At 43.0% G+C, this 57,671-nt stretch carries 48 protein-coding genes and 1 riboswitch (2 of these 49 cut by a window edge); of the genes, 26 read left to right on the forward strand and 22 right to left on the reverse strand.

What is annotated here, in order from left to right; all coding sequences use genetic code 11:
* From AC59IL_RS29420 to AC59IL_RS29435, 4 genes are all read left to right on the forward strand, one after another.
* Nucleotides 1-421, forward strand: partial view of a helix-turn-helix domain-containing protein gene (locus AC59IL_RS29420; protein WP_496555816.1) — the 3' portion only. The gene continues 140 nt to the left of window position 1, outside the view; the window shows 421 of its 561 coding nt (coding positions 141-561); its start codon lies off the left edge, out of view; the stop codon is at nucleotides 419-421.
* Between the two features lie 31 nt (nucleotides 422-452).
* Nucleotides 453-2,333 (forward strand): hypothetical protein, encoded by a 1,881-nt coding sequence (locus tag AC59IL_RS29425; RefSeq protein ID WP_496555817.1) that lies wholly within the window; start codon nucleotides 453-455, stop codon nucleotides 2,331-2,333.
* 261 nt (nucleotides 2,334-2,594) lie between these two features.
* Nucleotides 2,595-3,095 carry a hypothetical protein gene (locus AC59IL_RS29430; protein ID WP_496555818.1) on the forward strand — a complete coding sequence of 167 codons (501 nt, stop codon included), beginning with the start codon at nucleotides 2,595-2,597 and terminating at the stop codon, nucleotides 3,093-3,095.
* A 61-nt stretch (nucleotides 3,096-3,156) separates the two neighbouring features.
* Entirely contained in the window at nucleotides 3,157-3,312 is a 156-nt protein-coding gene (locus tag AC59IL_RS29435; protein ID WP_496555819.1) for a lmo0937 family membrane protein, read from the forward strand.
* Nucleotides 3,313-3,545: 233 nt separating this feature from the next.
* On the opposite strand, the gene AC59IL_RS29440 is transcribed toward AC59IL_RS29435, so the two are convergent.
* From AC59IL_RS29440 to AC59IL_RS29450, 3 genes are all read right to left on the reverse strand, one after another.
* Nucleotides 3,546-4,103 (reverse strand): DUF1003 domain-containing protein, encoded by a 558-nt coding sequence (locus AC59IL_RS29440; RefSeq protein ID WP_496555820.1) that lies wholly within the window; start codon nucleotides 4,101-4,103, stop codon nucleotides 3,546-3,548.
* Nucleotides 4,104-4,153: 50 nt separating this feature from the next.
* Nucleotides 4,154-4,468: a hypothetical protein gene (locus AC59IL_RS29445; protein WP_496555821.1), complete on the reverse strand. Its 315-nt coding sequence runs from the start codon at nucleotides 4,466-4,468 to the stop codon at nucleotides 4,154-4,156.
* Nucleotides 4,469-4,762: 294 nt separating this feature from the next.
* A complete protein-coding gene (locus AC59IL_RS29450) occupies nucleotides 4,763-4,993 on the reverse strand; it encodes a hypothetical protein (protein WP_496555822.1) in 231 nt (76 codons plus the stop codon).
* A 250-nt stretch (nucleotides 4,994-5,243) separates the two neighbouring features.
* Here AC59IL_RS29450 and AC59IL_RS29455 point away from each other — a divergent pair, with 250 nt between their 5' ends.
* Nucleotides 5,244-6,359 carry a tetratricopeptide repeat protein gene (locus AC59IL_RS29455; protein ID WP_496555823.1) on the forward strand — a complete coding sequence of 372 codons (1,116 nt, stop codon included), beginning with the start codon at nucleotides 5,244-5,246 and terminating at the stop codon, nucleotides 6,357-6,359.
* A 2-nt stretch (nucleotides 6,360-6,361) separates the two neighbouring features.
* A complete protein-coding gene (locus AC59IL_RS29460) occupies nucleotides 6,362-6,817 on the forward strand; it encodes a type II toxin-antitoxin system RatA family toxin (protein ID WP_496555824.1) in 456 nt (151 codons plus the stop codon).
* Here the strand turns inward: AC59IL_RS29460 and AC59IL_RS29465 are convergent.
* From AC59IL_RS29465 to AC59IL_RS29515, 11 genes are all read right to left on the reverse strand, one after another.
* Nucleotides 6,814-7,419: a cob(I)yrinic acid a,c-diamide adenosyltransferase gene (locus AC59IL_RS29465; RefSeq protein ID WP_496555825.1), complete on the reverse strand. Its 606-nt coding sequence runs from the start codon at nucleotides 7,417-7,419 to the stop codon at nucleotides 6,814-6,816. The two genes, AC59IL_RS29460 and AC59IL_RS29465, sit on opposite strands and share 4 nt — an antisense overlap.
* A gap of 18 nt (nucleotides 7,420-7,437) precedes the next feature.
* A complete protein-coding gene (locus tag AC59IL_RS29470; RefSeq protein ID WP_496555826.1) occupies nucleotides 7,438-8,451 on the reverse strand; it encodes an ABC transporter ATP-binding protein in 1,014 nt (337 codons plus the stop codon).
* A complete protein-coding gene (locus AC59IL_RS29475; protein WP_496555827.1) occupies nucleotides 8,451-9,527 on the reverse strand; it encodes an iron chelate uptake ABC transporter family permease subunit in 1,077 nt (358 codons plus the stop codon). Before AC59IL_RS29475 ends, AC59IL_RS29470 begins: the two co-directional genes overlap by 1 nt.
* On the reverse strand, nucleotides 9,527-10,744 hold the full coding sequence (locus AC59IL_RS29480) for an ABC transporter substrate-binding protein (RefSeq protein WP_496555828.1): 1,218 nt from the start codon (nucleotides 10,742-10,744) through the stop codon (nucleotides 9,527-9,529). Before AC59IL_RS29480 ends, AC59IL_RS29475 begins: the two co-directional genes overlap by 1 nt.
* A 33-nt stretch (nucleotides 10,745-10,777) precedes the next feature.
* Nucleotides 10,778-10,970: riboswitch (cobalamin riboswitch) on the reverse strand.
* 97 nt (nucleotides 10,971-11,067) lie between these two features.
* A complete protein-coding gene (locus AC59IL_RS29485; RefSeq protein ID WP_496555829.1) occupies nucleotides 11,068-11,655 on the reverse strand; it encodes an AAA family ATPase in 588 nt (195 codons plus the stop codon).
* A 7-nt stretch (nucleotides 11,656-11,662) separates the two neighbouring features.
* Nucleotides 11,663-12,604, reverse strand: a complete 942-nt coding sequence (cbiB, locus tag AC59IL_RS29490) for an adenosylcobinamide-phosphate synthase CbiB (RefSeq protein WP_496555830.1) — start codon at nucleotides 12,602-12,604, stop codon at nucleotides 11,663-11,665.
* Nucleotides 12,583-13,602 (reverse strand): pyridoxal phosphate-dependent aminotransferase, encoded by a 1,020-nt coding sequence (locus AC59IL_RS29495; protein WP_496555831.1) that lies wholly within the window; start codon nucleotides 13,600-13,602, stop codon nucleotides 12,583-12,585. The genes cbiB and AC59IL_RS29495 overlap by 22 nt, the downstream gene beginning before the upstream one ends.
* Nucleotides 13,603-13,607: 5 nt before the next feature.
* Nucleotides 13,608-14,357, reverse strand: a complete 750-nt coding sequence (locus AC59IL_RS29500; RefSeq protein WP_496555832.1) for a cobyric acid synthase — start codon at nucleotides 14,355-14,357, stop codon at nucleotides 13,608-13,610.
* Nucleotides 14,324-15,094 carry a cobyric acid synthase gene (locus AC59IL_RS29505; RefSeq protein WP_496555833.1) on the reverse strand — a complete coding sequence of 257 codons (771 nt, stop codon included), beginning with the start codon at nucleotides 15,092-15,094 and terminating at the stop codon, nucleotides 14,324-14,326. Before AC59IL_RS29505 ends, AC59IL_RS29500 begins: the two co-directional genes overlap by 34 nt.
* Nucleotides 15,095-15,163: 69 nt before the next feature.
* Nucleotides 15,164-15,940 carry an ABC transporter permease gene (locus tag AC59IL_RS29510; protein ID WP_496555834.1) on the reverse strand — a complete coding sequence of 259 codons (777 nt, stop codon included), beginning with the start codon at nucleotides 15,938-15,940 and terminating at the stop codon, nucleotides 15,164-15,166.
* On the reverse strand, nucleotides 15,937-16,851 hold the full coding sequence (locus AC59IL_RS29515) for an ABC transporter ATP-binding protein (RefSeq protein WP_496555835.1): 915 nt from the start codon (nucleotides 16,849-16,851) through the stop codon (nucleotides 15,937-15,939). Before AC59IL_RS29515 ends, AC59IL_RS29510 begins: the two co-directional genes overlap by 4 nt.
* A gap of 176 nt (nucleotides 16,852-17,027) precedes the next feature.
* Between AC59IL_RS29515 and AC59IL_RS29520 the strand changes: the two genes are divergently transcribed.
* The 5 genes from AC59IL_RS29520 to AC59IL_RS29540 all read left to right on the forward strand — a co-directional run bounded on the left by AC59IL_RS29520 (nucleotide 17,028) and on the right by AC59IL_RS29540 (nucleotide 24,299).
* Nucleotides 17,028-18,026 carry a sensor histidine kinase gene (locus AC59IL_RS29520; protein WP_496555836.1) on the forward strand — a complete coding sequence of 333 codons (999 nt, stop codon included), beginning with the start codon at nucleotides 17,028-17,030 and terminating at the stop codon, nucleotides 18,024-18,026.
* Nucleotide 18,027: 1 nt separating this feature from the next.
* Complete coding sequence (locus AC59IL_RS29525) at nucleotides 18,028-18,753, forward strand: LytR/AlgR family response regulator transcription factor (RefSeq protein WP_496555837.1); 726 nt, start codon at nucleotides 18,028-18,030, stop codon at nucleotides 18,751-18,753.
* Between the two features lie 228 nt (nucleotides 18,754-18,981).
* Nucleotides 18,982-21,360, forward strand: a complete 2,379-nt coding sequence (locus AC59IL_RS29530; RefSeq protein ID WP_496555838.1) for a TonB-dependent receptor domain-containing protein — start codon at nucleotides 18,982-18,984, stop codon at nucleotides 21,358-21,360.
* Between the two features lie 92 nt (nucleotides 21,361-21,452).
* On the forward strand, nucleotides 21,453-22,730 hold the full coding sequence (locus AC59IL_RS29535; RefSeq protein ID WP_496555839.1) for a carboxypeptidase-like regulatory domain-containing protein: 1,278 nt from the start codon (nucleotides 21,453-21,455) through the stop codon (nucleotides 22,728-22,730).
* 192 nt (nucleotides 22,731-22,922) lie between these two features.
* Nucleotides 22,923-24,299 carry a jacalin-like lectin gene (locus AC59IL_RS29540; protein ID WP_496555840.1) on the forward strand — a complete coding sequence of 459 codons (1,377 nt, stop codon included), beginning with the start codon at nucleotides 22,923-22,925 and terminating at the stop codon, nucleotides 24,297-24,299.
* 61 nt (nucleotides 24,300-24,360) lie between these two features.
* Here the strand turns inward: AC59IL_RS29540 and AC59IL_RS29545 are convergent, their stop codons facing one another.
* Both AC59IL_RS29545 and corA read right to left on the reverse strand, forming a co-directional pair.
* A complete protein-coding gene (locus AC59IL_RS29545; protein ID WP_496555841.1) occupies nucleotides 24,361-24,825 on the reverse strand; it encodes a hypothetical protein in 465 nt (154 codons plus the stop codon).
* A 40-nt stretch (nucleotides 24,826-24,865) separates the two neighbouring features.
* Nucleotides 24,866-25,840 (reverse strand): magnesium/cobalt transporter CorA, encoded by a 975-nt coding sequence (corA, locus tag AC59IL_RS29550; protein ID WP_496555842.1) that lies wholly within the window; start codon nucleotides 25,838-25,840, stop codon nucleotides 24,866-24,868.
* A gap of 460 nt (nucleotides 25,841-26,300) precedes the next feature.
* On the opposite strand from corA, the gene AC59IL_RS29555 reads away from it, so the two are divergent.
* On the forward strand, nucleotides 26,301-28,604 hold the full coding sequence (locus AC59IL_RS29555; RefSeq protein WP_496555843.1) for a DUF8189 domain-containing protein: 2,304 nt from the start codon (nucleotides 26,301-26,303) through the stop codon (nucleotides 28,602-28,604).
* 244 nt (nucleotides 28,605-28,848) lie between these two features.
* On the opposite strand, the gene AC59IL_RS29560 is transcribed toward AC59IL_RS29555, so the two are convergent.
* Nucleotides 28,849-31,266: an ABC transporter permease gene (locus AC59IL_RS29560; RefSeq protein WP_496555844.1), complete on the reverse strand. Its 2,418-nt coding sequence runs from the start codon at nucleotides 31,264-31,266 to the stop codon at nucleotides 28,849-28,851.
* Between the two features lie 221 nt (nucleotides 31,267-31,487).
* Between AC59IL_RS29560 and AC59IL_RS29565 the strand changes: the two genes are divergently transcribed.
* The gene (locus AC59IL_RS29565) at nucleotides 31,488-31,733 is read left to right on the forward strand and encodes a YtxH domain-containing protein (protein ID WP_496555845.1); all 246 of its coding nucleotides are present in this window, start codon (nucleotides 31,488-31,490) and stop codon (nucleotides 31,731-31,733) included.
* Here AC59IL_RS29565 and AC59IL_RS29570 read toward each other — a convergent pair.
* A complete protein-coding gene (locus AC59IL_RS29570; RefSeq protein ID WP_496555846.1) occupies nucleotides 31,730-34,117 on the reverse strand; it encodes a hypothetical protein in 2,388 nt (795 codons plus the stop codon). The genes AC59IL_RS29565 and AC59IL_RS29570 overlap by 4 nt on opposite strands.
* Before the next feature lie 335 nt (nucleotides 34,118-34,452).
* On the opposite strand from AC59IL_RS29570, the gene AC59IL_RS29575 reads away from it, so the two are divergent.
* From AC59IL_RS29575 to AC59IL_RS29610, 8 genes are all read left to right on the forward strand, one after another.
* Complete coding sequence (locus tag AC59IL_RS29575) at nucleotides 34,453-36,321, forward strand: phosphoenolpyruvate carboxykinase (GTP) (protein ID WP_496555847.1); 1,869 nt, start codon at nucleotides 34,453-34,455, stop codon at nucleotides 36,319-36,321.
* A gap of 60 nt (nucleotides 36,322-36,381) precedes the next feature.
* Nucleotides 36,382-38,049, forward strand: a complete 1,668-nt coding sequence (locus AC59IL_RS29580; RefSeq protein ID WP_496555848.1) for a putative transporter — start codon at nucleotides 36,382-36,384, stop codon at nucleotides 38,047-38,049.
* Nucleotides 38,050-38,091: 42 nt separating this feature from the next.
* Nucleotides 38,092-38,850: a DUF2490 domain-containing protein gene (locus AC59IL_RS29585; protein WP_496555849.1), complete on the forward strand. Its 759-nt coding sequence runs from the start codon at nucleotides 38,092-38,094 to the stop codon at nucleotides 38,848-38,850.
* Between the two features lie 191 nt (nucleotides 38,851-39,041).
* Complete coding sequence (sdhC, locus tag AC59IL_RS29590) at nucleotides 39,042-39,854, forward strand: succinate dehydrogenase subunit SdhC (RefSeq protein WP_496555850.1); 813 nt, start codon at nucleotides 39,042-39,044, stop codon at nucleotides 39,852-39,854.
* A 164-nt stretch (nucleotides 39,855-40,018) separates the two neighbouring features.
* On the forward strand, nucleotides 40,019-41,830 hold the full coding sequence (locus AC59IL_RS29595) for a fumarate reductase/succinate dehydrogenase flavoprotein subunit (protein WP_496555851.1): 1,812 nt from the start codon (nucleotides 40,019-40,021) through the stop codon (nucleotides 41,828-41,830).
* Nucleotides 41,831-41,903: 73 nt separating this feature from the next.
* Nucleotides 41,904-42,653 carry a succinate dehydrogenase/fumarate reductase iron-sulfur subunit gene (locus AC59IL_RS29600; RefSeq protein ID WP_496555852.1) on the forward strand — a complete coding sequence of 250 codons (750 nt, stop codon included), beginning with the start codon at nucleotides 41,904-41,906 and terminating at the stop codon, nucleotides 42,651-42,653.
* A 127-nt stretch (nucleotides 42,654-42,780) separates the two neighbouring features.
* Nucleotides 42,781-43,278: a hypothetical protein gene (locus AC59IL_RS29605; protein WP_496555853.1), complete on the forward strand. Its 498-nt coding sequence runs from the start codon at nucleotides 42,781-42,783 to the stop codon at nucleotides 43,276-43,278.
* 29 nt (nucleotides 43,279-43,307) lie between these two features.
* A complete protein-coding gene (locus tag AC59IL_RS29610; RefSeq protein WP_496555854.1) occupies nucleotides 43,308-43,820 on the forward strand; it encodes a GNAT family N-acetyltransferase in 513 nt (170 codons plus the stop codon).
* Here the strand turns inward: AC59IL_RS29610 and AC59IL_RS29615 are convergent.
* Nucleotides 43,801-46,338 carry a phosphocholine-specific phospholipase C gene (locus AC59IL_RS29615; protein ID WP_496555855.1) on the reverse strand — a complete coding sequence of 846 codons (2,538 nt, stop codon included), beginning with the start codon at nucleotides 46,336-46,338 and terminating at the stop codon, nucleotides 43,801-43,803. The genes AC59IL_RS29610 and AC59IL_RS29615 overlap by 20 nt on opposite strands.
* Before the next feature lie 153 nt (nucleotides 46,339-46,491).
* Here AC59IL_RS29615 and AC59IL_RS29620 point away from each other — a divergent pair, with 153 nt between their 5' ends.
* The 4 genes from AC59IL_RS29620 (at nucleotide 46,492) to AC59IL_RS29635 (ending at nucleotide 52,117) form a co-directional block, all read left to right on the forward strand.
* Complete coding sequence (locus tag AC59IL_RS29620) at nucleotides 46,492-47,301, forward strand: helix-turn-helix domain-containing protein (protein ID WP_496555856.1); 810 nt, start codon at nucleotides 46,492-46,494, stop codon at nucleotides 47,299-47,301.
* A gap of 63 nt (nucleotides 47,302-47,364) precedes the next feature.
* Entirely contained in the window at nucleotides 47,365-48,807 is a 1,443-nt protein-coding gene (locus AC59IL_RS29625) for an alpha/beta fold hydrolase (RefSeq protein WP_496555857.1), read from the forward strand.
* Between the two features lie 239 nt (nucleotides 48,808-49,046).
* Nucleotides 49,047-51,071: a T9SS type B sorting domain-containing protein gene (locus AC59IL_RS29630; RefSeq protein WP_496555858.1), complete on the forward strand. Its 2,025-nt coding sequence runs from the start codon at nucleotides 49,047-49,049 to the stop codon at nucleotides 51,069-51,071.
* Between the two features lie 11 nt (nucleotides 51,072-51,082).
* On the forward strand, nucleotides 51,083-52,117 hold the full coding sequence (locus AC59IL_RS29635) for a PorP/SprF family type IX secretion system membrane protein (protein ID WP_496555859.1): 1,035 nt from the start codon (nucleotides 51,083-51,085) through the stop codon (nucleotides 52,115-52,117).
* 63 nt (nucleotides 52,118-52,180) lie between these two features.
* Here AC59IL_RS29635 and AC59IL_RS29640 read toward each other — a convergent pair whose 3' ends face one another.
* The 3 genes from AC59IL_RS29640 to AC59IL_RS29650 all read right to left on the reverse strand — a co-directional run bounded on the left by AC59IL_RS29640 (nucleotide 52,181) and on the right by AC59IL_RS29650 (nucleotide 56,202).
* Nucleotides 52,181-52,930, reverse strand: a complete 750-nt coding sequence (locus tag AC59IL_RS29640) for a lipocalin family protein (protein WP_496555860.1) — start codon at nucleotides 52,928-52,930, stop codon at nucleotides 52,181-52,183.
* A 250-nt stretch (nucleotides 52,931-53,180) separates the two neighbouring features.
* Nucleotides 53,181-55,199, reverse strand: a complete 2,019-nt coding sequence (locus AC59IL_RS29645; protein WP_496555861.1) for a T9SS type B sorting domain-containing protein — start codon at nucleotides 55,197-55,199, stop codon at nucleotides 53,181-53,183.
* 175 nt (nucleotides 55,200-55,374) lie between these two features.
* On the reverse strand, nucleotides 55,375-56,202 hold the full coding sequence (locus AC59IL_RS29650) for a helix-turn-helix domain-containing protein (protein ID WP_496555862.1): 828 nt from the start codon (nucleotides 56,200-56,202) through the stop codon (nucleotides 55,375-55,377).
* A 219-nt stretch (nucleotides 56,203-56,421) separates the two neighbouring features.
* Here AC59IL_RS29650 and AC59IL_RS29655 point away from each other — a divergent pair, with 219 nt between their 5' ends.
* Nucleotides 56,422-57,671: the 5' portion of an ABC transporter permease gene (locus AC59IL_RS29655; protein ID WP_496555863.1), read on the forward strand. It continues 1,093 nt past the right edge of the window; 1,250 of the gene's 2,343 nt are visible here — the first part of the coding sequence; its start codon is at nucleotides 56,422-56,424; its stop codon lies off the right edge, out of view.

Here is a 57,671-nt window from a genome sequence, read left to right on the forward strand (position 1 = left end):
TGACCAGTTTAAAGCCGCGTTATTGAAATCGGGCCTCGAATTAATGGACGACAAAAAGAGTGTATTGATCCAGAAGATCAAAAATGTTATTATTGAATTGGTCCATTATTCAGAAGATCCGTTGAAAATAAATTTTTCCGAATATTTAAGCCAGCAATTAAACCACGATTACACCTACCTTGCCAATCTTTTTTCAGAAGTGCAGGGCACTACGATTGAAAAATTCTTAATCGCTCACAAAATTGAACGGGTAAAAGAATTACTCGTATATGATGAATTGAATCTTACGGAAATCGCTTACAAGATGCATTACAGCAGTGTTGCGCATCTTTCGGCTCAGTTTAAGAAAGTAACCGGCCTCACTCCTTCGCATTTCAAACAGCTTAAGAACAAACGACGCTCCATGCTGGACGATATGTGAAATGTAACGTATTTACGGAGTTTAATAACCTATGGAAGCTCCACCGAATATGTTTACAGCGAAAAATATTGCTTGCTTTTGCATTGCTTTCTGTTTTGCGTTGCTTCCTTATGGCTGTGTGTATTCCCAAATAAACGACTCTGCCATACATGCCATACCCAAAAAGAATATAACCTTTTCGCGGTTTCTCCTGAATGTAATAACACGAAAAAGTGTAGATACATCTATGCAACCGGGTGTGCTCATCAGTAAAAATGAGGAGCCGTTTCTGCCTTACCAGGGTAAGGGCATCAGGCATATACTGATCAAAGAGTTCGGGTTTGATAAAACACTTACAGATACGGCAAAAGAAATCAGTTATTTCGGTAAAGATTTTGTAAACCACCTGCATAAGATTACAAATGAAAGGGTAATACGCAACAATCTTTTCATTAAAGAAAAAACGGCACTCATTGCTAATGTAGTGGCAGATAATGAACGATATCTTCGTTCACTGGATTACATACATGATGCGCGCATATTCGTAGATACGATTGCGAATGAACCTGATTCCATCGATTTGATAGTTGTTACCAAAGACTTCCTTAGCATTACATTTGAACTCAGCAATGCTACCAAAGACCGGTTTAAGGCAAGAATAGGGGATGCCAATGTAATGGGAACGGCACAAAAAGTTCAGTTTACAACGGTGCTCGAAAAAAAGCGAGATCCGAATTTTGGCTATGAAATACTATACAAAAAAAATAGTATCGGCAATACGTTTGTTAATACATCTATTGGCTATTCAACAATCAACTCCGACCTGTACGATGGCACCATAGATGAACATACCTGGCATGTGGCAATCGAAAAGCCTTTGGTATCACAATACCTGCATGTAGCAGGTGCCATAAATCTTGCTCATAGCCAAACTTATAATAATTATGCAAAGCCCGATAGCCTGTTCTATTATTATCATTACGATACGTATGATGCATGGATTGGGTATAACCTGGGCGTGCGTAAATTCCTGTTCCTGAAAACTATATTAAACAGGCAATTCATCAGCATTCGTTATTTTCGAAACAGGTTTAACCGGGTGCCTTACCAGGTAAACGACGGATTTAATTTCAGGTTCAACGACCGGGAAGCCTTACTGGCTCAGTTTACTTTTTTCAGGCAAAACTTTTATAAAACCAATTACGTTTTTGGTTTTGGTATCACTGAAGATGTTCCTTATGGTTATAATATTGCCTTAACTACTGGCTGGTATAAACAATTATACATGAAAAGATTTTATACCGGAGTGGATGCCAATTGGTATGTTGTAACAAACAGCGGGTATGTGAGGCAATACTTTTTACGAACAGAAACTTTTTTAAACAAAAGCAAAATTCAGGATGCAACCGTTTTAATGGGCGCCAGTATTTTCAGCCGTATTTTTAGCTTCAGAAACTTAAAAATGCGGCAATACCTGAGATTGAGTTATACAAAGCAATTTAACCGCATTGGTCTTGAACCCCTTGGGATTAATAATGTATTTGGACTTCAATATATTTCTTTTGATTCAGCAAGCGGACACCAACGTGCGGGTGTGCATACAGAAACATTCTTTTTTCTAAAATACAAAGCGTTGGGTTTTAAGTTTGCAACGTTTGCATCTGCAGATATTGCACTTATTACACCTGAACATAAAAATGCTGAAAACTCAGGCTTTTATTTTGGTATAGGCGGGGGGATACGAACACGCAACGAGAATATATTGTTTGGAACAATAGAATTGCGGTTCATGTATTTTCCCCGAAAATCACTGCAGCACAATGCTTTCAAACTTACAATTGATACCAACCTGCGTTTCAGGTACAATAACACTTACGTAAAAGAGCCGGATATTATTCAGGTAAACAGCGATTATACTAATAATATTTACTGACCGTACCAACAAATCCGTTTTATTGTACCGGCCTCTCTTTCCTGTTTCCTGCTTTCTTCTTCATTTTTCTACTTCGTATATGGCAATGTGTGAATGATGTAATCTATTTGTTCAATTATATAACACTTATCATCGAAAACAGGCTCACCTTTGCACAATAGGTTTTTACTGGAAATTAAATCAGCATGAAATGATAAACAAAACAGAAATAAAAGGATACCGGACTTAATAATTTCAAAAAGCAATTTAAACATATACAAAATGAAGAAATCAATTTTTATAGTAGCATTATTGTTTAGTGGCTTTTTATTTGGAACAGCTACAGCGCAATTGAATGTGAATGTCAGGGCCAATATCGGTGCTCAGCCTGTATGGGGGCCTGTAGGATATGACCATGTTGAGTATTATTATATGCCCGATATCGATGTGTTTTACTATGTTCCGGGCCACCAATATATTTATCAGCAACGCGGACGCTGGGTATATGGCAACTCTTTACCTTACCGGTTACATAATTATGATATATACAACGGGTACAAGGTAGTGGTCAATGATCGATATCCTTATCGTCACGCTGAAAACTACAGGGCAAAATATGCTGAATACAAAGGCCATCACGACCAGGAAATAATCCGTAATAGCCGCGATTCAAGATATTATGAAAACAAAGACCACCCTGAACATAATAATTGGAAAAGAGATCAAAACCAGCAGAGGAATGATCATGACCAACGGAAAAATGATCATCAACATAACAAGTGAGGTGTGATCATAATCGTCAGTAATATATACTGACGATTTTTTAAATACAAATAAAAAATTTATGGAAAAATTACTCTATATCGTTGCCGTCATCTTCGTCATCGGATGGCTGGTTGGGTTCGTCGGATATCATGTCGGGGGCGCCATTCACCTGCTGCTTGTAATTGCAATTATTGCCGTTCTGCTAAACATTATGCAGGGAAAAAAAGCCCTATAAAAGTTCGGAGGGTGAGTACAACAACCATTCATTAATAAAGTAGTATTGACAAGCAAGCCGATTGTATTGGCATTAAAGTCGCAGTAATGTTTTTAAATGTGTTACATAAATAATCAATCCTATAATATTCATGAGATATCAGCTCGTTATCTTTGATCTGGTTTTTCATTGGATATTGGATTTAATCAAGGCTTGATCTTTATCCTGGCCCTTATTATTAGAAGAAATCATTACTAAATAGCAATATCCGTTTTCCTTTCTAACTTTGTTTTAATGTCCTGCAGCATGGCGAATTGCTTTGCCTGCATTTCATACAGTGTTTTAATTTGTTCGCCCAACAATAAATCCATCTTTTGATGCAGGCTGCGAATGCCTATTTCCGCTTTCAAATTGATCAGGTAATCGTTTTCACTTCTCATCCTGTCTTTTTCTTCCTGCCGGTTCTGGCTCATCATAATAACGGGCGCTTGTAGTGCAGCTATACAGGAAAGGAGCAAATTCATAAGTATAAAGGGGTAGGGGTCAAACTCTTTGCTTTTTATTATGGTAACATTGTAAAATATCCAAATCGCCAGGATGATCACAAATAAAATAATAAACTTCCAGCTACCACCGAAACGGGCTACTTTATCAGAAAGTTTTTGTCCCCGCGAAACAATTTCCTGCGGCGGATGCAATAAATTATTGATGATAAGATCTTCCTCCTGAATAGTTTCCTGTACAATTTTATGCAGCTTACCCAGGTATTCATCTTCGTCTGATGATATCTGGTTAATAATTTTAGTGTCCATAAAGAAATTCGTTTTTTCTGTAATGAATACCAGCCATGCTTACCTTATTTTTATTGGTTTCGCATGGCCATTTTCCTGATCAAATCTGCGTACCCGTCATTCGTGTGATTGGTATATACGCCATAAGCATCCAGGCTATAGCCAATAATACCATCATTAGCCCTGATAAGATATATAATAGCCTCATCTGCCGGGTCAGATTCGCCTTCAAAACGGTAGGTTTTGATAATTTTAATGTCACGCTGATTATACAATTTGCCATTGAGCGTAACCAATCCGGTTTCATTGATAACAAATTCATTGTCCTGCCTTTTTTGTTTTAGATCGTTAAGGACAGTACTTATAGTGTCCATTTCTCTGTTCATTTTGAGATGATTGAATTGAATTTGCATTCAGGAAAGCAACTGTAAGGATTGAAACTGAGCCAAAGGGGGAGTTGGAAAGATTACAAAATGCTCTTGATGAATATACCTGAAGGTACGCCAAATAAGGCAGCATTTCAATTAAATTATAAAGCCATTACTTTGAAGTGGCGTTTAACTTATTGGTTATTCTGATATCATCTCGCACAGCACTATTAAAAAAAAATCCCGACCGGTAAGTCGGGATCATATAAGTTTAATGAGGCGATACTGTTTTAAATAAATCTCTTACACTATTTATTGGTAATTAGTATTAAACTGACCGTTAGTAACAACAATGCTATCGGTGGAGCTACCAAGTGCGTAAATAACACCATTGAAGTTGCCGGCAATTTTTTTGTTTGTTTTATCCCAGATGGTTAAGGTGGTAGAACCATGAGAACCATTCCAAAGAGCGGTGTAAGTAATGTCGCTTTTTTTCTTATAATAAGTAATCCCGCCTGAATACAAATCAATAGGGTTGTTCACGTGTGCGGTATCGGGGATATCCAACGATAGCGAAAGTGAGTCGCCCGATGTGATCTGAAGACCTTCGATAGTAATATAATCCGAAACGTAAGCACCGGTTACTAATGATGGCTTATACGCCGTTCCATTAATAGTAGCGGATAGTTTCGAAGATTCATCACTGTCTTTGTTTTATCCCACACAACAAAGGGGAAAGCACAAACGTTCTTTCCCTTTTATTATATTTATACCCTATCAACCCAAACCAACCATGTTCACCAAAAACATCTTATCGTATAGTTTCCTTCTACTTGTTCTTTTTGTTATGGCCTGCTCAGATCCGGAAAAGCCCGTAACGAAGGAAGAAGCCGCTGCGGTTGCTGCATCAGTGAGTGATGCTGTTGCTCATCACAGTGCCGTTAGGCTCAATGAAATGCTTGACCTGGACGCTCTTGAAAAAAGGATCAATAACCTGTCAAATAACAAGCTGAACCAGTCGATGGTGGCGGGTGCTTTGAATAGCATGAAATCAGGCGAATTTGGCAAACAGGTAATAAACAGTCTCGGTAAAAAAGGAACCTATGAGCTGGTAAAGCAATACGAAAAGAACAACCATCAGCACCTGGTTTTCAGAATGTACAACGAAGAACTTAACTACCACGATTTCGAACTAATTAAAAAAAGAGATAAGGTTAAAATTGCAGATATATTCATTTATACCACGGGCGAAAACCTGAGCAGTACTTTGGCACAATCGCTCATGTTCATGGATGAAAAGGCTGAAGCGGTAGACAATATTGGCAAAGAGGAAGTCAAAAAAATGCAGTTGATCAAAGCCTATACTAATGAAAAAGAATTTGAAAAAGCCAACCAGCTGTTCAAAACACTCCCCGCTGTGATCAGGGACCAAAAGCTCTTTAAAATTGCCTATATTCAAATTGCCAGTGGCCTGGGAACGGATGAATACCTCGCTGCGCTTAACGAATTTCAGCAGGCATACCCGGATGCGCCCAATATGTACCTGCTCCTGATCGATGCCTATTTCCTGAAGAAAGATTATGCCGGAGCCTTGCGGTGTGTTAACGGTCTCGACTCCCTCATTAACAAAGATCCTTTTCTGGATTATTACCGGGCATTGATCTACAAGCAAAGTGAAGATCATGCCAGCAAAATGGTTTGTTTGGAAAGACTGCATAAAAATATGCCTGACTGTGGGCCTGGGACACTGGAACTCATCAATGCCTGCGTGGAAGATAAACAGTGGGACAAAGCGGTTCCGCTTACTCAGCTTTACACGAAAAGCAAAGATGCCGACAATGAAACCATTGAAGCCTTATACCTGCTGCATCCCGATTTCAAAAAGAAAATGGAGGCAATTACTGATTAAGCATGAAAGGAATAAAGTTTTCAGAAAGCATTATTATCAATTGTAGTCAGACAGAAGCCTTTGACTATACGCAGGATTACAGAAACAGACTCACGTGGGATACCTTTCTGAAAAAAGCAGAACTGATAGAAGGGGCAAAAGCAGGCATAGGAATAAAAGCTTATTGCGTGGCAAAGAACGGATTAGGAATGGAAACTGAATATGTTTCATTCAACAGACCAAAAGCAACAGCTATCAAAATGACCAAAGGCCCTTTTTTGTTTAAATCTTTTCTGGGCTCATGGACGTTTAAGGAGGTTGATGCCTCAACAACAGAAGTTATTTTTTTGTATTCTTTTACCCTTCGTTTTCCGTTCAGCCTGGTAACCAGGGTGATTAAAAATAATCTGATAGCAAACGTTCAGCAAAGATTGATTGATCTTAAAACGAATATCGAAAAGAAAAGCGCGAAATGCTAAAATGACGCCTCCTGATTACTATCCGGCTCCTGCTTCTTAAACCGCTTGTATAAAAACAGTTGCCACTTTTCTTCGGCTACGCCTGCCTTGTCCATTTCGGCTCTGGCGAGGGTAAAGAAAAGATCTGAAAGGCGATTGATATAAGCCGGAATGGCCTCATGTATTTCATCTTCTTTCATTAGCGTTACCAGCGTGCGTTCGCCCCGGCGCATTTGGGTTCGAACTACATGGCAAAGGGCCGAAATTTCATTGCCGCCGGGTAATAAAAAGTAGTCAGAAGGGGAGGTCATGGCATTTTCTAATGCATCGATCCATGCTTCGCAAAAGGCCGCACCGTCTGTTGGCATGGGATTAGTGTTTACTTTTTTGGTATCGGAAGGCCGGGCCAGGTGCGACATCATATCCATCATGTCTTTTTGTATTTTGTGCAAATTGGCCTGCCATTCATGTTCATTGCCGAGCTTCGTACGCAACAGCCCGATGGTTGAATTTGCTTCATCGAGCGTGCCGATACACTCTACCCGTATATCATCCTTGTACACCCGCTTGCCGCCAAATAATCCTGTTGTGCCTTTGTCGCCTTTTTTGGTATAGATTTTCATTATGCTGATTGTATCTGATTATTTATTTGAAACGCCGTAGTGGTTGCGCACCGAATGCAGTAAACCGGCTATGGAGCTATGCGTTTCATTTTTATACATCCATTGCACAGTATTTCCTTCCCCTATGATGTGAATACTTTCTTCGGCATGGGCTGCAACTTCAAATCCTTCGCGCAGCAAGGCCCTTTTTGTCCAGAACAGCGAGGCGCCTTCGCCTTCAACCCGTATTGATTTTCCATTGCTGTTGTGAATGATAAATGTGCCGCTGCTTTTATCGAACGCAAAGCCTTCTTTATAAAAGGCGGCTTCAAATGCGCCATTTAGTACTATGTCTTCGGGTGCGCCTTTCGTTAATGCGCCATCATTATGCAGCAGCCATACTTCGTCGGCAGTTTGCAGGGCAAGGTCAAGGTCGTGGGTCGATAGCAAAATGCCTTTGCCGGTTGTTTTTGCCAGCTGGTGCAGCAGGCGCATGAGCGAAATGCGGTTGGGCAGGTCAAGATGTGCTGTTGGTTCATCAAGTATAATAACCGGCGTATCCTGTACCAGTGCTCTTGCCAGCATTACTTTCTGTGATTCGCCATCACTCAACTCGCTTAGTTTTCTGTTGGCAAAAGAAGTGGTATCTGTTATCTGCATCGCCCATTGCACTATTTTCCTGTCTTCGGGTTGCATGGTGCCTAACCAGTTGGTATAAGGAAATCGGCCTAACGCAATAACTGAATAAACTTTCAGGTTACCGGCCTGCACGTTGCCCGTGAGCACCATACTCAAACGTGTTGCTCTTTCTTTCGGCTTTAGCTTTGTAATATTTTTACCAATTGTTTCCACTGTTCCCGACAACAGGGGTTGTAAACCGGCGAGGGTGCGGATGAGTGTTGATTTACCGGCGCCGTTGGGTCCCAGCAGGCAAATCATTTGTCCGGGATGCATTTCCAGCTCCAGCTGTGATGCAATGATCTTTTCTTCTTTACCTTTTTTATATCCGATGGATAAACCGCTTGCTTTCAATAAAGGCGCTGTGTTATTCATCAGAAAGAATTTTTTAAATTATTCCGGCTCATAATGATCCAGATGACTACCGGCGAACCCACCAGTGCCGTAATAACATTAATAGGCAATACGGTGTTGCTGCCCGGCAACTGAGCAATGATATCGCACAACAGCATTAGCGAGGTGCCCATCAAACAGCAGGCAGGCATAAGCATACGATGATCTGATGTGTTGAATAAGGAGCGCGCCAGGTGCGGAACTGCTATGCCAATAAAGCTGATAGGACCGCAAAAAGCGGTGATGCTGCCCGCCAGCAAACTGGTGCTACCGATTATCAGTAGCCGTGTTCTGTTTACCGTTAAACCCATGGTGCGGGCATAGTGCTCGCCCAGCAATAATGTATCCAGCACTTTTGAAGAGGCAAATGCGATCAGTAAACCTGTTGCTACTACAGCTGCCAGCAGGTAAAGCTGGCTGCCCGAAACGCCGCCGAGTGAACCGAATGTCCATATTAAATAATCCTTCACCTGCTCGGGTGCGCTGAAATATTGCCAGATACTGATAACGGAAAGGGTGATGTTGCCGATCATTACACCCACCACCAGCATAATAACATTATCTCTTATGCGGGCCGAAATGGCTATGATGATAAACATGATAAAAGCTGCTCCTAATGAAGCCGCCAGCAGAATCAGCCAGCTTCCCGAAATGCCCAGCTCTTTAATGGCATATATAGTGGTAATGCTGCCTGCTGATAACATCACAAGCGCTACGCCCAAACCGGCACCTGCCGTAACGCCCAAAATCGAAGGACTTGCCAGTGGATTGCGGAAAAGCGTTTGCATCTGTAAGCCACTCACAGGTAACCCGCAGCCTACGATAACGGCTGTAATTGCCTTGGGTATTCTGATTTGCTCAACAATATATATCCATGCTTCGTTGCTGGCTTTGCCCGATACAATAATATCCAGCACTGCACGTAACGGAATTGATACCGAGCCGAAGGCTATATCTGTTATAAACACGATCAGCAACAGAAAAAACAATGCAGCCAGCTTCGTGAATGAAGCCGCCCATTGGTATTTTCGGGTAGCGGAATAGGAGGCTACGGTCATTATTGTAATTGTTGGTAATAAAACAGTTGGTGATCCGGTAATAATTCAGGATGAAGAATTTTAACCAGGTCGGCGAGGATCAGGCTCGGATTAACGGCGCCTGATTCCCAGTAATCATTGGCGCCTATGTCGTTTATGCGCCTGTTGTTGTTAAACAGCGTTCCTTTCCGATATGAATTGAACTGAGTATAACGTTGATCAGCGGCTGCAATTTCTTCTTTTGTTTTGGCATTGTTCATGTTCAGCCAAAAATCGGCCTTCAGTGCAATAGGGGCCACTGCTTCAAAGTTAAGCGCCAGACTGCCGGTACCTGTTACATTCGCCCAATGATATGATGCACCGGCATCTTTTAAAAATTGTGTCATATAGCTGTCTCCATCAGGAACATACCAGGTTCCTTTAAAAGGCATTCCAACCACTACTTCAGGCTTGTTTGTTACATTTGAAGCCAGCTCTTTTAAGCGGTTGTATTCCTTTTCCATGGCGCCAAATTTCGGGTTCACTACTTCTTCTTTATTCAACAGGGCTGCCATAAGCTTCACCCATTCTGACCGTCCTAACGGGTCGGTTTCGAGCCATTCGGCGTTCATCATCACAGGAATACCGGCGCCGGTGAGGGGCTGGTAGCGTGCGAATGGCGCGTCGGGGCTGCCCATCGTCATTAACAGATCGGGTTTCATGGAAATGATCAACTCATTATTCATGGCGCTGCCATTGCCCACTTCAACTATTTTACCTGATGCCAGATTTTTGCGCACTATGGGCGAAGTAACATATTTTGATTCGGCAAGTCCGATTATTACATCGGCAGCCCCGGCAAAATCGGCCAGCCCTACGTGCATGGAAGAAGTTACCATCAGCTTTTGTACGGGTATCTGTATCACCTGTGCGCCGGGATAACCACCAGGAGCAGGTTTTCCTCTTTGTACCAATACATATTGCAGGGTATCGGTTTTATTTGAAAAACGGTTTACAATTTTTACCAGCTTGTAGTTTTCGAAATATTCTATCGTAAATCCTTTGGAATACAGTAGCCTGGTTTTTGCGGCCACCGGTTTTTCAGCAGTTGAATGAGACGATGGTTTGGTTGCCTGTTTACAGGAAGCCATCCATAAAAACAAAATACAAATGCGGTAAATACTACGTGAACGTAAACCGGTAATGCGGGGCAGAAAAAATTGCTTTCTGCAGTTGAGAAGATGCCTGCTATTTTTCATGATTGCTCTTTGCCTTTCTTCCGAAAGCGGTGAGTGAATTTTATTATCAAGGCAGGTCTTCTGACTTCCTCAAACCCTGGCTTCCTTCCCATCCGTCAGTTGGCGGACAGTGGAGTTGAATGGCCGGTTCTTTATTAAGAGGTTACAGCAGCGGAGACTGTTCCGGACTTACACCGGATTCCCTTTTAAAGCAGCAAATGCGGCTACCTTTGCCGGCGAAAGTAGGAATTATTTTGGGGATATGTGATTTTCTCTTTTTACTACTTAAGAGGGCGCCAGCGCCCTAAATGCAGCAGCGCTAAGAGAATTATCTCTTTCTACTCTTATAACCTCTTAGCTAAAAATGTGTCCCGCGAAGCGGGACTAAAGGTCTGTGTAATTGTTTCAACTACAAAGTTCATCCTGTTTTCAACGTTTGCAGGCTGCACCTCTATCAGCGTAAAACCTAATGCCTCATAGGTTTCTCTGATAGAAGTATACAACTGAACAGCTTCGTCAAATGTTTGCCATCGCTCGGCATCATTTACATAGATGCCCTTCCAGGGTGGTAAAATAAAAACGGTCTGATGGTAAGGATGCTGCTGTAAGGCAGAGTAATAACGATCATCAACAGCAAGTGCGGCTGCTTTCAGGTAAGCAATAATATCGGGGATGCCCCGGTCGAAAAAAGTTGCACCCGTACAGGGAGCCGTTTGCAAATATAAATTTGTCATTCGTTCCAGCACCTTTCCGGCAAAACCTGATAGATTGATCCATGGAAGGCAATCAGAGCCTTTGGCCACTTCTTCTGCAATTAACCGGCGTGATGCTTCTTCTGAACAATGATAACCTGCACTTTTCAATGCCTGCAACAAACTTGTTTTGCCGGCTCCGGGTCCGCCTGTGATGATATATTTTTCGGTGATGTGCAATGGCGCTTTATGTATATATTAAGTAAATAATCAGGGAAATGATCAGAACGGCAAATAAACAAACTTTATGATTGATACTGCTTACCCGCGCAATTTCATGATGCATCACCGTTCTGTCGTTTGTTCCGATATAAGGCTTTTCAACCCGCTTGCCGTGATATATGTTGGGTCCGCCAAAGCGTGTATCCATAATGCCTGCCAGCGCCGCTTCGGGATAACCTGAATTGGGACTTTTATGCTGGTTGCCATATTGAAAAATAAACAAAAAGCCGCGCCGGCTGCCGCTTACCAGCACCATCAGCAGGGCGGTGATACGGGCTGGAATAAAATTCACTACATCATCGAGCCGTGCAGCAAATTTTCCAAACAGTTCAAACCGTTCATTGCGATAACCGATCATCGAGTCAAGCGTATTGATCATTTTATAGGTCATCATACCGGGCACTCCGGCTATAGCATAATAAAACAAGGGAGCAATGATGCCGTCGCTTAAATTTTCCGACATGGTTTCCAGCACGGCTATGCGTATTTGCCGGGGTGTAAGCGCAGCAGTATCCCTTCCTACAATGCGGCTCAATTGTTTGCGTCCCGCTTCAATCCCCTGGGCATCCAGTGCATGAAAAACTTTTTTACCCTCTTCGATGAGGGTTTTATTGGCCAGTCCATAGTATACAAAAACAGCACTAAAAATCAGGTATAAAACCGGGTGCAGGTTCAGCAGCAACAATGATGAATATTGAAAGAAAAAAAATGTGGCGGCACATAAAGTAATCGTAAGCAGTGCTCCATTCCAAAACCGGTAGTTCTCTTTGTTCAACAGCTTTTCACCTTTACCAATGGTAGTGCCAAACAACCTGATGGGGTGGGGGAGTTGTTCAGGATCGCCCAACAACAGGTCGAGAAGATAGCCTGCAAGCAGCGGTAATATCAGGAGCAATGTTTTATCCATTCGTTTAATGCATCTGTTAATAATTCATTTTTTTCTTTTGTTAGGGTAGCAATGCGTATATGTTGTTTGCTCAATCCCCTGAAGTTCGATGCATCCCGTATCAGTAACCCGTGATGGGTCATCAGATATTCTTTCAACTGCTGCGCTGTTCCGAATGGCATCCGGGCCAGAAAATAATGGGTATGACTGTTGTTGATAGTAAATGACTGTTGTTGTAATTGCTGAACAAATTGTTCTTTATCGCTAAACAACTGCGCTAAGGGAAGCTGGTTGCCTGAATAATTATCAAAGATAAAATGACCCGCCGCTATGGCAAACGCATTGACCGACCAGGGCATTTTGCACAGCAATAGTTTATTGATCAACCGGGCATGCGCAGCTATATAGCCAAGCCGTAATCCGGGAATGGCAAAAGCCTTGGTAAGCGATCGAAGGATGATAACATTGTCGCAGGTATCGATCAGGGAAATAAGGGAAGTAGCGTTAACTGTAAATTCAATAAAGGCTTCATCTATTATAAACAATGTTTCGGGATTGGCCTTTATGAGTGCTTCGAGCTGCGGAAAAACATGTCCGGTTGGATTGTTGGGATTGCAGATAAAAAACAAACCCTTTTCCACCGGCATATGCGCCTGTATGCCATCCTCGTTTACAAATTGTACCTGGTGGCGGTGCATGCTGCAGGCATCCTCATATTCCGCAAAAGCTGGGATGGTGATGGTTGTTCTTTCGCCGGCAAATGCCTGCGCAATGAGATAAATACTTTCAGCAGTACCATTGGTGATAAGAATATTGGAAGGCGGCAGCCGGTGATGCTCACTTATTTTCAAAGCAAGACTTTCTGCCTGCACTTCGGGATATTTATTAAGCACATGCCAGTGTTTAAAAATATGTTCTTTTAATCCGGCAGGCTCGCCTCCGTACCATACATTGGTACTGAAATCGGCTATTATTTTCTGATTATAACGGTACGCATCATCTCCGTGTCCCTGCAGCATACAAATTATGATTTCATGTTTTGGTACACCTGGTTAATGTCAACATGCTCCCTGATCAGCATCGCCAGTTTGTCGTACTGCGCTTCCTTGTATTGCCGGTAGTCGAATGATATGGCTGCAGTGTTTGAACAGGTCGATAGCAGATCATTTACCACTGCATCGTTATCGAGAATGCCATGCATATAAGTTCCCCAGCATGTATTGTTTAAGTAACAGCCATCGGTGCTGCCATCAGAAAAAGTTATTAACGGTTCAACTTCCGTACCGGTTACCACAGTTTGTCCCATGTGTATTTCGTAACCTGTGCATTGTTCTGAATACTGCCTGTACGTAAAACTGCGTTGCAGGGTTGTTTTTTCCTTCCCTAAAACCGTATGCACCGGAAGCAGACCTAGTGCTGCCACTTTTCCTGCTTTGCTCTCTACCTCATAAGGGTCTTCAATAGTTTCGCCCATCATCTGGTAGCCGCCACAAATGCCAACAACCGTTTTTCCTTTTTTATGTGCTTCTATAACAGCTCTCGCAACACCATTGTTTTTAATAGCGATCAGATCTTCTATCGTGTTCTTGCTTCCGGGAATAATAATGATGTTGCTTTTTGCTATTTCAGCAGGGTCAACTGTGTAAAACAAATTTACACGCGGATCTTTTTCCAGCCGGTCGAAGTCGGTAAAGTTCGACATGCGTCGTAACAGAATAACGGCAACATTAATTTTATCATTTACCGATTCGCGTTGTTTAAGTGATAATGGCACCGAGAGTCTTCTTCCTCAATAAAGATGTCTTTAAAATAAGGCAGTACGCCAAGTACCGGCACGCCACATAGATCTTCGATCATCTTTCTGCCATCATCGAACAGCCGGCTGTCGCCCCTGAATTTATTGATGATAATTCCTTTGATACATTGTTTTTCGGGTGGTGTAAGCAAGGCCATGGTGCCATATAAGCTGGCAAAGATGCCGCCGCGATCGATATCACCAATAAGGTAGGTGGCGGCATTGGCATGTATGGCCATGCGCATATTGGTAATGTCGCGCTGTTTAAGATTTAGTTCAGATATGCTGCCGGCGCCTTCCATAACAATAGGTGCATACCGGGCGGCTAATCTGTCGAACGCGTTTGTTACTTCTGAAAACAATTCCTGGCGATCATTGGCCATGAAATATTCCCATGCCGATTGCGTGCCAATGGGCTTGCCATTTAAAACAACCTGTGAGCTTTTATCATTCACAGGCTTTAGCAGCACCGGGTTCATATCGGTATGACAGGGAACACCGGCCGCTTCGGCCTGTACAGCCTGTGCGCGGCCGATTTCAAAACCTTCCGGCGTAGCATAGCTGTTCAGCGACATGTTTTGTCCTTTAAAAGGAGCAGGGTTGTAGCCATCCTGCTTTAATATTCTGCAGAAGCCTGCCGTGATGATGCTTTTGCCAACATCAGAAGCAGTACCCACAAATAGTAAAGGGCGGAGAGCGGTTTTCGATGGTATCATTGATGTTTGCAAACGTACTAAGAAAAAGGAAATGTTTGAGTGGGACGTGATACCATTATATGGCATTTGTTAGCCTTTTTCATTCCGAAAATATATATTCAGGAAACCCGGCAACAGCGCCAATAGAAAACCTCCGGTTGAAATAATATATAATAAACTTAATGAATAATGCTGTGGGGAATGATCTATAAAGAACATCAATAATGGAAGAAGGTAAGGGGAGTAAAAAGACTTACCCCATCCTCCTATTAAAACACTCCCGATCAATAGCCCAAATCCGGTTCCTACCGGTATCATAAATTTTCTGAACCGTACACTTAGCCAATATTGAATGGCGCTGACCATTAATATGCCGGTATAAACCCTATTGGAAATAATCAGCATCTCTTTCCATGGTAAAGTAAACCGGGAAAAACCATGCACTCCTCTCACCAGGAATACCAGCATGCCTGCAACCAGATAAAAAAAGTAAAAGCATATAAAAAACAAAATGATCATTGCCTGAACCAATACAAATTTAGAAAAGTATATATCAGCCTGGGACCTGGGCAATGCATATACCTGTTTCCATGTATTGTTCCGGTATTCGGTTTGGGCTATTGAATTATTAAGCAAAATAACATACATAGGCAGGGTTGCGGCTGCCGTGTCTCTCCAGTTAATCATCAGAAAAAAATGCCATTGGTCCCGGATTTTCATGATGCTATATAAATCATCGCTTATCACGCATGCAATGAATTTCGTAGCCGGTATCAAAGACGCTGCCAGCAAGGTTAGCCAGAAGAGGGAAGTGTGTTTGTATTTTAACCATTCTGTCTTTATACCCAATAAAAAAGAATGCTTCATAAGGTATGCTGTATCATTTGAATAAATAATGTTTCCAGGTCTTTTTGAATTACTTTCAGATTATACACCCGAATGCCGTACTTTACCAATACCTCATTCACTATAGCTACCTGCTCTTTTTTATTGCATGTTACCTGTAATGTATTGCTACCGGCAGATGTGACCGGAAATAACTGCGTTAGTGCCGCCTTTGCTTTTTCAGGATCATCTGTTTCAATTTCAATGACAGTTTGATCAAATTGCATTTGTTGCAATTGTGGTAATGTGCCCTGGAACAGCAATTTTCCTTTGTGAATAATTCCAACATCGGTAGCTATTTTCTCCACTTCAGCTAATAAATGACTTGATACCAGAATGGTTTTACCGCATTCGCGGTTTAAATGCAGCAGCAGGTTTCTCATTTCGATGATGCCACCGGGATCAAGGCCATTCGAAGGTTCATCCAATATTAATAATTCAGGATTATGTAACAGGGCAATGGCAATGGCCAGCCTTTGCTTCATACCCAGCGAATAATTTTTTGCTTTCTTATCGTCTGTTCCGCTCAGGCCAACCATTTCCAATACTTCATTAATGCTGTTTAGCCTGCAGTTGTAAAAAGGCCGGTATATTTCAAGGTTCTCACGGGCAGTAAGATGCAGGTATATTGAGGGTTGTTCAATCAGGGAGCCAATATTTTTAAGAATGCTGATCCTGTGGTTCTTAAAATCATTTCCAAAAACACGTATAACACCGGTTTGCTTTTTCAATAACCCAAGGATTAACCGAAGGGTAGTGGTTTTGCCTGCTCCATTCGGGCCCAGAAACCCGTAAATACTCCCATTTGGTATGAACAGCGAAATGTTATTCAGCACCTGTTGTTTGCCAAAATGATATGATAAATTTTCAACCTGAACGATTGGGTTATTCATGCCAATGATTTTATTAACCATACAAAACTGTTAATAACAAACCACATAAAATATATAATTCAACGTACTGGCTAAACGAATCTACCAACAGCGCTACCGGGCAAACGAATCCTGTGCAGGATAATTAGACGCAGATAGGATTTTTTTGGGAGGCAGGCACTTATTAACTTCAGGGTATGAATACAAAAAAGCTGGCGCTATGGCATACTGCGTTTTGGCTTGTACCGCCAGGTATAGTGATTCCTTCTATGTTCCGCCATGGAGCAGGCAATTCGGTTTTGTATTGGATAACAGCTTACCTCTTTTACATCAGTGCTTTTTATGTAAACCTGTTTTTGATTTTACCTTCCTGGGTAATGAAGCGAAAGCTATTTCCTCTTTTATTGAAATGGCTGGGCCTGATTGTTATTTATACCACGATTATTCTTCTTATAAACAGGGCCTTCGGCATGTACCAGAAAGGAAGTATTGCTTTTAAAATCGGTGACTGGTTTTTCACCAGTTGTTCCTACCTGGGTGTTTTATATTTCCTGAGCTTTTCGTACCGGTTTGCCTTTGATTGGTTCAGGAATGAGCGTGTAAAGCTTGAAATGGAGAAAAGCAACCTGAAGATAGAGCTTGCCTTTTTAAAATCTCAAACTAATCCACATTTTTTGTTTAACACACTTAACAACATATATATACTGGCCTGGCAGCAGTCGCCCCAAACGCCTGATGCCATAATGAAGTTGTCGGAAATGATGCACTATATGCTTTATGAAAGCAATGATGAAAGAGTACCGGTGTTAAAAGAAATTTATTATATAGAACAATTAATTGCCCTGCAACAGTTGAGGATGCATGGACCAATGTCGTTTAATTTTTTGGTGACCGGCGAAGCCGATAATTGCCGGATAGCGCCTCTGTTACTGGTTAATTTTGCTGAAAATATCTTCAAACATGCGGTACTTAATGATGACAAAGATCCAGCCGTAATGCATCTTGAACTGAACGAAAAGCAACTGTCGTTATACTGCCGTAACAGGATCAATAAGGTGTTGAAGGATAAAGAGGGGGGTATCGGCCTGGCAAATATGAAAAGAAGAATGGAGCTGATATATCCCGGCAGGCACCGTTTAACAATTAAATCAGATGAAATTTATTACAGTACCCACTTAACCATACAATTCGATTAATATGCCAGCTTTTCAATGCATTATTATAGATGATGAGCCGTTGCCATTGGTGCTGCTTTCTGATTATATAAAGAAAACACCTTCCCTTCAATTGGCAGGTACTTATTCGAATCCGCTGGATGCATTAACTGCCATTCAACAGAATCAGGTTGATCTGATCTTTCTCGATATCCAGATGCCGGAACTGAACGGTGTACAATTTATGGAACTGATAAATGGAAAATGCAAAGTGATTTTTACAACAGCCTATCCTAACTATGCTTTGAAGGGATATGAACTGGATGTATTGGATTATTTATTAAAACCCATCTCATTTGAACGTTTTCTGAAAGCAGTCGGTAAAATGAAACCTTTGTCTGAAACAGATGTGGCGCAAAAAACTAAAGCACCTTCCGGGGAAATAGCCGACAGTACATTATTTGTAAAGGTTGAGCATAAAATCATTAAGATATTTCTCTCCGAAATTCAATATATAGAGGGGTTAAAGGAATATATTGCTATTCACACGCCGGAAAAAAAGATCATTACGTTACAAAGCATGAAAAAAATGGAAGAAGCATTGCCACCTGCCCGGTTTTTGAGAACCCATAAATCGTTTATTGTTGCTTTAGATAAGATTGATTGTATTGAACGCAACAGAGTATTTATTAAAAACAATATTATTCCCATCGGAGATACTTACAGGGAATCTTTTTTCGCTGTCATAAATGGGAAAAATCTTTTATAGAATGGCAGCCGTTACCAAAAAACTTTTTCGTACAAACTCGCTCACTGACCCCCGACTTACCGCGATATGATTATTTTGTAAGATTTTATTCCCGATTGCGTAAACATTTCTCCCGGTTGAAATAAAGGGTATCATTCCTGTTATGCAATTTTGTGCGCGCAAATAACGCCTCTCTTTATAACGCTGCTTGTCATCATCTTTTTTTTAAGGTTTGGAAATTTCTATTATATGATTAAAGGTTTAATGCTGTTTATTCTGGCAGCTTGTTGTGTTTTTACAACCGGTTTTGCACAAAGCAATACCGGTGTTGTTACCGGCCGTATCATTTCGGTTGATGACGAGCCGATCGAGATGGTTCCGGTGTCGTTAAAAGAGATCAATAAAAACACCCTTACCGATACAAAAGGAGTATATGTATTTACCGGCGTAACGCCCGGCAGGTATACTGTTCGCATACAAATGCGTGGTTTGAAAGAAACAGATATTCCGGTAGAAGTGAAAGCCGGCGATACAGCACAGGTTGATTTTAAATTAACGAAAGAGAACATCCCGGCATTACAGGAAGTGACCGTTTCAGGAAACATCAACAGATTCACAAAAAGAGAAAGCGTTTATATTGCCCGCCTGCCCCTGAAAAATCTCGAAAACCCACAGGTATACAATACAGTTACAAAAGAATTGTTTAAAGAGCAGATGGCGCTTGATTTGGGAAGCATTTCGAAAGCGGTGCCGGGTGCAGGGATTCCCATGCTGGCCAACCAGGGACGTGTTACTTTTCGTTCACGCGGATTTGAAACAGAACCCAATGCAAGGAATGGCGTAGCGGGCGCTGCTTTTTCATCGATCGATGTGGCTAACCTCGAGCGCATTGAAGTGATCAAAGGACCCTCAACCACTTTATTCGGCACCAACATATCGAGCAGTTACGGCGGATTGTACAATCGCGTAACCAAAAAGCCCTGGAATGGCTTTGGCGGTGAAATATCTTATTTCGGAGGAAGCTGGAATTATAACCGGCTTGCCCTGGATATAAATACACCTGTAAATGCCGATAAAACAGCGCTGATTCGTTTAAATGCGGCCACCACATTTGAAAAAAGCTTTCAGGATATGGGCTTTACCAATAACATAAGCCTGGCGCCTTCTTTTTCGTATCAGATCAACGACCGGCTTTCATTGTTATTGGATGTTGAGTTCGGACAGGCAAAAGGAACTTCTGTAGTGCGTTTTAATCCTTATACCGGCAGTAACAAAACGCAATCTATTGCCGATATGCAGTTCCCTTACAAACGTACTTTTTTGAGCAATGACCTTACTTATCAAACCCAAATGCTGAACATCTTTGCCCAGATGAATTATAAGATTTCAGACAAATGGACTTCTCAAACAATTGTTTCAAGAGCCCGGTCTACGATCAATGGTTATATCACTGCACTGAACGGCCGTACCGATTCAACGCTTCGTCCGCAGGTGATAGCCGGCTATACCAATTTCATCGCTACCGATATACAACAGAATTTTATTGGAGATTTTATGCTGGGCGCTTTTCGCAACCGCCTGGTGGCAGGACTGGATTATTACAATAATTACAGCGATTTTGACCGGGTTACGGTAAACACTACTACCGTTAATTTCATCAACACGCCAGATAATTACCGGGTAAGCCGCTTTAAAGTAGATTCACTGACCAGTACAGGTACGCTTCGAAAAGAAACCAGCGGAGACAATACCTATGCAGCCTATGCCTCAGACGTATTTAATATTACCGAACGGTTAATGGCCATGTTAAGTTTGCGGGTTGACCGGTACCAGTACAAAGGAGTGTATAATATTACTACCGGTACAACATCGGGTGGATTGGGCGCCAGCGGCGCACAGGCGGGGCCTTATGGCCAAACTGCTTTATCACACAAACTGGGCCTGGTATATCAGGTGGTTAAAGACCGCATTTCATTATTCGGTAATTATATGAACGGGTTTTTCAACAGAAGCGGAACGGCCCGTGATGGAAGTACATTTAAACCCGAACATGCCAATCAGCTTGAATTTGGTATTAAAGGCGATGTGCTGGTTCACCGGTTGGTTGGAACCGTTAGTTACTACAATATTAAGGTTGAAAATGTGCTGCGCACCGACCCGGCCGATATCAATTATTCAATACAGGATGGAACGCAGCGAAGCAGAGGGGTAGAGGTTGACATCAACGCCAATCCATTTCCCGGTTTGAACCTGGTGGCCGGATATGCTTATAACGACAGCAAATATATCAGGGCTGATTCTACGGTGCAGGGTTTGCGTCCGGCTTTATCGGGCCCCGACAACATGTTCAATTGCTGGATCAGTTACCGTTTTCCGAAAGGAAAATTACAGGGCCTGGGTGCAGGTTTTGGCGGCAATGCCGGTAGCGATTCATACCAAACAAATACACAAACAGCAAAAGTGATCATTCCTGCTTACATCCTGTTGGATGCGGCTGTTTTTTACGACCAGCCGAAATTCAGGGTAGGCTTTAAAGTAGACAATCTTACCAGCGAAAAAGCCTGGTCGGTAAGATTGACACCACAGGCGCCGGCCCTGTTTACGGGGAGTTTGACGTTGAAATTTTAACGAGTGGTGACGATTGTGTTTAATACATATCTGAAGTGTGGTTTTGTGAAAGTGCCGGAAAATGACTTATATTTTCGTCAAAATACCATCCGTTGAAATTCAGCTTTCTTTTCATGTTGCTGGCTGGCTTCATGTTGATTGCAAACGGTCAGCTACAGGTAAAGGGAATTGTTACCCGGCAATCTGACTCAAAACCAATTCCGGGCGCCAGTGTATACTTTGAAAATACATCTGCAGGAACTGTTACCGACAATTCCGGCGCCTTTACACTCATTGTTCCGGCGGGCGGTAAAGGTGCGCAAAAACTCGTGGTGAGCCATGTAGGGTTTCAAACGCATGTTGAAAATATTGCAGCGGGCAGTTCAGCATTATCATTGGTTATTTCCCTCGATGAAAAAAAGACATTATTACAGGAAGTAGTGGTAACGGCCGGCAGCAAAAATGGCTGGAGAAAGTGGGGGCAATTGTTCACTGATCTTTTTATCGGCACCTCGTCTTATGTCCGGCATTGTGACCTGCTGAATAAAGATGTGCTGCGGTTCGTATACTCCCGGGCTTCCAATACCTTACACGTGTATGCCAGCGAACCACTGCTACTGGAAAACCAATCCCTTGGCTTTTCCATTCGTGTTGACCTGGAACAATTCAGTTATGATTTCAATAAGAAATACCTGTTTTATGAAATACATACCTTTTATCAGCAACTACAGGCTGAAAGCCCCGGCATGCTGAAGAAATGGGAGAAAAACAGATTATCTGTTTATGCAGGCTCACCCATGCATTTTTTCCGTTCACTGTTCGACAGCAGTTATGAAAAACAGGGTTTCGAAATACACCGGCTGGTCACCGCCAACCGGTTCGAATGGGACCGTGTGAGTGCTTTGTACCAACATAATACAGATGCAGCCAATACATCAACGGCTGATTTTGAAAAAAATCTGAACAAAGACAGCCTGAAATATTACCATACAATATTGAAACAGGGGCCGCCTGTTGACTCCATGAACTCAGAACCGGTACGATTTTTTGAATTTGCTTCCATTAAAGATAGCTTCACGGTAATACTAAATTTCAATGGCCGGTTGTCGGTAATGTATACCCGCAACAATGCGCCCAATGAGTATCTGATTTATACCGGAGCTGTTGCACCACCGGGACAATCTCCAAAACAAACCAACCCCGTTTCGCTAAAGCCGGCTTCAACCATTGAGCTTATGCAGCATATTCCGGTTGAAGTATATAAAAACGGAGCTGTTAAAAACGATGACTTACTCATAGACGGCTTTTTTGCCTGGTGGAATAAAATGGCCACCTCCCTTCCATACGACTACGAACCGCCGGCTGATTTACCCGGATCAGGCCACCGGTAAACCGGTTTTGTAAGTAAACATCGGCCATCTATTTTGTACATTTAACACAGACCCATATACGCAACTATTTGTCCTCAGTCCTGCACCGTTAAAACACCCTTTTTTATTTTATTGAATGGTAATGATGGTTTTATATCTTTTGTAAAAAGTATATTTGAAGACCTTCTTTTTTACTATTAAACCATTTTTACCATGACTTCTCCCAACATTCCCACCAAAAGCGTAAACGCATGGATATACCTCGATGAAGACGATCCGCAGGGAACCGGATACACCTCCATCAACAGCAGCTACCAGTCGCTGGTCAATAACCAGGTATACACATGCACCGACATGTTATTTGTTTGCTTCTTTTCGGTTGTGCCCGATGGAAAAGGATACTTTACCATTGAGATCGGAAACAAGAATGTGGTTCATCCCGACGGTTCTACCACCCAACAGTATCTTCAGTATACTATTCGCGACGCACGCGCACAGAACCCCGGCGTTAAAATCCTGGCTACCCTGAATTACAATACCAACACGCTGTCGCAAATATTTTCGGGCGACCAGCAACAATGGCCTGTGCAGGCTGCTAACTTTGCTTCCAACGTAAAAAATTATCTGCAGAGCATGCAAATGAATGGCTTCGACATCGACTGGGAAGGCGCATTTGCTTCAGCAATCACTCCGCAACAGTTCAGCATTTTGTTTAAGGCATTAAGAAGCGCCTTTGATTCAGCCGGAACCTACATGTATATTACCATGTGTCCGGCCGAAACCGGAAATCTGGATGTAGCAACTGTAAACAGCTGCTTTGATATGGTTACTTTACAGCTGTACTCAGGATTTACATTTCCATCCGACTATACCGATATCGGCATCAATCCGCTGTTATTGGGATATGGCGCCAAGTTTGAATCGAACTACCAGAATGCCAATGATGCCTGGAATGGCGCCAGGGTTGGTTTCAACTTTAACGGACAACAATACGTGTACAACAACATTACCCAATGGAGGCTTAATTCAAACAATTACATTTTTGAACAGGGGCAGCAAATATTGTTGTACAATCTGGCATATAATCAGCCGGGTAGCATTTTTAACGACGGTGCTATTGTAGCACGGGCTGGCAATCCGTTGCTCACGAGCCTCATTATACGCAGCGGAGAGGTGTTAGATGCGGTGCAGGCTACCAACACCGGTATTTTCAATGGTAACTCCGGTGAACTGGGGCTGTTGCAGCATGGAGGTAATGGTGGTAATAACAACGTTATTAATCTGAATGCAGGGGATTGTATAACAGAAGTTTCAGGTTATACAGGCACCTGGTTTGGATGGAACGTAGTGGCGCAAATTAGTATAAAAACCATGCAAGGTGTGGTGTATGGACCCTTTGGTACCATGAATAATGTTACCGGCAAAAAGGCCTTTACCTATACGGCCCCCGAAGATCAATGTATTTCAGCATTGAATGGCTCAACCACGCAGGTGCCCACGGCGCAGGGCAATACCACTATGGTTGTTTCGGAACTAACAGTAAGCTACGAACAGGTTCCTTTAGCCGAATACAAAGCAATGGGTAAATAAGAACAGTGTATGTATAATATAAGCCGTGCCACGGTTTCAAACTGGGGCACGGCTTATATTATTATTTCATCCGCACATACCTTTCAATATTTATTCTGTCTACACCAATCTTTTCAATTTTTTCAACACCTTTTTGAGTCAGGGTATCATTTTGTATGGTAATGGTAAATTGAAAATCATGACCTTCCCATTGCCGGTCGCTGCAATATTCCAGATGCTCGGTGTATAAACTGTCTTTAAGCGAATAGCTGCCGCCGCCTGAAGAAAAAACAGCCGATGAATCTTTGCCTTTGTTCAGATCGTGCAATAAAAAGGCAAAATGCGAATTGTTGATGATCTTAATAAATGACTGATTTTTGGTATAATCAGTAACGGTGGTGTTGCCTTTTTCGATCAGGGCGCCCGAAAGCAATTTCCAGGTACCGGTTATAGGAACTGGTGCCGGTTTGGGATCGTTGTTTTGGGTAGCCGTTCCGCAGGAAATCATGCCTGTTACGATGAATATAACTCCAATGCTTATTTTCATTTTGTAAGGTTATGCTGCAATTTATGAAATCCGGTGATGCTTACAACCACCCCGCCCGGCGAAAGAAATAATACTCCACAAAACAGATTAGTAAAGTAAACCCTACTACCATCGGGTAGCCAAAATGCCATTGCAGCTCGGGCATAAATTTGAAATTCATGCCATAAAACCCTGCCACCATGGTAGGTACGGCAATGATCGCTGCCCAGCCGGCGAATTTTTTGGCGGTTTCATTCTGCGAAATAGAGATCAGGGAAAAGTTGGCATCCAGCGCTGTGTTCAGCAACTCTCTGGTATTATCTACCATTTCATTAATGCGTACCGCATGGTCGTAAATGTCGCGGAAATAGGGCTGCGTATCGGGCGATATGGATTTAATATCAAATCGCATCAGGCGGTTGCAGATGTCGACCAGCGGCGATACGGCCCGCTTTACCTCAAGCAACTCTTTTTTTAACTGGTATATTTGTTCGGTGGTTTCGCGGCTTGGCTTTTCTTTAAATACTTTGTCTTCGATCAATTCCAATTCTTCTTCCAGCTCCTGCACTACGGGGAAATACATATCTACTATAAAATCCATAATGGCATACAATACAAAGCCCTGTCCTTTGCTCAGCAATTCGGGCGTTGTTTCGCAACGCATTCTTACATCGGTATAAGGTACCGAAGTGCCGTGCCGTACAGCAACAATGTAATTGGGGCCTACAAAAAAATGTGTTTCACCAAACTTAATATGGCAATCGGGAGAAATTTGAGCAGTGCGCAGCACAATGAAAAGCGAATCGTTGTATAATTCAATTTTGGGGCGCTGGTGCGCCCGGTGGGCATCTTCAATGGCAAGATCGTGCAAACCAAACTGCTGTTGCACCCGTTCGAGCAACGCTTCGGATGGTTCATACAACCCGATCCATACAAACTGATCGGGATCTTTGAGTATTTCATGTATGTCGTTGATATCAACATCGGCAACGCGGCGGCCCCTGGAGTAAGCGGCACAATTAACAATCTCTTTCATGGCAATCGTTTTTGAAAGAACTAAAGTATACACCTTTATAAGTTCGTAAAAAAAGGTAAAATCACCAAATCAACTAAAACCATTTTCTGCCCAATAATATTAAATTTAGGTTATGTGACCCTGTAAGTAAATTTTTAGGTTGCTATTTAAATTTTAATTACTTACATTCGTTTGGAATTTTTAATACAAAGTTAAGTCGCCTGCTTTAAAGCGTTTTTTTCTTCCCTTGTACTGACCCATTATTGATTGATTACAGGCATTGGTTGTAGCTTCATTTTTATCAAACAGCAATTACCCTCCGAAAGCCTTACCCGCCCATAAAACAAAGGCTCATTGTGCTGTTCATCGCTGATGAACAGACGAACATTCTATGTGCCAACAGGCATATTACAACAACAGGTTAAGCATTTGATCAGGAGCATCTGAACCAACAACTTTTCAAAACTTCAAAAATTCTTTTATGAAGAAAGAAAAAACACAGATGCCTTCAGGCAACATGTCGAAGGAAGAAACCGGCATGGCTAAAATGCCCGGAGAAACAGCTGAAAAACAATCAGCAGGCGAAATGGGTATGGCAAATGGGAATATGGGCGCGGCAGCAGGCGGCCAGCAGTCTGCCCCTTCTGCCACTTCGGCCATGCCTATGACGCAAATGGGGGCCGCTTCAAACGGCAATAGTGATGAAGTACGCAATGTGATGATCGAGATACTTGTTCCGTCGGCCAAATCAAGTTCGTTTGGTTTGCAGATGGGAGCGGGGTTAACCGCTTACGGATTTCAGTTAGATTATAATTACGAACCTGTTCCGCTCAGCAGTCAGGGTGCACAACAGGGTGCATCCGAAACCGAAGGCCAGGTGGTATTGGTTCGCGGTACAGTACCTGCTTCGCGTATAGCTGAACTGGAGCAACAACCGAATGTAATAAAAGTATGGAACGACACTAAGATCGAACATTTTGATTATGATATGGAAGCGCTGGTAGAAGAGGAACAGGAAGTAAAAATAATTACTCCGGTTCAGGGGCTTGCCACCTGCCCTATAGGTACCTGCGATTGTACACCCGGTACTGCCAAAGGCAGCTTGCAGGATGTAGTGAATTATCTGGGTGTTAATAATATCTGGGCTTCGGGTTTTAAAGGCGATGGCATCGTGGTTGGCGTGGTAGATGGCGGTATTACCGCACAGGGCCGCTCGATAAACTCAGGCGATACGGGCAGGCCCGACTGGCCCAATAAACTCATTCCGCGTGTAATTGGCGGTTACCCTACGGGCGACTGGGGAACTACCGGCGCCGCCTGGGGATGGCATGCCAATATGTGTTCAACCGATGTACTGGGCATAGCCCCGGATGCGCAATTGTACGACATACGTATTTCGGCCGGTGGTCTGCCTGCTACTATTTCGGCTGCCATTGCCGGTTACCAGTGGGCTATCAACCAGCATAAGTTAAACGGTACTCCGCAAATTTTGACCAACAGCTGGGGATTGTATCAGAAAGACTGGGACACTGAATATGCCACCAATCCGGCGCATCCTTTCACCCGTAAAGTGGTTGATGCGTTGAACGAAGGTATACTGGTTTTATTTGCAGCCGGTAATTGCGGCGCTACCTGTCCTGACGGACGTTGCGGTACCGATTCCGGTCCGGGTAAAAGCATCTGGGGCGCCAATGGCCATCCGGGCGTAATGACGGTAGGGGCCGTTAATAAAAACGAACAGTTTGTTGGATACAGCAGCCAGGGACCTGCTGCACTCGATCCGCATAAGCCCGATTTTTGTTCCATCACACACTTTCAGGGTTTCTTCCCCAGTGATAACGGCACTTCGGCCGCAACACCAATTGCAGCCGGTGTGGTAGCCTTGCTGAAACAGGCGAAACCTTCCTTAACACAGGACCAGGCTAAAGCTGCATTGATCAGTACGGCTAAAGATATTGGACCTGCTGGATGGGACCAGCATTCGGGCGCCGGTATCATTCAGCCCTCAAAAGCATTCGGCACCGTTGCGGCTTCGCCAAAACCGTCGGGACCAGTGGTTTCGTGGGGGCCTAACAGGCTCGATGTATTTGTAATTGGCACCAATAAGGCATTGTATCATAAATGGTGGAATGGTTCGGCATGGGGCCCGTCGCTCACCGGTTACGAAAACCTTGGCGGCACTATCATCAGTGCACCCGAAGTGGTTTCATGGGGCGCCAACCGTTTGGATGTATTTGTGGTGGGCACTAATTCGGCATTATATCATAAATACTGGAATGGCTCGGCCTGGGGACCATCGGTTACCGGGTACGAAAACCTCGGTGGTGTTATTCAGGGACAACCGAAAGTGGTATCATGGGGGGCAAACCGGCTTGATGTGTTTGTAGTAGGCACTGATAGCTCGCTATACCATAAATACTGGAATGGTTCGGCATGGGGACCTTCGGTAACAGGGTATGAAAATCTCGGTGGTGTAATTGTTGGTTCACCCGAAGTGGTTTCATGGGGACCCAACCGCCTCGATGTGTTTGTAGTGGGAACCGATTCGTGCCTCTATCACAAATGGTGGAATGGTTCTGCCTGGGGTCCGTCGGTCACCGGCTGGGAAAACCTCGGTGGTACAATTATCGGTCAGCCTAAGGCTGTATGCTGGGGACCAAATCGCATAGATGTATTTGTTATAGGCACCAATTCGGCCCTTTATCATAAATGGTGGAATGGCTCGGCCTGGGGCCCGTCGGTAACCGGATATGAAAATATGGGCGGCGTTATTACTAAGTTTTAGGCAGTAATTTTTGGTAGATAGAATACTCACTTAAGTCCCGCTTCGGCGGGACTCTTTTTTTAAGCTAAGAGAATAAAGAAGTTGAAAGAGATAAAAGAGATATCTATTTTATCAAAAACACATTGTTTTGTCAATAGTCGGCAATTTTTAAAAAGATTAATGGCTCTTTTTTCTCCTTTTTCTCTTTAAGCTCTTAGCGCTACTGCATTCAGGGCGCTGGCGCCCAAAAATTCATAAAATATAATTATTCATGTTTTATAGCTTTTACAGGATTCGAAAGCGACGCCTTAATAGTGAGCCATGCCGTTGTGATCATGGCTATTAATACCAAAACAACTACAGGTAAGGCAAATTGCCACCAGGTTAACGGTACTTTAAAAGCATATCCTTTTAGCCATTGTACTACTAACATGCCGGCTAACGGAATAGCGATCAAACTGCATAACAATATCAGTTTAATTACATCCCATGCAAGCAGCGATATAATGTTCTCAACCGAAGCGCCAAGTACTTTGCGTACGCCTATTTCTTTTGTTCTTCGGGCTGTTGAATAGGCGGTTAAACCGAACAATCCCATACAGGCAATAAGTATCGCCAGCGAAGAAAAAATCATGACGGTGCGGCCGAATTGTACCTCCTGCCGGTATTGGCGGTTGTAAAATTCATCGAGAAAAAAGAAGTCGAAAGATGATTCGGGAAAAAAGTTGTTCCATGCCTGTTTTAGCCGGGCTACCTTGTTGTGCATTTTGTTGCTGTTAACTTTTACAGAAACATAGTCTGCAGGTATCCAATTCAAAGCGGGATCCATAAATAAAATAACGGGTGTGTATTGCTGTTGTAACGACCGGTGATGATAATCTTTTATAACGCCGATTATTTCATTAGGGCGTTTGGTAACGGTTTCGAGCCAAACTTTTTGTCCTACGGCCTGTTCGGCAGAAGCAAAACCAAATTGTTTTACGGCCGACTCATTTAAAACAACACCCGTTGAATCGGCAGGGCGGCTTTTATCAAAAGCTCTTCCGGCTATTATCTGCAGTCCATATGCTTTAATAAAATCGTGATCGGCTTTCAGCATTTCGTAGGTTCGTTCTTCTGCCGTAGATGCGCCATACCGTCTGTTCGCCAAAAATTTACCTACCTCCTTGCCTGGTACTGCACCCGATGTGGTTACCAGGGTTACGCCGGGTACTGTTTGAAAAATAGCTTTCAGACTTTGCATTTTTTGTGCATAATTATCTGTGCCGGCAGGTGCTTTAATAACAATGGTCTGGTTGATATTCGTACCTGTGTTTTGGCCCGACATAAAATTTATTTGTCTGTAAACAGCCATGGTACCGGCAATTAGCAGTAGCGAAGCAGTAAACTGAAAAGCAACCATGCCTTTACGCAACAATATCCCTTTTTGTGAAAAGGAGAAGCGTCCTTTTAATACTGCTACAGGTTTTAATTTAACCAGCACCATGGCAGGGTAAATGCCCGACAGTAATGCACCGGCAAAACATACCAGGCTGGTGGTAACGTACAGATCTTTGTTGAATAGCAAACTTTTTGTATCACTGCCAATGTAAGCCGGCAACCACGATGATAGCAGCATAACCAGTATCACAGCCAGTATAGCAGCGATGACATTAATAATAATTGATTCAAACAGAAACTGAAATGCCAGTTGTCCTGCACGGGCGCCGCTTACTTTTCTGATACCTACTTCGCGTGCCCTTTCGATAGATTTTGTTGTAGCGAGGTTGATATAATTTACACAGGCTATGATCAGTATTACAAAGGCCATAATGTTTAGCAGGTTTACCGCAAACCGGTTTCCCTTTGTTTCTACTTCATATTGTTTGGCGGGAATAAGATGAATGTCGGTTAAAGGAACAAGGTGAATGGCCCATTTCAGGTCTTTCAACGCAGGACCTGTTTTATATTGTTCTGCTATTGCAGGGAATTGTGCTTCGAGATTTGGTATGTTGGTGCCGGGCTGAAGCTTTACAAACGTATAGCTTTCGTGCATATACCAGAAATCGCGCAACCACTGTGGCGTAGTGGCCCATGAGATCAGAAAATTGAACTGCATGGTTGAATTGGCGGGAATATCTTTGAAAACACCTGTAACTGCGCAATGATAACTTGTCGACTGGGTGCTAACATCCATAAACTTTCCAACCGGGTCGGCATCGCCAAAATACTTTTTGGCAGCCGATTCAGATATAACCATGGTATTTACTTCTTTCAACACATTAGCAGCATCACCCCGGAGCAGGGGGTAGGAGAAAAAAGAAAAGAAATTGGTATCGGCAAAACAAACATGCTCTTCGCGGAATTTGATATTGTTGAACCGCACCACCCGCTCTGCATCGTTCCAGTTGATGCGTGTAAAAGAGCTGATTTGCGGCAGATGGTCTTTCATGGCTTTGGCATATCCGTTTGTGCTGGTTGGCCAGTTATCGGTAAGGTGATCACCTTTATAAAACATGCTTTCGACGCGGTAAATATTATCTGCATCGGGGTGCATGTGATCATAGCTTTTTTCGAAACGAACATAAGCGCCGATAATAATAAATGCTGCAATTCCTAAAGCAAGCCCGATAATATTAATGGAAGTGTAAAACCTGTTTTTTATAAGATTACGCCAGGTAACCAGTATAATGTTTCGGATCATTAAATAATAGCGTTGAGAATGTATTGTAAAATAAGGGATTTTGTGCTGCTGCAGGCGCCACCATTATACCAGATGCTTAAGCGTCTGCAAATCAATAAGGTGAAAAAGTAAAAAATTCTAAGATGTGCGGTTATGATACATATCATGTTCGGAAATGAACAGAAGTCATGTTCGAAAGTGAACAGAAGCCATTACATTTGAGCTGTATAAACGATTGACATATGCCAGAAAGCAGACACCGTCACAAACACCATCGCCAGCATTCCGGCGATACTGCCCGTCAACCCCATGCAGTTAAAACAGCACGCAGAAACCCCGTTACCATTATGGTTGTATTTATTGGTATACTGGGGGTCGTTGTAGCCCTTATATCAACAGGCACCGATCCTGTATGGTTATTGACCGGCGCACTGGTCGGCGCTGTGGTTGGTTATTTAATAGGAAGGCAAATGAGAAGGCTGAGTTAGCCTTCCATATTAATATCAACCCGTAACGCTTTCAGTCCGGTTACGCCCTGTAATTCTTCCAGCTCAAGGTATTCAATACCTGGCTTCAGTAAATTTTTGCTTTGCAGGAACATAATATATTCTTCATACTCCTGCGCTTCTTTCGGATTTGAATAGGCCATGGCTATTTTACCCGGCTGGGTAAGCCTTTCATTCGTATCACGGATGTTAACCTTGTCTAACCGTTTTTTGATGACCTCGTAACGAATGTTATACGAGCCTTCCACATCAAACCGCCTTTCATCTTTTCTGAAGCTGATAGATATCGGCTGGCTGTGTATCAGGATCATTTGAGTGGTTTGTAAAGGTACCTGCAACGTGGGCAACAGCCTATGCGTAATACGCGCAATTTCGGCCATCGACTTCAACTGCCATAGCCTGATGTTTTTCAGGTACAGCAAATCGAAATGGTGATTGGGCGAAATAGACTGGCCGATGTATATGGTGTATTCAACACCATCGGTTTTGTATTTTTCGAAATAATGCGGATACGATTCCTGCAGCATAGCTTCTTCCTGTTCGAGGCACCGCAGCACGGTGTAGTTGATGGTATTAAGGGTATCTTCGTATTCATTTCTGAAACGGTACAGGAAACCATCATAATCCCGTACCAGGTTAAAATAGTCTGTTACTATTTCGTGCAATTTGATATTGCCTTTTTGCAGGTGGTTAAAAACAGGCTCCAGCTCTTTTTCAAAAAATTCATTGATGCGCACTTCGTCTTCGGCAGCCAGTCCTTTTTCGATCGATTGTCTGAATTTAAAATTTTTGAATTTCAGTCCTTCCAGTAACGGAAGTTGTGCCTGTGCCTGCAGTTTATCTAATGTTTCATCTACTATGTTCAAATGCTCTCTCAGGTCTTTTTGAATGGCAGTTCTTCTTTCAACCGAAGAGTTACGAACGTCGATGGCGCCGTACAGAGGATATACATTATCAAAAATAACATTGCCTGTTACTGCAGTATTGCCGCTAATGCTATGGTTGTGCATATACTCCCAGGCCACTTCGGCAAACTTCCATTCAACCGATGGTTGAAGGGCTGTAAATTTTTCCTTGATCAGTTTTTCGATCTTGTCATTAAACGCATCGCGGTTCTTTAGCAGGGCCAGCGACAACAATGGCATGGCCGGTTCAATGCGCGACAGCACTTTCTGATCGAGTTTGTTGGGTATGTGTGATGCCAGTTCAAGCATGCCCAGCAGGCCATCATCGTTTTGAATGGGATAAATGATATAGCTTTTTACTCCTTCATCAAGTAACCCTTTCAGGAAAGGAGCAACCTGAAGTATATGTTCATCGAACACCGAAAGCGGAACGGGTTCGGGATGCTCGGTAAGAAAATTAACACAGCTGCGATAGGTAGCAACATTTTCTTCATCAGTCAGCTTCCATTTCTTTCCCAGCAAACTGTATCGGATACAGGTTTCATCCATCACAAACTGGTTGTTGAGCTTTACAAAAGAAGTAAGTCCAACTTCCACATCATTCAGGCCTACCAGGGCATGAATGTTATTTTTAAGGTCATCGATGATGCCGGTGTTGCAGGTTTCGTGCCGCAGCAACACTTTTTTAATGGAGTCGAGCGATTCGTGGGTAGTAACGTCTTCGGCGATCCATACGCCAAACCCTTCAATATTAAAAAGGTCTAACGGCATTCTTTCCAGTTGCCGGTCGAGGTCAAGTATCCTGAATGAATTCAAACAAACGCCGCAGTCGTGCAGAAGTGGTAATTTACCTTTTAGCTGAATATCGATAAACCGTTTATCATAACGCAGCTTATAAAATCTTTTCATGCCCGTAATTGTATTAACCACAGGAAATACCAGATCGGTATTTTCATTCAGTTTTATACCGTAAAATTTTTCAAGCACATGTTCGTATACCAGTGCGCATTGAGCATGTTTTATATATTCAACCGGGGTATCGTTGGGTAACAAAAAATTTTCTTCGGTATCGTCTACAAATAATTGTCTGAATGGCTCTGAATAATTGAAGATGGTAAACTGATAGGGAACAGACAGTGTAAAAACATTTTTTTCTTCTTCATTCACAACCGGGAACAGGGTAGTACCCAGCAATTCAAGCAGCTCGCTGTTTTCGTCGAGCAGGTGGCTGTCTTCAACAGGTTGAAGCAGGGCAGGTTCAGCTTCAAATTTATCAATCAGGTAACTGTATATTCTCGACCTCGTATCGGTGCTGCCGGTTAATTTGTTTTTCAGATATTCTATATAAGGGCGGAACGAAATCTTGCTGTCTACCGAGGGAATATTATTAGCACCTTGTATGGCTGCAAGCATTTTCACTTTTTTAAGCGACCGGGAAGCAGGAGCAATTTCTTCCAGCATAACACAGTATTTAAAAGTGAATAATAACAATGTAGTAAGAGCTGTCTCCAAAGGTAGTAATCAATTTGCAATTAGCAATTGGCAATAAGCAATTGGCCCCATATCAATTGCCTATTGTCTATTGTCAATTGTCAATTGTCTGTTGAACACCTGGTGATTTAAATCATATCCCGGGATAGTCTTAATCAGTTTTTTATCTGGCGGTCTGAGCAATATTTGCACTGGCTTCTTACGATTGATTGCTCCAAAAACGATTCTTGCTACATGATTAACAAAGCATACGGAGACGTGCCGTAACAGCTGTTTTTTATTTAACCATTTAATTCACAATTTTTATGATTGTACAAAGTAATTTATCTGTTTATGAAAGCGCACTGGTGGAGGGTGGTCTTGAAGCCTGGATAAACCAGGTGGCCAGCCAGTGCGGCGCCAAAGCCATTCACTGGTGTGATGGCTCACAGGAAGAATATGATAACCTTTGCAACCAACTGGTTGAAAAAGGAACTTTTATACGACTGAATCCTAAAAAACGTCCCAATAGTTTTGCGTGTTTTAGTGATCCCAGTGACGTAGCACGCGTTGAAGACAAAACTTTTATTTGCAGCCGTTTGAAAGAAGATGCCGGCCCAACCAACAACTGGATGGAGCCCGATAAAATGAAAAAAATACTGAACAGTCTGCTCGACGACAGTATGGAGGGACGTACTTTATATGTGATTCCTTTCTGTATGGGTCCGCTCGGATCGCCCTATTCAAGATATGGTGTGCAACTGACCGACTCAGAATATGTGGTGGTGAATATGCGTATCATGACACGCATGGGCGAACAGGTGCTGCCTTACCTGCATAAAAGGCAATATGTAAAATGTTTGCATACCATTGGCGCTCCGCTCGTTGGAAAAGCAAAAGATGTTAGCTGGCCCTGTAATCCCGATGTAAAATACATCAGTCACTTTCCCGAAGAACGCCTGATCATTTCATACGGAAGCGGTTATGGCGGTAATGCGCTGATGGGTAAAAAATGTTTTGCGCTGCGTATTGCCTCAGTAATGGGTAAAGAAGAAGGCTGGCTGGCCGAGCACATGCTGATCATGGGTGTTCAATCACCGAAAGGCGAAAAAACCTATGTGGCTGCCGCTTTCCCAAGCGCCTGTGGTAAAACCAACTTCTCTATGATGATTCCGCCAAAATCATTCGACGACTGGAAAGTAACAACAGTAGGTGATGATATTGCCTGGATACACAAAGGCGAAGACGGTGGTTTGTATGCTATCAATCCTGAGGCTGGTTATTTTGGTGTGGCCCCCGGCACCAATTACAAAACCAACCCTAATGCTATGGAAACCATAAAATCCAATACCATCTTTACCAACGTTGCTATAACAGCCGACAAAGATGTTTGGTGGGAAGGTTTAACACCTGAACCACCGGCCGGACTGACCGACTGGCATGGCAAGCCATGGGACGCTGCCAGCGGAAAACCTGCTGCACACCCCAACTCACGATTCACTGCACCGGCTTATCAGAATCCTGGCATTGACAAAGATTGGGAAAACCCGAACGGCGTACACATTGAGGCCTTTATTTTCGGTGGCCGTCGCAGCACAGCTGTGCCACTGGTTTATCAATCGTTCAACTGGAATTTTGGTGTATACCTTGCCAATACAATGGGAAGCGAAATGACAGCTGCTGCATTTGGTGAAATAGGCAAAGTTCGCCGTGATCCGTTCGCTATGCTGCCTTTTATCGGTTATCATATTGGTGATTATGTAAACAACTGGATGCAGTTTGGTCGCGATCTGCCCAATGCACCGCGCATCTTTGGTGTAAACTGGTTCAGGAAAGATGAGAAAGGACAATTTTTATGGCCGGGCTTTGGTGAAAACGTTCGCGTATTGAAATGGATTGTACAAAGAATAAAAGGCGGTGCTTCTGCAGTAGAATGCCCGATTGGATGGATGCCCCGTTATGAAGATATAGACTGGAAAGGAATGGAATTCACACGCGAAGACTTTCAAAAAATAATGACCATCGACCGCGAACCCTGGAAACAGGAATTGCTATCCCATGAAGAATTATTTTCACGGATGTACGATAAACTTCCCAAAGAGTTTTTCTTTATGAGAGAACTACTGCTCTCTGCATTATGGCGATCTCCCGAACACTGGGGACTTCAGCCCGAGAGAGATGAACATCACAATTGAGAACCCAAAGAGTGTTATAGAGTAAAGTTTATAACACTCTTTACATTTTATTCCGTTTTTATGAAGTGGTTAATAGATCTGTTTATGCAACCATCTGTTGCCCAGACGGTGATTTTGTACGGATTGATTATTGCCGTTGGCATTTGGTTAGGAAAAGTAAAATTGTTCGGCATTTCATTAGGTATAACATGGGTATTGTTTGTTGGTTTGCTTTTTTCGTACCTGGGTTTTAAAGTGAATGATGAAATACAACATTTTCTGCGCGATTTTGGTCTTATTCTTTTTGTATACTCCATAGGATTGCAGGTTGGGCCCGGATTTTTTGCCTCCCTTAAAAAAGGCGCCCTTATCAATAATTTACTGGCACTGGCCATTGTTGTGCTGGGCTTAACGGTTACTGTTGTATTTGCCCGCATATCGGGTTATTCAATTCCTGTAATGGCAGGTGTAATGAGCGGCGCTGTTACCAACACGCCGGGGCTTGCTGCTGCGCAAACCGCGGTTAAAGACCTGCATGTTGCCGGAACTGATATGTCGATGATAACCCTTGCTTACGCATGTAGCTATCCGTTTGGTGTATTTAGTATCATCGGTTCCCTGCTCATTCTTAAAAAAATGTTCGGTGTTAATATCGAACGCGAAAGGGAACTGCACCGCAAACTGAATATTTTTAAATCGAACCGGCCGGTTGCCATGCACGTGAATCTCGAAAACAAGCAATTGATCGGTCAGCCTTTGCGCAAAATATTTGAATTGCTGAAAGAGCCCATTGTTATTTCAAGAATGTTTCACCAGGGACGCATCATAACACCTACGCCCGATCTTGTACTGGCAGGTGGTGATGTAATGCTGGTGATTGCGCCCCGTTGGGAAATGGAACAGGTAAAAAATCTCATCGGTTCGCCCAGCACCATGAATTTGAAAGAAGAAGCTGGCTGCGATCTGATATCGAAAGTAATTGTGGTTACCCGCAAGGAAGTAACGCACAAACGCCTGGGCGATATTGCTGAAATGCATCAGCAAAATTTTACGCTTACCCGTTTGGAAAGGGCCGGTATTGAAATGGTAACACACGGAAGTACATACATGCAACTGGGCGATACCATACGTGTTGTAGGCACCCGCGAAGGCGTTGAGCGTGTAGCCAAAGTAGTTGGTAATTCAATAAAGCGGCTCGAAGCGCCTGACCTGGCCCCCGTATTTATTGGTATTGTGTTAGGTGTAATATTGGGAAGCATACCAATTTATGTACCCAATATGCCGGTACCGGTTAAAATAGGTTTGGCAGGCGGCCCGCTGATCGTGGCATTGCTGCTGAGCCGTTTTGGAAGCCTCATTTATCTGAACAACTATATCACCGGCAGCGCCAGCCTGCTGATCAGGGAACTGGGCATTGCGTTGTTCCTGTGCAGCGTAGGACTTGGCAGCGGTAGTAATCTGTCGGCTGCATTTGCCGATGGCAGCGGATGGCGCTGGATGCTGATGGCCATTTTTATTACGCTGATACCACTGGTGTTGGTAGGTTTTATAGCACATCGCTTTTGCCGTAAAACATATTTCGAAGTATGCGGCTTGCTGGCAGGCGCCTCTACCGATCCTCCTGCACTGGCGTTTGCATTAAAAACAGCCGGCAATGATGTTCCCTCGGCCAGTTATGCAACCGTTTATCCGCTTACCATGCTTTGCCGTATTGTGGGAGCGCAATTGTTAATCCTGCTGTTTGCATAATGAAATGATAAGGCAGGAATAGTTGAATTAAAAAAAGATAAGATGAAAAGTACATTTGACCGCATTTTTATTTCGATGGCTTTATTAATAATCGTAAACATCAATTATGCGCAGGAAGGAAAAGTGATCCATGAACAAAGCCAGAGCTGGCTAAGCATAAACAGCACGGTGCGGGTTGCCGGCAAATGGGGTTTTGTGGCTGACCTGCATGAACGAAGAAACAATTTTTTGAGCGATGTGAGTTTTCATTTTGTTCGGGCTGGTATTACTTACTGGATCAAAGATAATCTTACTGTAACAGCCGGCTATGGCCATATGTGGGTGGCGCCAACAACAGCCGGCTGGAAAACCTATGCCAATGAAAACCGTATTTATCAACAAGGGCAATTGATTACAAAGCTGGGCAGCGTAAGTATATTGCAGCGCATTCGCAACGAGCAACGCTGGCAGCAAAAAATCGTAAGTGATAAAGCAACAGGCGACAATAAGTTTACCGATCGCGTTCGCTACCTGTTATCGTTTACGATCCCCGTTTTTAAAAACCACTGGTATCCTTCGCTGGCATTGGCCGATGAATTATCCGTACAATTCGGAAAAGAAGTTGTGTATAATACATTTGATCAAAACAAAGCTTTTATCGGCATCAAAGAGTCGCTGAGCAAATCGGTCAGTTTTGATCTTGGCTATATGCTGGTTTTTCAACAAAAGGCATCGGGAACTGCATATGATAAGAACCATACATTTCGCTGGTTCTTTTATTACACACCCGATCTTAGAAAAAAAGATCATTCCCATGGATAGGGTGTCTGCCTGATTTATGATAATTGCCCCGGGTTAGTACTGCGAGACATTTTTGTGTCTCGCAGTTTTATTTTGTTGCCTTTGGCAACTCCCCTTTTTTACAGTAACTTTAAATACCATTTTACAGTTCTCCATACTCGTTGACCAAACTTCAGGTTAAGATTTTATCCTTAACAATCTAATCAGTTATTATGACTGAGATAAACTTAACTGATGTCCCGCGGGGACCGCGGGGTTTTGGTCATACCTACCGTAAAGATGCATGGTGGGCAAGTCCTTTGATCGTTTTTGTTTGTTTGACCACCTTTGTTGTATACGTTACCTGGGCAGCGTTTCAGGGCAGGCATTATACATTCGGTCCTTATCTTTCCCCGCTTTATTCACCGGAGCTTTTTGGCGATTCGCCCCATAGCTGGTTCGGTGGCAAACCCGGCTGGTGGCCATCTTTTTTACCCTGGTCGCCTGCATTGCTGATTTTATGGATGCCGGGATTGTTCAGGTTAACCTGTTATTACTATCGTGGTGCTTATTATAAATCATTTTGGGCCGATCCGCCATCGTGCACGGTAACTGAACCACGCAAAAAGTACCGGGGCGAAAATTCTTTTCCACTGATCATACAAAATATACACCGGTACTTTTTGTACCTCGGATTGTTGTTCCTGTGTATTCTTGCTTACGATGTATGGAAGGCGTTGTGGTTTACCGATGTGGCAACCGGTCAGCAATCATTTGGCATCGGCATTGGCACATTAGTGCTCGCAGTTAATGTGGTGCTGCTGGCAGGATATACTTTCGGTTGTCATTCATTGCGTCACCTTGTTGGTGGGTTTATGGATCGTTTTTCAGGATCGCCGGTTCGTCATAGGATGTACCGTTGTGCAGGCTGTTTTAATAAACGGCATATGCTGTGGGCCTGGATGAGTTTGTTTTGGGTTATGTTTTCAGACATCTATATTCGTTTGTGCTCGATGGGAGTGTGGAGCGACTGGAGGATTGTGTAATGGTGAGTGGTGAGTGGTGAGTGGTGAATGGGCAGTGGTGAATAGAAAATAGATTTGAAAACATGGATATTCCCGGTAATTAATTATTGGCATGTTGGGTGGTTAAAGGAATTTTAAATACTCAAATTACTCACCACTGACCATTCACCATTCACAAATTTGTTATGTCATCTTTCGATACATACAATTACGATGTGCTGGTCATAGGCGCCGGAGGCGCCGGTTTGCGTGCTGCCATAGAAGCTGCTGCCAACGGCGTTTCTGTTGGTTTGATATGCAAATCTTTACTCGGCAAAGCGCATACCGTAATGGCTGAGGGCGGCATTGCCGCTGCCTTATCAAACGTTGATGAGCGCGATAACTGGAAAGTTCATTTTGCCGATACCATGCGCGGCGGCCAATACCTGAACAACTGGCGAATGGCAGAGTTACTTGCCAAAGAAGCACCTGACCGCGTGCGTGAGCTCGAAGCATGGGGGGCATTATTCGACAGAACAGCAGATGGCCGCATTTTACAACGGAATTTCGGCGGACATAAATATCCGCGGCTTGCTCATGTTGGTGATCGTACCGGACTGGAAATGATACGTACCCTGCAGGACCATGGTATTCATCAGGGCATTGATGTGCATATGGAATGCACCATTATAAACCTGCTGAAAGATGGTGAACGTGTTACAGGCGCCTTTGGATATGAACGGGAGAAAGGACACTTTAAATTATTCAGCGCCAAATCAATTATAATAGCTACAGGCGGCATAGGCAGGGCCTATAAAATTACCAGTAACAGTTGGGAATATACGGGCGATGGACATGCGCTTGCGTATCATGCCGGGGCAGAGCTGATGGATATGGAGTTTGTGCAATTTCATCCAACAGGAATGGTTTGGCCGCCCGGTGTGCGCGGCATTCTGGTAACAGAAGGCGTTCGCGGTGAAGGAGGGATTTTACTGAACAAAGAGAACAAACGTTTTATGTTCAATGATATTCCTGAATTATATCGCAATCAAACGGCAGATAATGAAGAAGAAGGATGGCGGTATACGCAGGGCGACCGCAATGCAAAACGTCCGCCTGAATTGCTTACCCGCGACCATGTGGCACGCTGTATTGTTCGTGAAATCAAAGAGGGCAGGGGCAGTACGCACAACGGTGTATTTCTTGATATTTCCTGGATCAAAGCAAAAATGCCCAATGCGGCGGATTATATAAAGAAGAAGCTGCCCGGTATGTATCACCAGTTTAAAAAGCTGGCAGATATCGATATCACCACAGAAGCAATGGAAGTAGGCCCTACCACGCATTACATGATGGGTGGTATTCGGGTTGATGGTAATACGCAGATGTGCACCGTGCCCGGACTTTTTGCAGCAGGAGAGGCTGCCGCAGGTTTACACGGCGCCAACCGGTTGGGCGGCAACTCACTGGCCGATTTGCTTGTATTTGGAAAACGCGCCGGTGAATATGCGGCAAAGTTTGCAAAAGAAAACAAGGCAGGTAATATTGATGACAGCGAGGTTGAGTTGTTTGCCCAAAAAGCACTGGAACCATTTGAGCGAACAGCAGGAGAAAATCCTTTTCAGCTTCAATACGATTTGCAGGAACTGATGCAGGATCTGGTGGGTATTGTGCGCAATGAGCAGGAACTGATAAGAGCAATGGATGAATTAAAAAAATTGCGGCACCGGTTTAATAATCTAAAAGTGCCGGGAAACAGGGAATATAACAACGGATGGCATACTGCATTGGATCTGCAAAATTTGCTGACGGTTTCGGAAGCCATTACAATGGCGGCCATAGAAAGAAAAGAAAGCCGCGGAGCGCATTTTAGAGATGATTATCCGTTAAAAGATAACCAAACAGGAAATTGTAACCTCGTTATTGTTAAAGGCGAAGATGGGCTGATGCAGGTGAAGCGCATGCCCCTGAGCGATATACCGCAGGAACTGAAACAGATCATTGATGAAATGAAGTAAAACCAGGTGCCGGTTACCTGTTACCAGTTACCAGTAGCCGGTAGCCGGGAACTGGTAACCGGTAACAAAAAAAATGGCAACAGCAACATTTCATATTTGGCGTGGTGATGCTTCGGGTGGAAAGTTCGAAACGTATTCCACCGAAATTACCGAAGGCATGGTAGTGCTCGATGCAGTGCATCAGATACAGGCCAAATATGCCAATGACCTGGCCGTACGATGGAACTGCAAGGCCGGCAAATGTGGTTCGTGTTCGGCAGAAATTAATGGCATACCGAAATTAATGTGCATGACGCGTCTGAGCGAGCTTGACATGGATAAACCTGTGCTGTTGCAGCCATTGAAGGCGTTTCCTTTGATCAAAGACCTGGTAACAGATGTTTCGTGGAATTTTGTAATGAAGAAAAAAATTAAAGAATTTAAACCTCGTGTACCCGATGCAGAAGATGGCACCTGGCGCATGTTGCAGCAGGATATTGACCGGGTGCAGGAATTTCGTAAATGCATTGAATGTTTTTTATGCCAGGATGTATGTCATGTATTGCGCGAACACCAGTTGTATGATCAGTTTATCGGGCCCCGGCTTTTAGTGCATGTAGCTGCACTCGAAATGCATCCTTTGGATATTGAAGACCGTTTGTCTGATTTAAAAAAAGCAAATGGCATCGGGTATTGTAATATCACCAAATGTTGCACAAAGGTTTGTCCCGAAGAAATTACGATTACCGACAATGCGATCATTCCGCTGAAAGAACGGGTAGCTGATAGATTTTATGATCCTTTGAAGAAGTTATTCCGATGGCTCACAGGAAAAAGGCAATAGGCAGTAGGCAGTAGGCAATGGGCAGTAGACGGTTGCCTTGTCAACTTGTTAACTTTTTAACTTGTCAACTTATCAACTATTTCAACTTGTCAACTTCTCAACTAATAAACTTCTCAACACATAAACCATGCTTCAATTAAAACGTATTTCCCGGGAAGGCATACCGGGAGCTCTTGAAAAAGCAGAGCGTTACAGAGTGCTTAACGAACCTGCAATGGCCGAAAGCATCTGTCTTGATATACTGGAAACCGAACCGCAAAATTCCCCGGCAATTATCACCCTGCTTTTGGCAATAACAGATCAATTTAACGCGTCTGCCTCAGGTGATGTAAGCAGGGCGCGTGAATTGTTACACAGTCTGAAAAGTGAATATGAAAGAAATTATTATGCGGGTATCATCAGTGAACGTGAGGGTATTGCCATTTTCAATCGCAGAATGGCCGGCAGCCAGTATGCCGTTTATGAATGGCTGAATGAGGCCATGGAATATTTTCAAAGGGCCGAAGCTGTTCGTCCGCCGGGAAATGATGATGCCATATTGAGATGGAATACCTGCGCCCGCATGATCATGCGTTATCATCTGGAGCCGGCAAATGAGCGATATGTTGAACCGCCGCTCGAATAACGGTTTGAGGAATTTTTGTACATTTAGTTATGCAATTCAAAATAGAAGAATACGCTGATGTATACAAGCAACAGGTAATTGATGTAATTGTAACTATTCAACGTACAGAATTTAATGTAGCCATAACTGCCGATGAACAACCCGACCTGCAGGATGTACGCAGTTTTTATCAAAACAATAATGGTAATTTTTGGGTAGCCGTTGCTGGTAATACGGTAATAGGAACCATTGCATTATTAGATATCGGCAATAAGCGAGGTGCATTACGAAAAATGTTTGTAGCGGCCGGGTATCGCGGAAAAGAGCAGGGTGTGGGCCAGGCTTTACTGAATACGCTGCTGGCATGGGCCCAACAAAAGGAATTTGCTGCAATTTATTTGGGTACCACCGAAAAGTTTTTGGCAGCTCATCGTTTTTATGAAAAAAATCATTTTCAGGAAGTGCCAATGACCGCATTACCAAAGGAATTTCCGGTTTTGGCTGTTGATGTAAAGTTTTATAAATATGATATTGCCCCTGGTTCTACACCATCCTTCCCATAAAAGGATCCGTTTTTCCCGGATTGCCGGTTTCTACACGACCCGCATATCTTTTTTTAAATAATTTGTTGCCTTTTATGGTCACTGAAAAGTCGTACCATCCAAAGCTTTTGGCCAGGTGCAATGTAACTGCCTGCTTTCCTTTTGCAGGTGAAGCATCAATCGTAATGCTTTGTGTAGGTAATTTATAAGCATTGTCGGTTATTTCAAATACATACGATTGTTTGCCGGTATTATTAAACGATACAATGATATTGCCTGAAAGCTGTTTCGGTTTTTTGGAGTCTGCTTCATACACACAATGCACTTCCACCTCCGGATCATCCTGTGTTCCTGCAAATTCCCTGAAAAAGCCATTGGGCCCGTATACAAGCAAATGATATGTATCGTTTTCAAAATCGCCCAACTGCCACTTATCTTTTATCTGGCTGCCTTCTTCCACAGCATAAGCCCATGTTTGTACGGCCTGCTGTTGATAGATACCGGGAGCATATACATGAAAAGGCGAACCTGCCGACCTGGTACCAAATACGTTGGTGCCTGCGCTCAGCATTATTTCAAATGTTTTTTTATCGTTACCCAGCCTGCCATCGGCGTATAATTCATAAGGCAAAGAGCAGGCAGAGCGCATGCCTTTTTCCTGTTTGGGCATAAAAGGAGCCAACAACGTGTCTTTATTAATAGTCTCAATTTCATCCTGCGTTAACTTTTTATACCCCTCGGGCAACTTTTTGAATTGCGCTTTGTGAATGCCTTCGATAAATTTATCTCTTTCCAAAAATACCGGGAGTGTTATTTTTTCGCCCGTGTAAGGTCTGAAAACAGAAGTAAGGTCACCGCAAACAGTACGCCTCCATTTACTGATATTCGACTCCTCTATTTTCTTTCCCGTTTTATGCAATAAAAATTTCTCAAGAAATTGCAATGATGAAGTATGATCAAATACTTCTGAATTTACCCATCCGCCGCGACTCCACGGCGAGGCAACAACCATCGGTACCCGATAACCAAGCCCAATAGAACTTTCTCTGGCCCATTCAGCTATTGATTGCTGTTGCGCATTGGCTACGTACTCAACGCCCGTTTCAATGCCTTCTGATGTTGATCCGGTGGTTGTTTTATGCGGATGAGGGGCTACAAACGGAGGCACATGATCAAAATAACCATCATTTTCGTCATACGTTAAAATGAAGATTGTTTTTTTCCATACCTCGGGGTTTTGTGTAAGAATATCCAATACTTCACTAATGTACCACACGCCGTACCATGCCGCGGAAGGATGATCTGAAAAATTTTCCGGTGCAACGATCCATGAAACAGTTGGCAGTTTACCATTTTTAACATCTTCACGAAACTGGTGCAGTACATCTCCTTTTGGAGCCTTCATTTGCCGTTCGGTATCGCCATCTTTATATTTTAAAGAATCAAGCCGGTGATAATCCGGGTCGTTTTTATTAGTATCGAATGCTTTTTGGTGCAGACTTTTCTCTTTGGCCGAAAGCCGTTCATAATTTTCTTTGGTATATTGCTTTTGATCGGCCTCATTGGTGGCAAGGTATTTCTTCAACCCTTCAATTCTTTTTTTTACTTTTTCTATATCTGCCGAATTTGCCGGTAATGTTTGTAACAGTTGTTCCTGCTTTTTTATTTCCTCCGCGATCAATGCGGCAGCCCGGGGAAGATTGTCAATAAAAGCAGGATGAAATTTTACGTTGTATTGTGTAAAATATTCAAGCGGATTATCTCCAAAGTTGGCCAACCAGCTATCTTCTTCGCCTTCAAATCCAACGCCAACGCTGAGTTCGTTTTGGTAAACTTTCCAGGATACACCGTTTTCTTCGAGTCTTTCGGGGAACGTAGTCCAGCTCACCATGGTATTATAATCCGCATCTTCATTCCATACATTTGCTTTGGCATTTTCATCCTGTTTATCTCTGATGGTACCCGACCAGAAAAACAGGCGGTTGGGTGTGGTGCCGGTGAGTGAAGAACAGAAGTTCTGGTCACAAACCGTGAATGCATCTGCCAGGGCATAATAAAATGGTAAATCTTCTCTTGAATGAAAACCTAAGGTCAGCGGCATGTTTTCATAATCTTTATTCCCTGAATGCTTTGCATCAAGCCATTTGTCGTAGCGTCCGTTATTTCTTGCATCAACCTGGTTGGCCCATGCATGCGGAAGCGAACTCATCCAGGTGGCCTTTGTATTGTTGATATCAAGGCGAAACGGAGCATAGGTTTCGCCCTCTTTATTGGTTTGCAGCCATACCAGGTTTTTATTGGGCAAACGGATTGCCCGCGGATCATTAAAGCCACGCACACCCTGCAATGTTCCGTAAGCATGATCGAATGAGCGATTCTCCTGCATAAGAAATACAACATGTTCCGCATCCTGCCAGGTGCTACCCGCATCGGGGTCAATAGCCAGCGCTTTGGCAATGGAGGGAGGCAATACGTGCAAAAGACCTGCGCCGCCTGAAAGCAGGGATGCTTTTTTAAGAAATTCTCTGCGGGTATCCATAATTTAATGAGATTAAATAAACAGGATAAAAATAGCCGTAAAAGCGATACTTTGTTTGGAAATATAAAAATTAAACAGATGTTAATATAGCAGCCGGATATTTTTTGAATAGCTTATTCAGAGCATCGCCTTATCTTTTATTATATTTAATCAATGGTCGAAATCTTCGATAATATCCGCAAACTTTACCGGTTCACCACTCCATGCGAAGAGCTGACAGATTATATTGAATTTTTTTCTGAATCATCTGCTGAAGCAATCCATACCTATATAGGCAACGATCGTTTTACCGTTAAAATGTTTGCCAGCTATACGCCTACTATCTGGATCAACCTGGGTTCAACCTATCGCCTTACCATGAGCAGTGCCGGTTATACTATTCCCAATGGGAAAGATGTTCTGATTATACGCGATGGCACGGTTGAAAGACATAACCTGCCTGCGGACTATATTTTCACGATCAAGTTTTTTCCCGGTGGCCTGCAGGCGATATTAGCGTTGAATCAGGCAAAAATGATCAACCGGGTTATTGATGTCAATGACGTACTTCCTCCGGCGCTTATTCAACGTATACGAAGCGCGGGCAGCTTTGAAAACAGGGTGCAGCAGTTACAGCAATTCTTTGCAGGTTGTTTAAAGAGAAATAAGCAAAAGGACCATTATATACAATTTGTGAAAGATACCATCGCCTGTTATGAAGCCGGTAATTTTCAATATAACGTAAATGAATTGTCGGCCCGTCTTTTTACTTCGTCCAAAACAATAAACCGGTATTTTAACCGCGTGATTGGCATCGCGCCAAAAGATTATTTTTCCATTCTCAGGGCACGCACCGCCTTAACCGCGCTGGTGCTCAATAAAAAGAATTTTGCTCCCGACAATTACGGATATTACGACATGAGCCATTTTTACAAAGAAATGGCAAGGTTTACCGGAAAGAAACTGGCTGACCAGCGGTTATAAAATGTCCGTTTTTTACAAACATTTATTTTCACCGCCTTAATAGATTTGCTTTAAATAAAGGCCATGAAACGTTGCTATCTTTTATTGATTGGTGTTATTGCTTTTTTACAATCTGCCCGGGCACAGCAGCAACGGTATACCCCTGTGATAGAACCCTGCGAATGCGCAGTGAAGGTTGATAGTATTTATAAAACCCGCTGCGGATATTTGATCGTTCCCGAAAACCGAACCAAAAACAACGGTAAAACCATAAAGCTGCCATTTATTATTGTGAGAAGTAATAATCCCCAAAAGCATAAAGATCCGGTTTTATATACAGCAGGTGGGCCCGGCGGCAGTTCGTTGGGCTGGGTCAGGGGCGCTTCAAAACGTTCAATAATAAACGACAGAGATTGCATTGCCTTTGAACAACGCGGCACCCGGTATGCAATACCTTCCTTATGGACCCCTGCATTAACTGAAGTCATTCAGGAATCGTACCGGAAAAATCTTAACAAAGACAGTATGATGATAGAAGGGGTGAAGCGTTATAAAAAAAGCCTCGAAGCCCTGGGCATCGATTTAACCGGTTACAATACCGATGAAACAGTTGCTGATATTCACGACCTGTTAAAGGCGCTGCAAATTGATTTGGTAAACCTTTTTGGTGGTTCTTACAGCGGTGGATTAATGATGGCGGTTTTGCAAAAAGATCCGGCCCGCATCAGGTCGTTAATACTCGACTCACCGCTTCCCACCTTTGTGCGCATCGATGAAGATGAACCGGCCAATTTTAATGAGGCCCTGAATATATTGTTCAGTCGTTGTGCAACAGATTCAACAAACCGGGAGGTATATGGAAATTTAAAGCAAAGGTTTCAGACTTATTTTACTGCAATAAAAGATAAGTTGTTTTACATGCCTTATGTTGAGAAAGGGAAACCCGATACATTGCATATTCAATATAACCGCAATGAGCTGCTGACGGTGATCGTAAATGCCTTTTCGAACTATTCCCGCATTAAAGATGCCCCTTATATTATTAACGAGCTCATAAACGGACGACACGAGGTGTATATAGAAGAAATACTCGACGATATATTCAGCGGCGCTGCACCTGGCGGTATGCGGATGTCGGTGTATTGTGCCGATCAAACAGCGTATCACGATGAAAATATTTTAAAACAGGTTAATAAAGTATATCCATGGATGCAGGGATATCACATTAATGATGTATATAAAGCTATGTGCGATTGCTGGAATGTACCGCCCATACAACAAAAAACCAAACAACCTTTTTATTCAGATAAGCCTGCCTTACTAACTGATGGAGCATTTGACCCGGCCTGCAGACCATTGTATATAGATATGATACATCACTATATGCCCAACAGCCAGCGTATATTATTTACCCAACGATCGCATATGGTTTTGGGCGGAAAGGAAGGTGAAACTATAATAAAGATGTTCCTCGATGACCCATTCAAAAAAATTGTATTCGAAGATAAAGACATAGTAATTTATTAATCCATGTGTATAAATAGCTAACGAAATACCCAGATAATTTTTTTACTCCTTTACTTATTGCACAGTATTTGTTTTGCATTGAATATTACAATGAACCTTTTAATTTGATTAAAAGGAATGCTGACCCATGAAATAATTTCCTTCAGCCGCATAAACCGCCAGTAAACATGAATTGCATGTAATTATAGTACCCCGCCCAACGGCGTAATGGAGCAGACATTCCGGCTAACCGTTAGCCTATGAAACTGATCTACACCATTTTATTTTCGCTGTTACTGATTTATGATGCCGCGGGCCAATTTAATAATGTGCAACAGGCTACTGTTGGTATAAAAAAGTTTTTTACTACTGAAAGTAAGTCTGATCACTTTGTTCAAAACGCCGGCAATAACTATCGCATCATGGCCGGTACATGTCCGGCCAATATTGGGTTCGAAGAAGGGTCTTTGGTAAACTGGCAATGCGATACCGGTTATACCCGCGCCACCAATAAAAACGAAATCATTGTTGCACCCTCGCCACCCATGGCGGGGCGGCATACGCTGTATGCACGTGGCGCTGCATCAACCGTTGATCCTTACGGATTATTTCCTATAAATCCGCCCGATGGAAGCGGATATGCACTGAAGCTGGGAAATGATATCAATGGGGCCGAAGCCGAGCGGGTAACCTACCGCATTACAGTTCCCGCCAATGCCCAGGATGCGTCTTTTACCTATCGCTACGCCGTTGTATTTCAGGATCCCGGTCACGCAGCCAATGAACAACCAAGGTTTATTGCCCGCATGCTTGACATTGCAACCAATACTTATTTGCCCTGTGCTTCGAACGAATATATTGCCACCGCTGCTTTACCGGGGTTTCAAACATCTTCTGTCGATGCTTCTGTTAAATATAAGAGCTGGTCATCGGCATTTATCAACCTCGGTTCTTATGCCGGCAAAACGTTGCAGTTGGAGTTCATTACAGCCGATTGTACAAGAGGGGCGCATTGGGGTTATGCGTATATTGATGTAGGTGATTGCGATGTAACGGCCGGGGCCGAATACCAGTGTAAAATAAATACAGCTACGTTTACCGGTCCGCCCGGTTTTCAGGAATATTACTGGTACGATGATAATTTTCGAACACAGCTTGGCACGGGTGAACACCTGGTGCTGAATCCCACACCGGTTATTCATAATATTCATGTAGTGGTGGTTCCCTTCAATGGTTTTGGATGCAGCGATACATTGCATGCCGAAATTTATCCCATTTTACCAATAGCTAATGCCGGCCCCGATACCGTAGTTTGCCCCGGTAAGCCCATTACCATAGGAACACCACCTGATAACCGGTTTACCTATGCGTGGGGGCCCGGCGATTTTTTATCAGATACATCGATAGCTATGCCTGTGTCAACACCACCCAAACCGGCATCTTATGTTGTAACAGTTACCAGCATCGAAAGCGGTTGTGAAGCAAAAGACACTGTTAATTTAACGGTGTTTCAGCCGATACAGGTGGCTGTATCGCCCGATCAAACGATTTGTGAAGGACAGTCGGTTTCCTTACAGGCATCTGGAACCGCCGCTTTGTATGCATGGTCGCCTTCGGCAGGATTAAACCGTAGCAACATTGCTAATCCGGTTGCTTATCCATCTGTAACTACAAGCTATCAGGTGGTGGGGTACGATGGACATCAGTGCTTTACCGATACCGGTATGGTGAAAGTAACGGTTAATCCAAAGCCACATTTAAAACTGGGGCCCGATTTAACATTGCCAACCGGCAGTACGCAATCGTTAAAAGCCGAAACACCCGATACCAATATTGTTTCGTGGCAATGGTCGCCACCCGATAACCTCAGCTGTACCAACTGTCCAACACCTACGGCCGAAGTAAAAAGAAATATCACCTACCGCGCTACCGTACAAAACGAGTTTGGCTGCATCGCGGCAGATTCAATGAACATAAAAACCTTTTGTGCCGGATCGCAGGTTTTCATCCCCAATGCTTTTACACCCGACGGCGATGGGTTGAATGATGTGGTAATGGTTCGGGCAAAAGGAATTTCTGTAGTGCGTTCATTTAGGATTTTCTCACGCTGGGGGCAGCTGGTTTTTGAAAAAACAAATTTTGCTCCGAATGATCCCTTATATGGATGGGATGGAAAAATAAAAGGCATTAAAGGCCCTGCAGAGGTATATGTATATACTGTCGAGGTAGTTTGTGAAAACAATTTGATAAACACTTATAAGGGCAACATCACCCTGTTAAGATAAATCATTGTACTATGAAACAATTTTTACTTCGGTATTTGTTACTGCAACTGCTTTTATATGCTAATGCCATACAGGCCCAGGACATTCACTTTTCGCAGTTTTATGAATTTCCATTATTGCGCAACCCTGCGCTTGCCGGCATATTTAATGGCAACTTCAGGTTATCGGCGGCCTATCGCAATCAGTGGCAAAGTGTAACGGTGCCTTACCGCACCATGGCCCTAAGCGGCGAAATGAAATTAATGCGGGGCGTAACAACCGGTGATTTTATAACCGCCGGTTTACAGGTCACCAATGATGTGGCGGGCGATTCAAAACTGCAGCGAACACAGATTTTGCCGGTGATCAATTATCACAAATTGTTGAATGAAGATAAAACCACCTTTTTATCGTTTGCGTTTATGGCCGGACCGGTAAATCAACGGTTTGATGCAACCAAACTGCAGTTCGACGATCAGTTTGTAAATGGCGGGTTCTCTATTTCGAACCCAACGCGCCAGCAGTTCAATGCTACAGGTTTTACTTTTCTTGATGCCGGCCTGGGAGTAAGTTTTAAAACCAGCATAAGCAACAACGTTAACGTGTATATGGGGGCGGGTTTATTTCATGCTACTGAACCCAAGGTGGCGTTTACGAAAGACTTTGATGTGCACCTGAATAAAAAGTATGTGATCAATGGCGGTCTTTCGGCCTATATTAATAATGCTGATAAACTGGTTATGTATGCCGATTATTTTATGCAGGGCGGCAACCGCATGCTGCAGGGTGGGGGGCTGTACACGCATAGTTTTGATGAAAGCGATGAAGAGGCTGCTTTATCAATTGCCATAGGCGCTGCATACCGGTTGAAAGATGCATTCATTCCTATTTTAAAGTTATACAAGCATAATTTTGGCATCGGCCTTAGTTATGATGTAAACATAAGCAAACTAACAACTGCTTCGCAATTCAGGGGAGGCTTTGAATTATCGTTATCGTATACCGGACTATGGCGAAGGCTGGCAGAGAGTTTAGAGCAGGTAGAATGTCCTTTAAAAATATGGTAGGCACAAAAAACAAAGCCCCCCGACAGGTCGGGGGGCTCGCATCGTGCTATTTTAGGGTAATAATCACAATAATTTAGTTGAGAACTTCCAAACCTCATCGCTGTACCCGCTTATTAAAACAAGCTCGGTAGGGCTGATGCGTTTAATGTTCCATATTCTTTGCTGGCTATCGATGGTTACGATAATCGACCGGTTATCGGGCCCGAATACCCATTTTCCGCTTTCTGTTTGTTTCAACGACTGGGCTTCATAAACGCCATTGCTTTTGAAATGGGCGTAAGCGCCTCTGATTAATTTACTGGCCATTTTTAATTGGGCTTCTGTTCTGCCAGGTACTTCGCGACGGGTTAAATACCACTTTTTACTGATCTGCGTTTTTGTGGCGCTAACGGTTTTAATATTTGGGAGAACCGCTTCTATATTATCATTATCATTAATAGTTGTTCTGGTTAATATGAATGATCCTTCGCCCATGGTTAACACAAGTCTGTCGTTCTTCAGCTCAATGATCTGGTTTTCGCTTGAATGACCCCTGTTTGAAGTTAACCGCACCTTTTTAGTTGCTTCGTTAAAATTCCAGTTGCCTTCATCACAATTATTCATTAAAAATGATTTGTAATGCCTGTTGGCTTTAAAATAAAGGGTCATTTCTCCAAAATACTCCTTTACAATTTTTAATGTTGCCGAATCTAATCCCCTTTTATCATATACATCATAATATTTCCATTTGCCAATCAGCGAGTCGGTGTTCTGGGCTTTGGCGCTTATGGATAATACAATGGGAATAAGGAAAAGGAGTTTCAGTTTTGTCATGTTTGTGGTTTGTTCGGTTCCGGCATTAAGCTATCGTGCTATACTTTTACTATAACGCCCGGCAAGCCTGGGTAATTACATACACGGGAAACAAATTTTTCTGCGGAAGATAAGAACTTTGCCTCACCACTGCAAGCAAAAATGAAAATCATGAAGCATTTGAGCAAAAATGGAGTGCCTGGTGTTCAATTTGCTGTTTAAACAAGCGAAATTTCACTATAAAAAACAATTTTTTACCTGTATACAATAACTACCTGATTAATACCGTTGTGCCCCGTTTAAAAAATTGTTGCCTTGTATCGCGGTCGGTATAACGCAGCGACCAAACAAATACGCCGGTTCCCTGAGCAGCGCCATTGATGGTGCCGTCCCATTTTTTAGTCCAGTCTGTAGTGTGAAAAACCACCTGTCCATAGCGATTGTAAATAAAAAATTCAAGATTGGCTGCCTTCCAGGCATTCAGTGGATATAAATAATCATTTTTTCCATCGCCATTTGGTGTAAATGCATTGGGAACGGTGATGTAACAACTGTACACAACTTTCACCTGATGTACTGTGGTATCAAAACACTGTAAATTATTTTCAACGATGAGTTGTACCGGATACAATTTTGCCGGCTTAGTGGTAACGAGGGGATACGTTTCGGGCATGGGATTTTGTAATGAGCTGGTTGACCCGTTACCAAAATTCCAGTTCCAGGAAACGATTTTTCCAATGCTGCTATCGGTAAAAATAGCTTTGTCTTCAGGACACAAAACATCAGGAAATCCGAACCTTGCACGCAGTTCATTATCGAGTAAAACCGTATCTGTTGAGATGTCGGTACATACGCCGTTTGATACTTTCAGCTGAACCTGTTTGGTGCCGAAAGTCGGAAAAATAAATGAAGGGTTTTGTTGCGAAGATGAGCCAACGTTATCGAAGTTCCAGGTCCATTGATTTACACCATTGCCACCGGGATGAAAGAAATTCACCGTATCGAACTTACAGCCAAACAGAATATCGTAAGTAAAATCGGCATTAACTGTGTCGACTGTAGTAAAGGGAAGCGAAGCGCCGCCGGGTGTTTGCTGGCCGCATTCATCAATAACAGTATTGCCATCGTCGCCGCCTTTCAGATGTATCTGGTAATTACCGGCAGTTTGAATAGGCGCCGAAAGCTGTACGATGATAACAGAAGTTACTCCTTTTACACAATTACCCGAGGCGCCGGTTACGGTTACAGGGGTAGAGCCCGTTACTGTAAAATCACTGCCGTTTGCAGCAATGGAACTGCAGTTCATCGGTTTGCGAAATACGAGTTGTAATTTATCGGGTGCGCAGCCAACGGGTTTAATGCTATCCATTGGTGTAGGCTGTATTGGAAAAACAGTAAAGTTAATTGAAGTGCCGGCCGGTAAGCTGTTATTGCAGTTATCGAGCAACGTATTGCCATCGCTGCCGCTTTTTGCGGTAATGGTATAATTGCCGGGAGGCAGGGCATTGCTCATGGTTAGTACTATGGTATCCATATCAAAACTATTACTGCAACCCACAGCCGTAGCCGAAACAATGCTCGCAGCAGCAGGCGATAAACTAAAATCGCTGGCATCTGTTGCAAGGCTGCTGCATTTCATTTTCTTGTTCATTTTCAGAGTAACCGTAACGCCACCGCAACCAGCCCAGCTTTGTTCGATATCAGGTTGCAGCGGATCGGTGATTACACCGGTACCACCGCCAAATGATAAACTATAACCACTTTGCGAATTGGTAAAATGACTTATCAGTAAAAGATACTGGTGGCCCTGCAGTATCTGAGGCATGGTACTGAAAGAATTTAAATGAGCATCGGGGTCCGATGCACATTGAATAAAGCCAACACCTGCATTGGAGGCACCGGTATTGCCATAAGTGCCTGCCCAGTTACCGGTAACGATTAGTGAATTATTGGTAAACACTTCATCAGGACTATGGCCTGTTATGTCGTACAACATCCAGTCGTAATCGTCGCCGCTGTTATTGGGTGTTATTAAAAAGCCTAATGAACCGGTTTGATAGCAGGTGAAGCTATACCAGAATGGATTTTTATCGCCATAGGCCGCTCCGTCGTTTTCACAACCGGGCACTTTGAAATTATGAGTGCTGCATATGGGAACATTAGTTTGATTGAAGGTGGTGGTACCGCAAACAGGGAATGCAGTGGAAGGTGTTTGCCCCAGCGTAGTACAGGTTTGCGCCGATAACCGGCTGCACAACAGCAGAATCACAAGGAGCCCAAAAATTCTCATATGCATATGCCCAATTGACCGCAAAAGATATGGTAACGTTGCAATTACGTGAAATATTGAAGACTAATTGTCTAATTATTAACAATTATTAAAATAAGCAGGTAATTGTATTGATAATTTTTTTAATCAGACTTCAGATTTCCGACATCCGACTTCAGACTTCTGGCTTCGGACCTCACCAACCCACCGGTGTTTTAAAAAACTCATGCGGTGTTAAACCGGTAAATGATCTGAAATCTTTTATAAAATGCGCCTGATCAAAATAACCTGCATCATAAGCTGCTTCTGTAAAACTTAACTTATTTGAGTAGGTGTTGATCATGTTTTTTAAACGTACAATAACCGAGAAATGTTTAGGCGAAGTGCCTGTTATTTTGCGGAATCTTTTTTCAAAGGGATCGCGGCTTATTGGCAAATCGGCTATCAGGGTTTTTATTTTAATATCTCCTTTCGATAATGTGATCTTATGGATGGCTTCGTTTATAAGCAGATCGGGTTGTGCTTTTTTTAGCTGCGATACAAGAAAGCGTTCAATGATCATTATTCGCTGGCTGTTGCCCGTAGCGCAGATCAGTTCTTCTTCAACAGCCTGTACTTTTGATTGATGAAAAAGATAATCGAGCGAAACGCTGATGCCGCCCAGTTCATGCAGTGGTTCTTTGAAGAAGGCTGCAGCTCCGCCTTCTTTGAATATAACAAGCAAATTGGCGGTGTTCTTTGCATAATCTATCAAACGGCTCGATTCGCGGATACCTGTAATTACCGATGCCGGTAAATTATGTTGAGTGCCATCTTCGCTAACAGTTACCTGGCCTTTTAATCTGAAGGCCATTACAATAGAAGTATCGGGTAAAATTCTGTTTACCATTCCCTGTTCACTTTCGAGGATCAGGAATTGTTTGATAAACGGCTTTAAAATATCTATCGGCTGGTATTTTTCCATTGCTGTAAAACTACCTGCTAAATTTAAATAAACATATCCATTATGTTTGATTTTATCCATACCTGGCTATTTTTTACAAATCCGTACAGTTAACTGTCCGCTTTCGAACACCCAGGGACGCTGCTGTTTCTGAAGCCCGCTTCCACAAAGGGTTTCAGGATTGGCACGGCCATTGAACCCGGATTGGGGCGTGCCTGAAGTGTGTTCCGGAAGTTCGTAACCAAAAAACCACCATTTCCCATGTTCCGCAATTATTTCAAAATCGCATGGCGCAATCTGATGAAGAATAAAGGTTTCTCTTTCATCAATATTACAGGTCTTGCTATTGGCATGGCGGCGGCTATATTGATTCTTTTATGGATTCAAAATGAAATGAGGCGCGACAGGCTATATCCAAAATCCGACAGGCTGTACCTTATGTACAACAGCGATAAATTCAGCGGGCAGTCCTGGGCGTGGAGCACAACGCCCAAAATAATGGGGCCAACACTTAAGAAAGATTATCCCGAAGTGGAAGATGCGGTGCGTGTAAATTCTCATAGCGTCAACTATCTGTTTACCGTTGGCGAAAAAAAATTAATTGAACATGGCTTTATCGTTGACAACGGCTTTTTGAATATGTTTGATTTTCCCATGCTTTATGGAAACCCAACCGAAGCGCTGGGCGGCCTTTACAATATTGTCCTTACGGAAAAACTGGCTAAAAAATTATTCGGCAATGAAAATGCAATGGGCAAAACCGTTAAGATTGACAGTGTTGATATTTTCACCGTATCAGGTGTAATGAAAAATTTGCCGAACACTACTTCTTTTCAGTTTGATTATTTACTACCCTGGGCTTACGTGCAAAAGTTAAAGCAGGATGATGATTCCTGGGATAATAATTCTTTAAGCACCTACATATTGCTAAAACCAAACGCATCGCAGCGTGCGTTTAATGCCAAAGTAAAAAACATCACCATTGACCATACAAAAAGCAGCGGTCTTCCTTCAACAACGCAAGTGTTCAGTTATCCTGTAAACAAAACATATCTCTATGGTAAAAGTGACAATGGGCAGTTGGTTGCAGGACGTATAGTAACAGTCAGATTGTTTGGCGTTATTGCTGCATTTTTATTGCTGATTGCCTGTATTAACTTTATGAACCTTTCTACGGCACGAAGCGAAAAACGTGCAAAAGAAGTAGGTATACGCAAAGCGGTTGGTGCACAAAAATTTTCTTTGATCGCCCAGTTCATCGGCGAAAGTATTTTGCTTGCAGTGTTTGCAGGAATTATTGCTATTGTAATTGTACAACTCACATTGCCATTTTACAATAGGCTTGTAGATAAGCAACTCTATCTTGAATGGGGCAACAGTTATTTTGGGTTTGAGTTATTTGCATTCATCATTTTTACAGGTGTTATTGCCGGCAGCTATCCCGCGTTTTTCCTTTCATCGTTCAATCCTGTAAAAGTTTTAAAGGGCACATTCAGGGCAGCGCATGCAGTAATCAATCCACGCAAAGTATTGGTGGTATTGCAATTTAC

Source organism: Niastella sp. sgz303648, from assembly GCF_059587045.1.

Bases quoted from the DNA above. Each gene is read 5' to 3' on its own strand.
- sdhC (WP_496555850.1), top strand. From the start codon at position 39,042: ATGACTGAGATAAACTTAACTGATGTCCCGCGGGGACCGCGGGGTTTT.
- AC59IL_RS29595 (WP_496555851.1), top strand. From the start codon at position 40,019: ATGTCATCTTTCGATACATACAATTACGATGTGCTGGTCATAGGCGCC.
- AC59IL_RS29525 (WP_496555837.1), top strand. From the start codon at position 18,028: ATGCCAGCTTTTCAATGCATTATTATAGATGATGAGCCGTTGCCATTG.
- AC59IL_RS29515 (WP_496555835.1), bottom strand. From the start codon at position 16,851: ATGAATAACCCAATCGTTCAGGTTGAAAATTTATCATATCATTTTGGC.
- AC59IL_RS29430 (WP_496555818.1), top strand. From the start codon at position 2,595: ATGAAGAAATCAATTTTTATAGTAGCATTATTGTTTAGTGGCTTTTTA.
- AC59IL_RS29565 (WP_496555845.1), top strand. From the start codon at position 31,488: ATGCCAGAAAGCAGACACCGTCACAAACACCATCGCCAGCATTCCGGC.
- AC59IL_RS29600 (WP_496555852.1), top strand. From the start codon at position 41,904: ATGGCAACAGCAACATTTCATATTTGGCGTGGTGATGCTTCGGGTGGA.
- AC59IL_RS29575 (WP_496555847.1), top strand. From the start codon at position 34,453: ATGATTGTACAAAGTAATTTATCTGTTTATGAAAGCGCACTGGTGGAG.
- cbiB (WP_496555830.1), bottom strand. From the start codon at position 12,604: ATGGATAAAACATTGCTCCTGATATTACCGCTGCTTGCAGGCTATCTT.
- AC59IL_RS29425 (WP_496555817.1), top strand. From the start codon at position 453: ATGGAAGCTCCACCGAATATGTTTACAGCGAAAAATATTGCTTGCTTT.
- AC59IL_RS29480 (WP_496555828.1), bottom strand. From the start codon at position 10,744: ATGAAAAATAGCAGGCATCTTCTCAACTGCAGAAAGCAATTTTTTCTG.
- AC59IL_RS29440 (WP_496555820.1), bottom strand. From the start codon at position 4,103: ATGGACACTAAAATTATTAACCAGATATCATCAGACGAAGATGAATAC.
- AC59IL_RS29530 (WP_496555838.1), top strand. From the start codon at position 18,982: ATGATTAAAGGTTTAATGCTGTTTATTCTGGCAGCTTGTTGTGTTTTT.
- AC59IL_RS29435 (WP_496555819.1), top strand. From the start codon at position 3,157: ATGGAAAAATTACTCTATATCGTTGCCGTCATCTTCGTCATCGGATGG.
- AC59IL_RS29460 (WP_496555824.1), top strand. From the start codon at position 6,362: ATGAAAGGAATAAAGTTTTCAGAAAGCATTATTATCAATTGTAGTCAG.
- AC59IL_RS29505 (WP_496555833.1), bottom strand. From the start codon at position 15,094: ATGATACCATCGAAAACCGCTCTCCGCCCTTTACTATTTGTGGGTACT.
- AC59IL_RS29555 (WP_496555843.1), top strand. From the start codon at position 26,301: ATGAAGAAAGAAAAAACACAGATGCCTTCAGGCAACATGTCGAAGGAA.
- AC59IL_RS29635 (WP_496555859.1), top strand. From the start codon at position 51,083: ATGAAACAATTTTTACTTCGGTATTTGTTACTGCAACTGCTTTTATAT.
- AC59IL_RS29560 (WP_496555844.1), bottom strand. From the start codon at position 31,266: ATGATCCGAAACATTATACTGGTTACCTGGCGTAATCTTATAAAAAAC.
- AC59IL_RS29570 (WP_496555846.1), bottom strand. From the start codon at position 34,117: ATGCTGGAAGAAATTGCTCCTGCTTCCCGGTCGCTTAAAAAAGTGAAA.
- AC59IL_RS29605 (WP_496555853.1), top strand. From the start codon at position 42,781: ATGCTTCAATTAAAACGTATTTCCCGGGAAGGCATACCGGGAGCTCTT.
- AC59IL_RS29510 (WP_496555834.1), bottom strand. From the start codon at position 15,940: ATGAAGCATTCTTTTTTATTGGGTATAAAGACAGAATGGTTAAAATAC.
- AC59IL_RS29545 (WP_496555841.1), bottom strand. From the start codon at position 24,825: ATGAAAATAAGCATTGGAGTTATATTCATCGTAACAGGCATGATTTCC.
- AC59IL_RS29455 (WP_496555823.1), top strand. From the start codon at position 5,244: ATGTTCACCAAAAACATCTTATCGTATAGTTTCCTTCTACTTGTTCTT.
- corA (WP_496555842.1), bottom strand. From the start codon at position 25,840: ATGAAAGAGATTGTTAATTGTGCCGCTTACTCCAGGGGCCGCCGCGTT.
- AC59IL_RS29470 (WP_496555826.1), bottom strand. From the start codon at position 8,451: ATGAATAACACAGCGCCTTTATTGAAAGCAAGCGGTTTATCCATCGGA.
- AC59IL_RS29520 (WP_496555836.1), top strand. From the start codon at position 17,028: ATGAATACAAAAAAGCTGGCGCTATGGCATACTGCGTTTTGGCTTGTA.
- AC59IL_RS29620 (WP_496555856.1), top strand. From the start codon at position 46,492: ATGGTCGAAATCTTCGATAATATCCGCAAACTTTACCGGTTCACCACT.
- AC59IL_RS29640 (WP_496555860.1), bottom strand. From the start codon at position 52,930: ATGACAAAACTGAAACTCCTTTTCCTTATTCCCATTGTATTATCCATA.
- AC59IL_RS29465 (WP_496555825.1), bottom strand. From the start codon at position 7,419: ATGAAAATCTATACCAAAAAAGGCGACAAAGGCACAACAGGATTATTT.
- AC59IL_RS29585 (WP_496555849.1), top strand. From the start codon at position 38,092: ATGAAAAGTACATTTGACCGCATTTTTATTTCGATGGCTTTATTAATA.
- AC59IL_RS29630 (WP_496555858.1), top strand. From the start codon at position 49,047: ATGAAACTGATCTACACCATTTTATTTTCGCTGTTACTGATTTATGAT.
- AC59IL_RS29445 (WP_496555821.1), bottom strand. From the start codon at position 4,468: ATGAACAGAGAAATGGACACTATAAGTACTGTCCTTAACGATCTAAAA.
- AC59IL_RS29615 (WP_496555855.1), bottom strand. From the start codon at position 46,338: ATGGATACCCGCAGAGAATTTCTTAAAAAAGCATCCCTGCTTTCAGGC.
- AC59IL_RS29475 (WP_496555827.1), bottom strand. From the start codon at position 9,527: ATGACCGTAGCCTCCTATTCCGCTACCCGAAAATACCAATGGGCGGCT.
- AC59IL_RS29650 (WP_496555862.1), bottom strand. From the start codon at position 56,202: ATGGATAAAATCAAACATAATGGATATGTTTATTTAAATTTAGCAGGT.
- AC59IL_RS29540 (WP_496555840.1), top strand. From the start codon at position 22,923: ATGACTTCTCCCAACATTCCCACCAAAAGCGTAAACGCATGGATATAC.
- AC59IL_RS29645 (WP_496555861.1), bottom strand. From the start codon at position 55,199: ATGAGAATTTTTGGGCTCCTTGTGATTCTGCTGTTGTGCAGCCGGTTA.
- AC59IL_RS29610 (WP_496555854.1), top strand. From the start codon at position 43,308: ATGCAATTCAAAATAGAAGAATACGCTGATGTATACAAGCAACAGGTA.
- AC59IL_RS29495 (WP_496555831.1), bottom strand. From the start codon at position 13,602: ATGCTGCAGGGACACGGAGATGATGCGTACCGTTATAATCAGAAAATA.
- AC59IL_RS29625 (WP_496555857.1), top strand. From the start codon at position 47,365: ATGAAACGTTGCTATCTTTTATTGATTGGTGTTATTGCTTTTTTACAA.
- AC59IL_RS29580 (WP_496555848.1), top strand. From the start codon at position 36,382: ATGAAGTGGTTAATAGATCTGTTTATGCAACCATCTGTTGCCCAGACG.